A 57,671-nucleotide genomic window follows, 5' to 3' on the forward strand; every position below is an offset into this window, starting at 1 on the left:
GGTGGCGGCTGCCGTTCCTGGTCGCGGCGCCGCTGGGTCTGATCGGTCTCTATCTGCGCTCGCGGCTCGAGGACACCCCGGTCTTCCGCGAACTGGAGCACGCCGGCGAGACCGAAGACGCGACCGCGACCCAGTTCCGTGACCTGCTCGGCCGCTACTGGCGGCCCATCCTGCGGCTCGGCGGCCTGGTGGTGGCGCTCAACGTCGTGAACTACGCGCTGCTGACCTACATGCCGACCTACCTGGAGACCCGGATCGGGTTGTCGCCGGACCACTCGCTGATCGTCCCGGTCATCGGCATGCTGTCGATGATGGTGCTCGTCCCGTTCGCAGGGCTGTTGAGCGACCGGGTCGGGCGCAAGCCGATGTGGTGGTTCTCGCTGATCGGGCTGTTCGTCGCGGGCGTGCCGATGTTCCTGCTAATGGGCACGAGCATGTGGGGCGCGGTGATCGGGTTCGCGGTTCTGGGCCTGCTGTACGTGCCGCAGCTGGCGACGATCTCGGCGATGTTCCCGGCCATGTTCCCCACCCAGGTGCGCTACGCCGGCTTCGCGATCGCCTACAACGTGTCGACGTCGCTGTTCGGCGGCACCGCCCCCGCGATCAACGACTGGCTCACCGGCAGCACGGGTGACCTGCTGATCCCCGCCTACTACATGATGGGCGCGTGCGTGATCGGCGCGTTGGCGCTGCTGAAGGTGCCCGAGACCGCGCGCTGCCCGATCGGCGGCACGGTCACGCCCGGCACCGCGGAGGCACCCGACCCGGTGCCGCTGGAGAACGCGCGAAGCGACGGTTGAACACCCCCGGCGTTCGTTGATCCGGCCGTAGCCGGGCGCGGGCGCGGCCCCACCCCCATGCGCCACCGGTGAGAGGTATGACCGGCCCCTCGACGCCCCATCGTCGGTCCCGTCCGTCTTTCGGACCTTGCACGGGGCGGCGGCGCGGTTCGGAGCTATCGAGAGAGGCGGCCGGGCAACTGTCACGAGGCGGCCCCCACACCGGGTGTCCCGCACCGAGACAGTTGCGACGGCCCGAATTCTCTACTGTCGGTTCTGCATCCAGCACCCGGCGTACAGGAGGGGAGACCACGCGATGTCCATCGAATCGACGGCGATGCTCGTGCTTGCAGCGCTCGGCCTCCTCGTGCATTCGCTGATCCGTTTCGCGCGTATGCACAACAACTCGCAGCAGCCCGAAGCGACATCGCGGGTTCGATGAAACCAGCTGGAAAACCGCAGTTTTGGCGGTGTCGACAGTGCTGAGCGCCGCCGACCCGGCGCGGTACCGAGCGTCCGACGAGATCATCGACGCCGATGATCCCGGCGTGCGAGAGCTCGGTTCGCGCCTGCGCGAATCCACTCCCGACGACATCGACTTCGCGCGCACCGCCTACCAGTGGGTCCGCGACGAGATTGCCCACTCCGGCGATTCCGGATCCTGGCGAACCACGCTCACCGCCGGGGAGACTCTGCGCGAGGGCACGGGGCTGTGCTACGCGAAGTCCCACCTGCTGGCTGCGGTGCTGCGAGGTCAGGGCATACCGGCAGGACTGTGTTATCAGCGGCTCCGCACCGAATCCGGGCGGTTCGTGCTGCACGGGCTGGTGGCGGTGTTCCTGGACGGTGCGTGGCATCGGCAGGATCCGCGGGGGAACCGCCCGGGTGTCGACGCGCAGTTCTCCGTCGCCGGGGAACGGTTGGCATGGCAGGTGCGGGCGGGCAGCGGTGAATACGACTACCCACAGGTGTTCGTGACGGCCGCCCCCGAAGTCGTTGCCGCACTGACGGGAGCCTCCCGTGGACAGCGCCCTGCGCTTCCGACGGCCCTGGCGCGCTCGTCAACGCCTACCCTCTGACCGCGGTCGCGGCTGCGTGGCCCAGGGTAAGGCCGCGCAGGCGCAGAGGATGACAGCGGCGCCTATCCCCTGCATCAAGGTCAACCGCTCGTGCAGAAGTACCGCGGCGAGCGCGACTCCGACGACAGGTTCGAGCATGCCGAGCAGGCTCATCGGCACCGAGCCCAGCGCCCGAATGGCGTAGAGGGCTCCGCACAGGCCGACAGGAAGCAGCACCAGCCCCTGCAGGAGCGCCACCTGCCATGCGTCGGTCGTCACCGTGAAGCACTCGCCCCTGAGCAGCGCGATACCGCCGACTGCCACCGTCGCACCGGCGGTGACCAGTACGGTCGACAACACGGTGCCGACCTGATGGACCCATCGCTCACTGGCCACCAGGTACAGGGCGTATCCGGTGGCGCTCAGGAACGCCAACCCCACCGCGCCGACCGGCGCGGTGCTTCCGCCGGTCATGGTGATCATCGCCAGACCACTCAGGACCACCACCGCCAGCACGCTCGATGGCCACGGCACCGGGGAGCGGTCGCGCAGCGACACCAGCACGATGACCAGAATCGGATACACGTGGGTGACGACGGTGGCCAGTTGGGCCCCGCCCTGCTGGACGGCCGAGAAGAATGCCAGCACCTGCAACCCGTAGAGCGGTCCGCACAGAAGGACGAGACCGGCGAAGGCGCCGACGGGAATCCGGCGGAACCGTCCGGTGATAGCGCAGAACACGGCGATCGCCGCCACCGCGAAGACACCGCGAAGTGCCACCAGGACACCGGGACTCGCACCACCGGCGAGGCCGAACGCGGCCACCACCGGGATCAGGCCGTAGGCCAGCACCGACGCCGACGCGGCAGCCCAGGGCCGTCCCGGTGAAGCGTCGACGATGGGAGAGGGTGCCGAGGAAAGCTCAGCCGTCACTCCTCGTCGTGACATCCCACCTCGAATCCACGTCTGGTGAAGTCGTTCATCCGCCGGTACAACGTCGACCGTCCGATCTGCAGGATGGCGGCCGCCCGCACCCGGTTACCGCCCGCTTCAGCCAGCGCCTCCCGGATCTGTTGCAGCTCAGCCTCTTCCAGCCGGGACAATGGGCTCCTCGCCAGCATTCGGCGGTGCACCGTGGTGAGGTGGTCCATGCTCACCTCGCCGAAGGGGCTGTGCCGGGCCGCGGTCTCCACGATGTCTCGCAACTGGCGGACGTTGCCTGGGAAGTCCGCTGAGGCCAGCGCCTCGAGCAGTCGAGCCGAGGCCTTGCGCGGACCGGGCGTCACCGCGCCCAGGAAGTGGTCGACCAGTGCCGTGATGTCCTCTCGGCGGGCCCGCAACGGCGGCATGGCGATCTCGATGCCGCACAATGCGGCGATGACGGGCAGCGTCTCGTCGGTCAGTGACCGGGCGGTGAGCACCACGCGAGGTGCCTCCGCCGCGTCCAACACGTCCGCCAACACGGCGCGGCGTTGCGCGTCGAGGCGGTCCACGTGGTGCAGGACGGCCGCGGCGCCTCCCACCAAAGCTTGTGCCAGATCGGCGATCTGGTGCTGGGACTGTGTGACACCACAGTCGACGAACAGGGTCCGGTCGGCCATCTGGGTGGCCATGGTCTCGGCCAGGAGCCGCTTCCCGGTGCCTTCTTCACCGATCACGTAGGCCGGCATTCCCTTGGCGCACACCGTGCTCGCCGCCTCGACCGCGCGGCGCAGGGACAGTGAATCGCCGACGAGTGCGTCGAAGGCATCGCGACGTGTGTTCGCGCGGATACGCCGTGTGCCTCGGGCCGGGGCACTCACGTTGTGGAGTCGAAGCACCGCGCCGATCGGCTTACCGCTGTCATCGAGAGGTCGCACCTCCAGACGCAGCACACGCTCAGGACCCACGGCGAGCTCATGCTCGGCCGCAGAGCCGCGCCGCTCCGATTCGCGGGCATACCCGGCCAGCACGCTGTAGTCGCCCCCGTCGAGCAACTGCGTCGCTCTGCGACTGACGATGATGGTGCGCTCGTCCATCGCGACGACGGCGTCGGTGCCACGTTTACGCACCTCCGACAGGTACGCGGTCAACAGCGCCTGTTCTCGCGCCGCGAGGCGTTCCGCGAGCTGTCGGGTGATCTCGGCGGCGGCGCCCTGAACGATGAGCATGATCGAGCGCGGATCCGACTGCAGCGCGATGTGTTCGGGAAGTGACATGCTGAGCACACCGCGTACCGAACCGCGCAACGGATCTTTGATCGGCACCGAGGTGCAACACGAATCCTGAAGCGCCTCGGTGAAGTGCTCAGCCGTCCACACCTGAACGGCGTGGCCCTCCTCCAGGGCTGTGCCGTCGGAGTTGGTGCCGGTGACGTCCTCGGACATCCGCGCGCCCACCAGAGGGAAGACACGTTCGAGCCATCGCACCACCGACGGTTCACCGCGCGTCAACGCCATCGTGCCCGAGGCGTCCGCCAACGCGATCGAGCCGCCGGTGTCCAGGCACATCCGCTCCAGCTCCGTCAGCACCGGGTCGGCGCTGCGCAGCAGCTGTTCATCGAGATGCGGTTCCGCGACCGCATCGAACACCGTTGTGCCAGGGCTGATCCGGCAGGCCAGACTGCGTCGCCAGGACCGCTCGATCACCGGCCGCAGCTGGGACAGGTCGGTGTTGTGTGGATCTGACACGAACCGCTCCCGCAGCTCGACCAGACGGGCCTTCGCCAACGGCGTGGTCGGAATCCGGGCGGGTTCTCCGCCCGGATACGCACCAGACTGCACCGGACTCTCCGTATCCGCCGCCGATCTCTAGTCGGCGAGTAGTTCTTTCAGCTCGGGCGAGACCTTGCGCGACTGTTCGCGGGCGAACTGCTGGACGTACCACTTGCCGTAGGCCTGCTTGCCGGTCGAACCGCTGCCCTTCCAACCGCCGAACGTGTGATTGCCCGGCCACCAGCCGGTCGTGGCATGCCCGGGGATGTTGACGTTGATGCACCCGGCCTCGATACGACGCAGAAAGGTGCGGGCCTCCTGCTTGTCACCGGTGTAGATGCCCGCGGTCAGGCCGAGCGGGACCGCGTTGGCCGCATCCAGGGCGGCCTCGAAGGAGGCCACCTTGCTGATCGTCACGAGCGGCAGGAAATGCTCGGTCCTGGCGAGGTCGTGGTCCTCTGCAAGACCGGAGATCACCACGGGGTCGACGACGTAGCTGCCGTCGTCGGCGCGCTGTCCGCCGACGACGTCGAGGCCTGCCTCCCGCGCGGCGGCGACCACCCGGTCGTAGCGCTGCACGGCCTCGGCGCTGATCAGCGGGCCCGCATAGGAATTCGGGTCGGCCGGGTCGCCCATGTGCACGTCCTTGGCGCGTTCGGCGACGAGGGCGACCAGGCGGTCGTGGGCGCCGGGCGTGACGAGCACCCGGGACAGGGCGCTGCACTTCTGACCGGCCAGGTCGAACGCGGAGAACACGATGCCGTCCGCGGCGGCCTCCAGGTCGGCGGTGTCGGTGACGATGACGGGATTCTTGCCGCCCATTTCGGCGATGACCGGCCGCATGTACGGCCCGGCGGCCACCTGACGGATGATGGAGGCACCGGCCTCTGCGGAGCCCACGAACGAGATGCCGTCGACATCGGAGGCGACCAGCGCCTTGCCGGGCTCGTCGGCGCCGTGGACGACGTTGACCAGGCCGGTCGGCAGGTCCATCGCCTCGAACAGCTCGTAGGCAGCCTGACCCGACCACGGCGCCTGATGTGAGGTCTTGATGACCACGCCGTTGCCTGCCAGCACGGCCGCGATCCCGGGTCCCGCCGACAGCGCGATCGGGTAGTTGAACGGCGTGATCGCGGCGAAGACACCGTAGGGACGCAGCACCGACTCGACGGCCAGGTCTGTGGCCGTCAGCTGATCCTCCGACCAGGCGCCCGGGGCATCCGCGAAATCGGGGTAATGCCGCGCGAATTCGAGTGTCTCTGCCGCCTCTGCGCGCGCGGGGCCCTCCGCCTTGCCGATCTCCAGCGCGATGCGCAGCGCCCAGTCCTCGGTGTTAGCGATGATGTAGTCGATGCCGCGCCGCACGCGGGCGGCGCGCTCGGCCAGCGGGACGGTCTCCCACTCGCGCTGGGCCGCGCGGCTGGTGTCGACGGCGAGCTGGACGAGCTCGGCCGGCGCGTCATGGCAACCGGTGACGACGCGCGTCGGGTCGGTGGGGTCCTCCCGCTCGATCAGGGGCCCGTCGAGGTAGTGCTTGCCCGCGATCACATGCGGGACGATCACCGGGTCGGAGTTGCGGCGTTCGTCCAGCGCGGCCGCGAAGGTTCCCTTGCTCACGGTGTCGGTCATTTCCGAGCTCCTGTCATCGATGGCCCATGGCCCGGCAACGCCCGCGGGCTCCTCGCGCGGCGGTCCACGTCCTCGGCCCCCTGGGGTGCCGAGGGTGTCGTCGCAGCGTCGAGGGCCCACGGGCGCACGTCCGTGTGGTGTGACGCACGGACAAGCCAATCAATCCGGCACCGGCCGGAACTGTCTCACTTCGGGAATGTGGCTCGGTCAGCCGCGCCGCGGCTGTGGGACCGCCTCAGGGGCCAGCCCCACGCGCGCTGCCACCTCGGTGATCTTGGCCCACGCGCCCGCGGTGATGTCGAAGGTCTCGGCGTTCTGGCGCCGCTTCTGTTGCTCGGGGTCGCCCGGAGCGAGCACCGTGTCGAAGCCGGCGGCTGGTGGGACCGCGTGGATCTGGTCGCGCAGCGCTTCGGCGTCGTCGAGGACGCCGTCGAGTTCGCGGAAGGCGTCGGCGGCGATCGCGATGACGACCAGCCCCTGGTCGGCGAAGATCTTGCCGCCCTTGCCGTCGCTGAGCTGCTGCGATCCGAGCACGACCTTGCCGAGCAGCTCGATCAGCACGGCAAGTCCGAAGCCCTTGTGGTCGCCGAACGTGCGCATCGCGCCACCGTTGTCGAGCGCGTGCGGGTCGTCGGTGGGCACCCCGTCCTGGTCCACCAGGCTCTGGGTGGGCATGCGCTCGCCCGCGAGCGCGGCCACCAGCACCTTGCCGATGGGCGCGGACGCGGTGGAGAAGTCGACGACGATCGGCGCGCCCGAGCGGGTCGGGAAGCCGGCCGCGATCGGGTTGGTGCCGAACAGGCCCGACCGGCCGCCGAACGGCGCGACGAGGCGGTCGCCGCCCATGCCGCCGACGAAGCCGAGTGCGACACAGCCGGATGCACACGCTCGCTCCATGTAGGCGCCGAGTCGGCCGAGGTGTGTGCTGTGCACGAGGCCCGCGATACCGATCCGGTTCCGCTGGGCGCTTTCGCAGGCCAGGTCGGTGGTGAGATACGCGGCCGGATGAGAGAACCCCCAGTTCGCGCTCACCAGCGGTGTCGGGCTGTCAAGGACTTCGGGGCGCGCCGACGGCGTCACGATCCCCCGGTCGAAGTAGTCGACATAGAACGGCAACCGGCTGAGCCCGTGCGAACTGTGCCCGACGCAGTCGGCCTCGACGAGGTGGGTGGCGACGTCGTGAGCGATGTCGCGGGGCGTCCCGATGGCGGCGAGCACGTCGGTTGCCAGCGCCGTGCCCTCGGGGACGGTCAAGGTGATGGGGCCGGTCAAGGTGATCTCCTGTACGTGTGGGTCGACGGGTTCTCAGCTTGGCGACATCTCATCGCCGGCACTGTGCCAGTTCGGTACAGGGATGCGCTGCTCTCCGCACCGGGGCGCTCCAGCCCGGCCGCGGATCCATGAATCTGCCGAATACGCCGCCACCGAATGGCTTCGGCGTAAGGCGACATAGACGGCCATTCCCGGACCGATGCGGGAACGTCGAGCCCATCGCAGACCGATATGCCTCGCAGGGCTAATTAACGTATGGTGACCGCAGGTTCACGGCGTGTCAGCGCCCGGACCACGATTTACCCGAAGGATCCACCCATGCGTTCTCGACCTCGCCTCCCCGCCGGAGCGGCGCGTTGGCGCCGGCACGGCATAGCCTGAGTTCGTATCGCACTGAGAGCCGCCCCCCATGAATCACCCGCGACCTGACGTCCGCGCCCCGTTGTCGCAGCGAGAGCTGCGGGCGCTGCAGGAACAGTTCGTGGCGGATCCTGACCACACCGACCTGTCGGCGCTGCGGCCGGTGATCGCCCGCTCGTGGATGCGCAGCCTTCGGTGCGACGTCAGTCCCGACATGAGGGTCTTCGAGCAGATCCGCGAACCGCAGGTCGACGACCAGTTGATCGCCGGCGCCGAGCCCGTGCTCGGGTATCTGGAGACGATGGCGGCGGACACCGGCGCCAGCATCTACCTGGCCGATCAGAACGGCACCATCGCGGTGTTCCGCGGGGACCCCGAGATCCACCGCCAGGTCGACCGGCAGGTCGCCACCCGCGGCGGCGCCATGGCCGAGGACATCGCCGGGACCAACAGCGACGGCACCGCGGTCGAGGAGGGCCGCGCCGTCCACGTATGGGGGGCCGAGCACTTCTGCGTGGCACTGCAGAGCTCATGCTGCACGTCTGTTCCGATCATGGATCCGCTGCGCCGCTCGATCCGCGCGGTTCTGAGCATCTCGCTGCCCGACGCCATCGGCGCCGAACTCGATCCCCGGTCGATCGCGGCGGTCGCACAGGGTGCGGCGAGCGAGATCACCCAGGTGCTGAGTTCCCGGCTCGCGGTCCGCGAGCAGGCACTGTTGGCGTCCTATCTGGCCGAGGTCCGCAAGCGCGGCGCAGACTCGGTGGTGGTGATGGACGAGCGCACCACGATCGCCAGCAAGGGTGCGCTGAACCTGCTGACCGACAGCGACTATGCCGTGTTGGCGGGGTACGCGCGGGAGTCGGAGCGCGCGGCACAGACGCTCGACCGGGAGGTCACCGTCGGGGCGGGTGCGTTGCTGCACGTGCAGACCCGCCCGATCACCGCCGGGGGTGAGACGATCGGCAGCATCATCCGGCTCCGGCAGCCCAAACAAGGCCGGGCCCGCACCTCGCGGGTGCCCGCGACGCGCGGCCGAACCGACCGGTTCGACGCCCTCACCGGGGAGAGCCTCGCGTTACGGCGGGCGCTGGAGGTGGCGACCACCGCGGTGCGGCGACGTATGCCGGCGTACATCATGGGCGAACGCGGCACCGGCAAGGCGACACTGGGCCGAGCGGTGGCGGCGCAGCTCGCCGACGAGTTCGCCACCGTCGACTGCGTGGCATCAGGTGCCGATGTCGCGCAGGACGTCCGGTCCGCGCTACGCCTCGGCAAGGCCGTGGCGGTCACCCACGTCGAGTCCCTGACCGCGGGCGCCCGCGCCGAGCTGGTCGCCGTGTTCGCCGAACTCGATTGTCCGCCGGCGGTCCTCACCACGACACAACTCAACGACGAGACCTTGGAACTGACGACCGCACTGGGCGGGGTCGAGATCGAGATGCCCGCACTGCGCAACCGGCGCGATGACATCCCGCTGCTGGTGGCCAAGTTCCTCAAAGACGGCGTGCACGGTGTTCAGCGCGTGGCTCCGCCGCTGCTACGTGCGCTGACCGAAGCAGACTGGTCGGGCAACGTCACCCAGTTGAAGGACTGGGTGGACACCGCCGCGGCGCGGTGCACGTTCGCCGAACTCGGCACCCAGAGCCTCAGCGACGCCCATCAACGGACCATCGCCCGCAGCAAGTTGTCTCGCCTGGAAGAGGCTGAGCTGCACCAGATCCGGGAGGCGCTGGCCGAGGCGAAGGGCAACCGGCTGCGCGCCGCCGAACTGCTCCAGATCGGGCGCTCGACCCTCTACCGCAAGATCGAGACCTACACTCGCCGCGGTTTCCTGCTGGAGCCCTGAGGTGGTCGGCATGCTGCGTGTCGCCGACCTGGTCTCCGATGCGTCGCTGGAACTGGACGTGCTCAGCGGGCGCGACGGTCTGTCCCGCGCGGTCACCTGGACCCACGTCGCCGAGATTCCCGACGCCGCACAATGGCTGGAGGGCGGGGAGCTGCTGCTGACGGTCGGGCTCGGCATCCCCACCGAGCCCGAGGCCCAGGTGGCATACCTGGAAGCGCTCGCCAAGGTGAAGGCCTCCTGTCTGGGGATCGGGCATCGTGCTCCCCCGCTGAGCGATGATCTGCTGAAGGCCGGCGACGACCTCGCACTGCCCATCGTGCGGGTCGGGGTGCAGGTTCCGTTCGCCCGGATCAGCCGCATCGTCGCCGCGGGCAATCTCGACCTGAGCCAGAGCCGGCTCGCGCTGCAGATCCGCATTCTGGAGTCGCTGCGCTGGTGGTCCGAAGCCGACGTGGACACCCGGAGCGTGTTCGACCGTCTCGAATCGGTCACTGGCTTCGACATCTACGTCGTCGACAAGGCCGGCCGTCCTGCCCTGCCGGGCATGCGCCCGGCGCCCGCCGGGATCAGGAACGAGATCCCCGGTCTGCGCCGTTATCCGATCATCACCGACGGATTCGGCGCGGTCGTGCCGATCAGCGGGCCGGAGGATTCCTTTGTGGTGCTGCAGCACCGCAGCGACGACGGCGCCACCGGCGTCGTGGTGGCCCGGCAGGTGGCGACGGTTGCAGCGGTCCATCTGTCCGACCACTACCGCCGCCAGGAGGAAGACCTCCGGCGCGGCAGCGAGCTGCTCAACGGTCTGCTCAGCGGTGATCGACCTCGCGCAGGCACACTGGATTATCTGCGCGGCCGCGGCTTCGATCTCGACGCCCCCGTGCGGTTGTACGCCGTGCGCTCCCGTGGCGCCGGCATGTTGGACAGCACCCTGCTGCACAACAAGTGGTTCGGCACCGGGTCCCCAGCCCTGATCTCCGCGGGCGCCGACTACATCCTGATCCTCTGCGACACCCCGCTCACCGAAGCCGCCGGTCTGCTCGCCGCGCTCGACGTCGTGGCCGGGGCAAGCGATTCCTTCCGGTTCGGCGCGGACCTCAAGAGGTATCGCCAGCAAGCGGTGTGGGCAATGCAGAACATTTCTGATGCCACGGACAGTTTGGTGGAATACCAAGGGGCGCGGCAGTTCACACCGTGGTTCAGCATGGGCGCCGAAACCATGGGCGCCGTGATCGAGCAGGTTCTCGGACCGCTGCTACGCCACGACGAAGCCAAAGGCTCCGAACTGGTGCGCACCCTGGAGACCTACCTGCGCCGGGAACGTTCGGTGGCCAAGGCAGCCGAGGAGCTGGTGATCCATCCGCACACGTTGCGGTACCGGCTGGCCAAGATCGAGGAGCTGACGTCGCGCAGCCTGTCGGCGACTCAGGACGTCGCCGAGTTCTGGTGGGCCCTGCGGGCGCGCGGGGTTCCGACGTGATCCGACCCGAAAAGCCGCTGTGCCAATGTGAAACGGTTGAGGGTCGGCTAGGCGCATAGCTTCGACCCATGACCGAAGCACCCCTCACGCGGCCCGATGTCGATGCCGCCACGTTCCGTTCCATCATGGCGGCTTTCCCGACCGGGGTCACCGTGATCACCACCACCGACGCCGACGGCGCCTACCGGGGTTTCACCTCGAACGCCGTCACCAGTGTCTCGCTCGACCCGCCGATGCTGTTGGTGTGTGTGGCCCTGACCAGCGAGACGCTCCCTGTGTTGCGCAGCGCCCGCCGCTTCGTGGTGAACTTCCTCAACAGCACCGCGCGAGACATCTCGAACACGTTCGCACGCAAGGGATCCAACAAATTCGACGGCGTCTCCCACGACGTGCTCGACGGGCTACCGGTACTGACCGAACACACCATCGCCCACGCGGTCTGCACCACCGAGGCCGAGGTCGAGGCCGGCGATCACATCGTCCTCATCGGCCGGGTGTCGGACGGCGGCCTGGTCACCGACACCGATCCCCTGCTCTACTACCAGAGCAGGTACCCCGCCTGGCCTGCGGAGCACTAGCGCAGACGCCGAATGTCCACGGCGCCGACAGGTGCCGTGGACATTCGGGCCGGAGCTAGCGGGTGACGACGTCCGGGAGCGGATTGCCGGCCAGCGCCGCGCGCACCCGGTTCACCGCGCCGGATTGCAGCGCGCCGAGCGACTGGTTCGAACGCCAGGCGATGTGCGGGGTCAGGATGAGCCGCGGCGCGCCCCGCAGCGGATTGTCGGCCGGCAGCGGCTCGGTGCTGAACACGTCGAGCGCGGCCCCGGAGAGGTGCCCGCCGCGTAACGCCTCCGCCAGCGCCGCCTCGTCGACCAGCCCGCCGCGGGACACGTTGACCAGCACAGCACCCTGTCGCATCCGTGCGATCACATCCGCGTCGACGAGGTTGCGGGTGTCGGCGTTGAGTGGGAGGTGCAGGGAGACGACATCCGACTTCTCCAGCACATCGGTCAGGGATGCCGACCGGACCTCGGCGAACTGGGCGACCGGGTCGTAGGCGTGGACAGTGGCGCCCACTGCTTTGTACAGACCGGCGGTGAGTCGGCCGATCCGCCCCATCCCGACGATGCCGACCTCCATCTCGGAGAACTTCGGCGTATCGGTCCCCAGCGATCCGGCCCAGCCTCCTTCATGGATGGCATTGTGCCCGTGCGGAAGCCGTCGAACCAGGGCCAGGCCCATCGCCAGCGCGTGCGCGGCGACCTCTTCGGTGGACGCGTCCGGCACGATCGACACCGGCACACCGGCGGCGGAGGCGGCGTCCACATCGATGTTGTCGTAACCCATGCCGTACCGGACCACTGCCCGGCACGCGGTCATCTTCGTGAAGTCCTCGGCACCCAGTTTCGCGTACGGCGTCATCATCACGATCTCGGCATCGCCGACAGCGCTGTGGAAGTCGTCCTCGTTCGCCGCGACGACCAAGCGTCGGCCGGTCTCGTCGGCGAGCGCCTCTTCACGCTCGAGGTGGGGGAAGTGGTGCGGCGCGATGAGGATCACGCCGGCGCTCTCAGAGTGTGTCACTGGTGCTGTTCTTTCTCGGTGTCGGTTTCGATGATGTGGTCAGTCGGGTCAACGGGCTCGGGCGCCGTCATCAAGCAGCCCCGAGTATCCGAACAGTTGATGCCCCAGGCGGTCCCGCTTGGATCGCAGATAGGCGACGGCTTCCGGGGCTACTTCGACGCACAGCGGTTCCATGCCGCTGACGGCCACCCCGCGCTCGATCAGTCCGTCACGCTTGGCGGGATTGTTGCTCAGCAGCCGAACCGAGGACACTTCGAGACTCGAGAGGATATCGGCGGCGGCGGCGTAGTCGCGGTCGTCGACGGGTAGCCCGAGGACCAGGTTCGCGTCGACGGTGTCCAAGCCCTTGTCCTGCAGGTGATATGCGGACAGTTTCGCCGGTAACCCGATGCCGCGGCCTTCGTGGCCGCGCATGTAGATCAGCACACCGTGTCCGCTCTCTCCGATCCGGCGCATGGCTTCCTGGAGTTGTTCACCGCAGTCGCAGCGCAGCGATCCGAACAGATCGCCGGTGGCGCATTCGCTGTGGATCCGCACAGGAACGTCGACCTGGTGGGACACCTCGCCGAGCACCATCACGATGTGCTCGGCGCCTGTCCGGCGGTCCGGCACCACGGCGATGTCGAAAACGCCGTGTGGAGTGGGCATTCGGGTTTCGAATGGCATCGGGGCCGGACGTTGCGGCTTCAATTGGTGCACGTTGTCATGGGTGGCCGCATCCAGGTAGCCCGCCAGCTCGTCGATGGTGACCATCGACAGACCGTGGTTCCGGGCGAACCGCTCGATGGCTTCCCCGACGATCGGCATTCCGTCGTCATCGACGATCTCGGAGAGCACACCGGCCGGCTGAAGACCCGCGAGGCGACACAGATCGACCGACGCCTCGGTGTGCCCGCGGCGCACGAGCACTCCGCCGTCGCGCGCCCTCAGCGGAAAGATGTGGCCGGGCTTGGTGAATGACCGCTCCGTGCTGGCGGGGTCCACGAGAGCGCGGATCGTCACGGCGCGGTCACCCGCGGAGATCCCGGTGCCGACGCCCGCGGCGGCGTCGACGCTGACCGTGAAGGCGGTCGACTTCGGGTCGGTGTTGCGGGTGACCATGGGTTCCAGCCCGAGCCGGTCGACCAGTGCGCCCGCCATGCCGACGCAGATGATGCCGCTGGTATGCCGGATCATGAAGCCGAGCGTTTCGGGCGTCGCGTACTCGGCAGCCAGGATCAGGTCCGCCTCGTTCTCGCGGTCGTGGTCGTCGGTGACGACGATCAACCGGCCCGCACGCAGATCGGCGAGAGCCTGTCTCACCGCTGCAGGTGCGTTGTCCATAAGTCCTCCTCGACGTGCGGCCGACTGCATTCCCGGCCACGGTGCCACCGGCACGTCGGCCCCGACTGTCCCGTTTTCACACACACTCAGCGCGCCGAGCGGTGCCAGTCCCGCACGACGTGGTCGGCGAAGTCGTGCACGATCGCAGGCAGGGTGCGCCCGGCCAGGTGTGTCAGCGACAGTTGCCGGACCATCGGCGGATCGGTCGCGGCCGCCGCGATCGCGTGGTCTACCGACCGCGGTGACTCGTCGAGAGCGGACACCGGAACGACGCCGAAACCACCTAGCCGCCCGACAAGTTCCAGGACCAGGCGGGTATCGCTGACCTCGACGAGTGGGGCCGGCTGGTTGCCTCCCGAGGCGAAGAAGCGTTGCGCTTCGACGGTGGCACCCATACCGCGGGCCAGCCCGATGTAGGGGAGGCCGACCAGGTCGTCGGGCCCCACCACACCGGCTCCGGCGAGCGGATGCGTGGCAGGCAGTACCACGCGGAGCTCCTCGCGGGTCAGGGGGACGTTCGTGATCTCGTCCTCGGCCTGCGCTTCGCACACCACCACGTCGTATTGAGCCCGCCGGACACCCTCCACGAGTGCCCCACGCAGTGCGGTGATCACCGACCAGCGGGTTCCCGGACGGCTCGCGGCGTATGCGCTGACCAGCGCGCACATACGCGAACCGAGAGACGGCAGGCAGCCGATCCGCACCACGGGCCGCTCACCGGCCCGGATCCTGGCCATCTCGGACTCGGTGGCGGCGACCTCGGCCAGCAGCCTGCGCGCCATCGGGGCGAACGCGCGGCCTGCCTCGGTCAGGGTCACACGCTGACCGCTGCGGTCGATCAGCTCGAGGCCCAGCCCGGACTCCAGGGCTTTGAGGTCCTGGGACACCGCGGCCTGGGTCTTGTAGAGCCTGGCCGACGCAGCGGTCAGCGTGCCGGCGTCGAGGATCGCGAGGAAGGTCTCGACATGCCGCAGCTGCACGGTGACTTACTCGCCGATGGTGTTGCGCACCGATCCGAGCGAGTCGATCTCCACCTCGACCACGTCGTTGGGGCCGAGGTAGACCGGCGGGTTGCGCTTCGCACCGATACCCGCCGGGGTGCCGGTGGCGATGATGTCACCGGGCAGCAGTTCGATGGTGTTGGTGATGATCTCCACCAGGGTGGCGACCGGCCACATCATCGTCGAGGTGTTGGCCGACTGGCGCACCTCGCCGTTGACCCGGGTGGTCACCTGCAGCGCCTGCACGTCGGCGATTTCGTCGAGAGTGACCAGCGCCGGGCCCATCGGGGCGAACTTGTCGATCGCCTTGCCGAGTGACCACTGTGTGGTCTCGTACTGCAGTCGGCGCGAGGTCAGGTCGTTGACGACGGTGAGGCCGGCGACGTAGTCCAGCGCCTCCGCGGCGGAGACCCGCGACGCGCGGCGGCCGACCACGACGCCCAGTTCACCCTCGTAGTCCATCTGGGGGTTCTCGATCGGCGGCACCGGGATGGCGTCGTAGGGTCCGGTGACCGAGTTCGCCCACTTGGCGAAAATCGTGGGGTACTCCGGGATCTCGCGGCCGGACTCCTCGGCGTGGGCCTTGTAGTTCAGACCGATACAGATGATCTTGCCCGGGTCGGTGATCGGCGCGGCGAGGCGCACCTGGTCGAGGGGCCGCGCACCGTCGCGGGCCGTGGCGCCGGTCAGTGCCTTCGCCAGCAGGTCGATCGCCTCGGCGCCGGCGTCGAGGATGTGCCGGACGGAGTCGAACCGGCGGTCGTCGCCGGGCACGAGCTGCCGCACGTCGATCACCTGGTCGTCGACCAGCACGCCGGGGCGCAGCTCGTCGTCAGCGTGGAATGTCACCAATCTCATGTGTTCACAAGCCTTTTCTTCGGAGTGCCGATGTCAGAACAGGGTGCGGCTCTGTTCGCGGACGAACTGCTGCAGGTAGTAGGGGCCGAAACCGCCCTTGCCGGTGGTGCCGCTGGCCTTCCAGCCCGACATCGTCTGGTTCCCGGGCCACACTCCGGTCGTCGCGCCACCCTTGTGATTGACGAACACGATGCCCGCCTCGATCTCGTCGAGAAACCGCTCGCGCTCCTGTTCGTCATCGGTGAAGATGCCCGCCGAGAGCCCGAACGGAATCGCGTTGGCCTCGGTGATCGCCGCGTCGATGTCCGGCACCTTGGTCACGGTCAGCACCGGCAGGAACAGTTCCTCCCGGGTGAGCGGGTGACCTGTCGGCAGTCCGTCGATCACGGTCGCGTCGACGAAGTTGCCCACGGCGCAGTTCACGTTGCCGCCCACCACGATCCGGCCGTCATCACGGGCGGCTGCGATCACCCGCTCGAAGCGGTCGACGGAATGCTCGTTGACCAGCGGGCCGCCGATCGAGGCCGGGTCGGCGGGATCGCCGTACGGGAACGCCGCGACCTCGGCGGCCAGCGCTTCGACGAACTCGTCATACACGGCGTCGACGACGATGGCGCGGGAACAGGCAGTGCACTTCTGGCCGGTCATCCCGAACGCCGAGCGCGCCACTGCCCGGGCGGCCGCGGCGACATCGGCGGTCGCGTCGCTGATGACCGCCGGGTTCTTGCCGCCCATCTCGGCGATCACCGGGCGCACGAAGGGCGGCTTCGAAAGTTCGTCGACCAGGTTCAGGCCCACCTGCGCGGAACCCGTGAAGACCACCCCGTCGATGTTCGACTTGGCAAGCAGCGCACCGGTTTCGCCATCACCCTGGATCAGGTTGAGCACACCGTCGGGCACCCCGGCGTCCTTGAACAACGAGTACACGAGGTCTCCGCAGGCCGGGGTCAGCCCGGACGGCTTGAAGACCACGGTGTTGCCGGTGAGCAGCGCGCTGACCAGCATCGTGAACGGGATCGCGACGGGGAAGTTGAATGGGGCGATCGCAGCGAACACGCCGTAGGGGCGGAACACCACACCCGACCACTGCGCCCCGGCGGGCGCCTGCAGCGGCTTGGTGAAACCGTCGGCGTCCCGGTAGTCCTTCAGCGACACCTCGATCACGTCGACGCATTCGGTGACCTCGGTGATCGCGTCACCCTGCGCTTTGCCGAGTTCGTAGGCGACCAGCGCCGCGATCTCCTCCCGGCGCTCGAGGAGGATCGGGATCAGGGCCTCGATGATCGTGGCGCGCTGTTCGTGAGCCAGTGCACGCCAGGCCGGCAGAGCCCGCCGTGCCTCCGTGACCGCTTTGTCGATGACCGTCGCGTCTGCCGATCCGAAGGTGGCGACGACTCGGCTGCGGTCGGTCGGATCGCGCCGCATGGAGGCGGTGCCCGCCTCGATCGCGTCAACCCCGATGCGGTGCGGGCAGATTCGAGGCACCTGGGCACGCACTGCGGCGAGCTCACTCTCGAAACGAGCGCGGATCTCCTCGTCCTGCAGCCCGTCGGAGTACATGTTGGCGTAGGTCAGCTTGGTCATCAGTTCTCCAAGTTCGCGACGGCATCGGCGACGCGGTCGATGATGTCGTCGACGATGTCGTCGGTCATGGGGGTGGACAGTGCACCCATCGTGTTCTGGCCCAGGAAGATTCCGCGCTCGTAGGCTTCCCACCACACGCTCACCTGTTGTTCGCGGGCTTCCTGTGGTGTGGTGCCCTTCGGGAACAGCCTGAACAACGAGCCGCCGCCGCGGACTTCCCATCCGTGCTGGTCGAGGGCGGCCCCGAGTGTGGTGCGGACCCGCTCGCCGAGGCGGTTGAGGCGGTCCACCTCCGCTGCCGGGTACAGGCGCATGGTGGCGATACCGGCAGCCATGGTGACGGGGTTGGCCGCGGTGGTCCCGCCGTGTTCGAGTCCACCCTGCAGGCTGTTGAGAAGTCCCATCAGGTCCGCCCGCCCGGTGACGGCGCCGACGGGAAGGCCGGCGCCGATGATCTTGCCCATCGCCATCAGGTCAGGGGCCGCACCGAGCGACTTGCCGGCCCCGTCGTAGGCCAGCCTGAGCGAGATCACCTCGTCGGAGACCAGCACCGCTCCGTGCCGGCTGGTCAGCTCGCGGGCGTCCTGCCAGAACGCCTCCGTGACCGCGATCAGCCCAGCCCGGTTCGGCAGGGTGTCGATGATCACCGCGGCGATCTTGTCGCCGTGGCCGGCGAACGCCTCGGCAAGGCCTACATGGTCGTTGATCCCGATTTCGATGGTGTCATCGATCACGTGCTGGGGGATGCCCCGGCGCGACTTCGGACCGCCGGGGATCAGCGCGACATCGGAATGGCCGTGGTACGCGTTCTGGACGAAGACCACCTTGTCCCGCCCCGTGGCCGCCCGCGACAGGCGGACCGCCAGCATCACCGCTTCGGTGCCGGAGTTCGTGTAGCGGATCTGGTCCATGTAGCGCAGCCGGGACAACATCAGGCTGGCGTGCTCGATCTCGTGCATGTTCGGCAGACCGAAACTGGTGCCCTCGGCGGCTGCCTTCTGGATCGCCTCGGTGACCTCGGGATGCGCGTTGCCGTGGATCTGCGAGGTGAAGTTGTTGTTCAGGTCGATCACGGTGCGCCCGGCGTCGTCGCGCAAGTAACACCCGCACCCGCGCACCGCCATCGGGGTGCGGGGCGCGACCGCGAACATCGCCCGGCCGAAGCCTCCCGGCAGCAGGCTGTGCCCGCTGGGTCCGGTGAACATCTCGGCGAAGGGCGCAGCGTTGTCCAAAGTCTCCCGCAGCGTGGACATTCGAATCGTCTCTCCTCACAACTGTCGCCGAGATGGCGTGAACAGCTGTGACGCTAGACAGGCCGGTGCGTCCCGACCATTGGACGAAAATTGAAATTCCGGCGTGGGTTGCGCCGAGAGTCCAAAGCGCGGTGCCCGCGGCTCACGGGTCGATGTGCAGCAGGCGCTCGGCGTTCAGATGGCTGATCTTGGCGCGGTCGGCGTCGCTGACCGGAGCGTCGGCCAGGAAGGCCGTCGCGGTGTCGATGTCCTCGTACGGATAATCGGTGGCGAACAGGACGTGCTCGGACCCCAGCGCGGACAGCGCGCACAGCAGCGGCGCGTCGTCGCAGACCCCGCTGGTGGTCACGTAGAGATTGCGCCGCAGATACTCCGAGGGGTTGCCGAGCTCGAGGTCGATGCCGTGGTGGCGGTGCCAGTCCCAGCGCGAGTCCAGCCGCCACAACGAGTAGGGCAGGCTCTCGCCCATGTGCCCCAGCAGGAGCTTTGCGGCGGGGAAGTCGTCGAACACGCCGCCGAAGATCAGACGCAGCGCGTGGGTGGCGGTGTCGGTGCCCCAGCTCCACATGGGCCCGACCAGCTCGGGATGCCCCGCGATGATGTGCGGGGTGTCGAAACCGTTGGCCGGATGCAGATACAGCGGGATGTCGAGGCCTTCGGCACGCTCCCACACCGTCCGCAACGGCGGGGCGTCCAGGTAGACGCCGAAGGTGTGCGCGTTGACCATGGCTCCGCACAGGCCGAGCTGTCCGACTGCGCGTTCCAGTTCCCGCGCCGCCGCGTCCGGGTTCTGCAGCGGCAGCGCCGCGAAACCGCGGTATCGCGTTGGGTTGGCCGCGACCAGCCCGGCCACGAAGTCGTTGACCTCGGCCGCGCGAGCCACCGCCACCTGCCTGTCCGGTTCGGCCTGGATCCCCGGCGCGGTCAGTGACAGCACTGCGATGTCGACGCCAGCGGCGTCCATGTCGGCCAGCCGCTGCTCGGCGAGGTCGGTCAGCCGACTGTCGCACGCCTGCCAGACCTGCGGCTGGGCCAGTTCGCGGGTCGCATCGCTGTAATGGGCCAGTTCGCCGGTGAGGAAGTGCTCTTCCAACGCGATGGTGCGCACGCCCGCCCCGCCTTCGCCGTGCCCGGTTTCCTGCTGCCGACGCTACGCCGCCCAGCCGCCGGAACTGCCGACTTCGCCACGACTCGTGTCCCAATGTGGGACGGTCGGTCCAGGACCGCTGATTTAGCGTTTGGCGTGATTCGTGGTCAGCGGATCCGGCTGGTGCGAGCGGCCGGGCGCGTCTGGCCACGGCACCGCAGTCGGTAACCAAGTTCATCTCGAACAAAGCGAGGACCATCATGGGACGCGTCGACGGAAAAGTCGCATTCATCACCGGCGCAGGCCGCGGCCAGGGCCGCAGCCATGCGATCGCACTGGCGCGCGAGGGCGCCGACATCATCGCAGTCGACATCTGCGCACCCGTCGGGAGCGCGCCCTACGAGATGGCCACCCGCGCGGACCTGGACGAGACCGTCCGGCTGGTCGAGGAGGCCGGCGGCAGGATCGTTGCCCGGGTCGCCGACGTGCGAGATCTGGAGGCTCTGACCGCCGTGGTCGACGAGGGCGTGAAGACCTTCGGCAGGCTCGACATCATCCTGGCCAACGCGGGCATCACCGCCTACGGCGCGCTCTCGGAGATGACCCGGGAGCACTGGCAGGAGATGATCGACATCAACCTGACCGGCGTATGGCAGACCGTGCGCGCGGGTGCGCAGCACATCATCAAGGGCGGCAACGGTGGGTCGATCGTGCTGACCAGCTCGACGGCCGGCATGTTCGCCTATGACAACCTCGGGCATTACGTGGTCGCCAAGCACGGCATCGTCGGTCTGGCCAAGACCCTCGCCAAGGAACTCGGGCCGCACAACATCCGCGTCAACTCGCTGCATCCGAGCAACGTGAACACCCCCATGCTCGACAACCCGGGCACCCGCAAGATCTTTCGGCCTGACCTCGAGGATCCGCAGCTGCCCGACGTGCTCGAGAGCTTCGCCAGCGTGCACACGCTCAATACCCCGTGGCTGGAGCCCGAGGACATCAGCAACGCGGTGCTGTACCTTGTCTCCGACGACGGCCGGTTCGTAACGGGATCGCAGTTCGTCGTCAACGCCGGCATGCTCATCAAATAGCCTCCCGCGCAACCCAGAAGGCCCGGACTCTGCTGAGTCCGGGCCTTCTCGGTCCTCGTGTCAGACTCCCATCGGGCGAGTCTGACTGAGCGCGAACTCCCGGTTCTTGTGGCGTTCCGACAACGTCAGCTCACCGGACGCCGCGGCGATGACGGCATCGAGGATGCGCGACCCGACGGTCTCGATGGTGTCGGAGCCCTCGATGATCTGGCCGGCATCGATGTCGATGTGATCCGGAAGGCGCCGTGCCACATCGGAGTTCGACGAGATCTTCAGGCACGGGGTGATCGGCGATCCGGTGGGCGTGCCCTTGCCTGTGGTGAACGCGACGATCTGTGCGCCCGCGGCGACCATGCCCACCATCTGTTCGATGTCCTGGCCGGGGGTGTCCATGATGAAAAGCCCGGTGGACGTGAGGGGTTCGGCGTATCCGACGACTCCGCTGATCGGACCGGTGCCGCCTTTACGCGCGGCGCCGAGTGACTTCTCCTCGATGGTGGTCAGGCCCCCGGCGATGTTTCCCGGCGCGGGCTGACTGCCCAGCAGGTCCACCCCGTGCCGTGCCACGTCGCGTTCGAACCCGTGCACCATCGCGATGATGCTCCGGCCCACCTCTTCGTTGATCGCGCGTCGAGCCAGAAGGTGTTCGGCTCCCAGGAGTTCGGTGGTCTCGGCCAGGATCGACGAACCTCCGCCCTCGACCAGCAGGTCACTGGCGACACCGAGCGCCGGGTTGGCGGTGATTCCCGAGAACGCGTCGGAACTACCGCATTCCAGGCCCAGGCACAGCGCCGACAGGGGTGCGGGCCGCCGCTGCGGTTTCGACATGTTCGGCATGCAGTCGGCGGAGCGCGGATTCGGCCTGCCCGGTGGCCGCACCGAATCCGCCTGCCCGGTCCAGCCGGATCACCGCATGGGGTTTGCCGCTGCGCTGCAATGCCTCCGCGAACGGTTCGGTGTCGGGACCGAGACCCAGGATCAGCGTGGCCCCGACGTTCGGGTGCGTCGCGAAACCCAGGAACGCAGACCGCACGCGATCGGTGTCGAGGTGACCGGCGGGAGCGTCCCAGTCGTGGCGGATGGTGACGGTGTCGGTCCCGGTGCCGGCATCCACCGCCGCGGCGATCGCCGCGGCGACGTCGCACAGCGCGGAATGCAGCGGGATGACCAGGACATGGTCCCGGAAGCCCCACCGTCCGTCCGGCCGCAGATATCCCAGCAGTGGTGTCTGGCTCACATCGTCCTCAGCAATCGTGGAATGGCGAAGGTGCTCGCTCCGCGTTGTTCAGCTCGGACGGTCCTGCCGCTGAACACTTCTGCGACCTGCGCAAGAATCACGACCGCGTCCACGTCGGCGCCGGCGTCGAAGTCACCGGCGATCATGGCGTGGAAGTCGTCGTCGCCGGCGACACTTAGCACCGGGGCGAGGGCCAGGCCCTGCGGCGGCTGTCCGGCTGCGGGGAAGTCCACGATCACCGCGGCGCCACAGGAGCCGAGGGCAGCGAGCAGTTGGGCACCCGAGCCGGCCTTGGTGACGTGATTGACCTTGCTGGTCGCCGGTTCACCGACGGCGATGGTATCGGCATCTACCGGAACCATCTCGGCCACAGCAGAATCCGCCGCGACGACGACACGTGCCCCCGCCCGCACCGCGGCGTCGACGAGCCGCTGGATCCGGGCGTCGGCCCGTGACGCGGCGATGCCCAGCGTGACCGCTTCGAAGCCGACCGCGCTGCGGACGAGCCGGTTCACCTCGTCGACCAGCGGCCGGGCGATCTCGACTCCGGCCGCCAGCGCGGGGTCGTGGCCGCCGCTGTCCTGGATGCCGACGAGATGCGCCGGATGGCCGCGGCGTTTCAGGGCGGCGGCGATGTGCTTGCCCTGCACCGTCTCACGCCCAGGCTGGCGATCACCGACCGCCCGACGTTCGGGTTCACGGCCAGCCCGACAAACAGTTCCCTGGCCTGGACGATGTCCGGCCCGATGTGTCCACAGCCGTGCTGATGCGACACCGTCACCGCGCCCACGGCATCGGCGATCTGGCGGGAGAGCACCGTGGAACACACCACCGACGGCACGATGAACACGTGGTTACGCGCCCCAGCCTGCCCGGACGGGCGGACGAAACCTTCGAGCACGGTCATCGACCATCTCCCGGGATCCGCTTGCTGATCAGGTTGTGCACGTGGACATGCCGGCCGGCGACGATGTCCGCCGTTGCGGCGCCGATGATCTCGCCGTACCGGATGACGTCGGCACCGTTCGCGATGTCGGCCAGCGCGACCTTGTGCCCGTGGGGGACGTCGTCGAGGAGGACCACCGAATCGGTCCCCGTCGCTCCGGTCGCCCCGGCCTGCATGTCCTCGGCCGCCGTCGCGACGTTGTCGCGCGCGTCCAGGATGATCAATCTCATGATGCCGACGCTATCGGCGTCGCGCCGCCGACGAAACGACGAACTGCTAATGGGGTGATCACCGTGCTCACGGATAGAGTCCCCGAAGCCGGTGCGCCTGGGCGACGGTCTCCACAGCCAGGACGGTCGCCGCTTTGCGCAATGAGATCTGCCTCTTCTCAGCGCATTCGGTGACCGTCTGCCATGCCCGCAGCATCCTGGTCTTGAGCCGCGCCTCGACCTCGGTCGCGCTCCACCAGTACGCCTGGTTGGCCTGCACCCACTCGAAATAGGACACGACCACACCGCCGGCATTGGCCAGGATGTCGGGCACCACCAGGACGTCGCGCTCGGCGAGGATCCGGTCGGCCTCTGCGGTGGTCGGGCCGTTGGCGCCCTCGACCACCACCGTCGCCTGGACGCGCTGCGCGTTCTCGGCGTGCAGGACGCCTTCCACCGCCGCGGGCACCAACAGATCGACGTCGAGTTCGAGGACCCGGTCGCCGTCGATGACGTCGGCGCCGGCGAAGCCGGTGACCGTACCGCAGGCGGCGGCGTGCCGGTCCAGAGCGGCGAGGTCCAGGCCGCGGTCGTCGTACAGTGCGCCGTACTCGTCGCTCACCGCGACCACCCGCACGCCGAGGTCCTGCAGCAGCAGGGCCGCTCCCCTGCCGACCTTGCCGAACCCCTGCACGGCCGCCGTGGCGGCCTCCGGTTTGATACCCCGGCTGCGCAGCGCCTCCAACGCGACGTCCACGATGCCCTGCGACGTGGCATTGGCGCGACCGAGAGAACCGCCGAGCGACAACGGCTTACCGGTCACGACGCCGAGAGTGGTGTGGCCACGGTTGACCGAGACGGTGTCCATGATCCAGGCCATGGTCTGCTCATCGGTGCCGATGTCCGGGGCCGGGATGTCCCGTTCCGGTCCGATGACGGGCAGGATCTCGCTGGTGTACCGCCGGGTCACCCGCTCCAGTTCGGCGACGGAGTACATCCTCGGGTCGATGCGCACGCCGCCCTTCGCGCCGCCGTAGGGCACGTCGATCAGCGCGCATTTCCAGGTCATCCACATCGCCAGCGCCCGCACCTCGTCCAGGTCGACGTTCGGGCTGTACCGAAGTCCACCCTTGGCCGGCCCCCGGGACAGATTGTGCTGGACCCGGTGCCCTTCCAGCACCTCGATGTCACCGCTGTCGCGCCGTAGTGGGATGCTGACGGTGACCTCGCGCCGGGGGCGGCCGAGGATCGCCACCATGCCGTCGTCGAAGCCGAGAATGTCTGCGGCATCGCGTAATTGCTGCTGTGCGTCGCCGAGCGGGTCGGCTCGAACTGCGGTGAGGATGCTGCTGGAGGGCATTGTCGTCTCTCGGTCGGTTCGGATTTCGCCCAAGTGTGTTCCCGGGGCGACGACGAGGACCGTGTCACTTTGGCACAGAGGTCGCCGCGGGGCAGTGCCCCAAGGTGGGACAGTTCGGCCGCCCCGAGCACGCCGAGACTTTGACACGCATCCAAAGGTGTAACGAATCTCGTTTAGGAGGACACATGGATATCGGCTTGTTCGTGGTGCCGTTCCGGGCTCCTCAGACCGACCTGTATCAGGGGTTTGAGTGGGACATGCAGTGTATTCGATGGGCGGAGGAATTCGGCCTGTCCGAGGTGTGGGTGGCTGAGCACTCCACGATGCGCTGGGAACCGGTCTGCAGCCCGGAAATGTACCTCGCCGCGGCCGCGGTGCAGACCAAGCGGATCAAGCTGGCGACCGGTGCCAACGTCCCCGCTCACCACAACCCGATGGCGCTGGCCTACCGGTTGATGCAGCTGGACATGATGTCGGGAGGCCGTCTGATCGTCGGACTCGGCGCCGGCGCCTACGCCACCGACCAGCTCCTGCACGGCAACGACAATCCTCCGGCGAAGATGCGTGAGGCCGTCGAGATCATGCAGCTGGTGTGGACGAAGAAGGGCCCCTTCAAGTACGAAGGCGAGTACTGGTCCTTCGAGATCCCCGGTTACGACGAGGTCCAGCAGGGCCCCTTCATGGAGCCCGTGCAGAAGCCGCACCCGCCCCTGGCGATGGCCGGTCTGTCCGAGCTGTCCGGCACTCTGAAGCAGGCCGGAAAGCTGGGACACATCCCGATGAGCTTCAATGTCGGCCGCGAATACCTGGCCGGACACTGGTACCGCTACATGGAGGGCGCCGAGGCTGCCGGCAATGTCGCCGACCGCAATCAGTGGCGCGTCGCGCACAATATCCTGGTCGCCGACACCGACGAAGAAGCCATGGACCTGTGCGTCAACGGCGCCATGGGCCAGACCTACCGGGAGTGGATGCTGCCCGGTTACGCCCGCGGCGGCATGCTCAAGAACATGGTGCCCGAACTCGGTGTCGACAAGGCCGAGGATGTGCCGATCGACTACCTGGCCCGGGAGAAGTGGCTGGTCGGTTCTCCCGACACCGTGGTGGAGAAGCTGAAGAAGGATCTTGAGGCGTCCGGCGGTTTCGGGACGATCATCACGTTCACCTTCGACTACCTCGATCAGCCCGAACGGTACAAGCGTCACTTCGAACTGCTCGGCACCGAGGTGATCCCGCGGATCAAGGACATCACTTTCCGGACTGAGACCCTCGCTGAACTGCCGGTCCCCGAGGGCCTGCAGCCGGCCAACGCCTAACCGGCGCCCCGCATCGGCAGGCAATCGCAGAACACCCGTCTCCGCGATTGCCTGCCGCTTGCGTATCCGGCCGGGACGCCTCGGTCACAACACGATTCACGAGAAGGACACATGAGCGTCACCACCACCCAGCAGACATACGCCGCCGCCCTCACCGAGCTCCGTAATGCCGATCCGACGATCGTGCCGCACGTGATCGGCGGCAAGGAGTACTTCGACGGAGCGCTGATCGAGCGCGAGGATCCGTGCGATCCGCGCCGCATCGTGAGCGGCTGCCATGAGGCCCCGGCCGAACTGGTGCAACTCGCCGTCGACACCAGCCGCGCCGCGCAGCGCGAATGGGCCAGAGTGCCCGTCGCCGAGCGTGCGGCCCGGGTGCGCCGGGCCATCGATCACGCCATCGAGCACCGCGATGAATTTGCACTGCGGCTTTCGCTGGAGCTCGGAAAGTCCTACGCCGCGGCCGTCGGCGAGGTGGAGGAGACCCTGCAGTTCCTCCGCATCTACCCCGACATGGTGGAACAGCCCCACGCTTTCGAAGACGAGGTTCTGCAGCCGGCCGCGCTGCCCGCGCAGTCGCTGCTGCGGCCCTATGGCGTCTTCGCCATCATCACACCGTTCAACTACCCGATCCCGCTGGCGGCGGGCCCGGCCATCGCGGCCGTGCTGGCGGGCAACGGTGCGGTGATCAAGAGCGACCAGCATGCGCCATGGGCCGTACAGGCGGCCTACGAACTTTTCGCGGCGATGGATCTGCCGACGGGCCTGGTGAACATCGTCCATGGCGGTGACGCCGCGGGTAAGGCCCTGGTCGCCGCCGACGTCGACGGCATCTCGTTCGTCGGCTCAGCGGAAGCCGGCGCCTCGATCATGCGACAGGTCGCCGCCGGACCTTACATGCGCCCGGTGATCGCCGAGATGGGCGGCAAGAACCCCGTCATCGTCACCGACACCGCCGACCTCGAGCTGGCCGCGGACGGAATCATCTTCTCCTCCTTCGATGTCGCGGGCCAGAAGTGCTCCGGTCTGTCGCGCGTTCTGGTGACGCCCGGCGTCCGCGCGCGGCTGACCGAACTGGTCGTCGAGCGTGCCGCTGCGGTGAAGTACGCCGACCCCACCCATCCCGACGCGTACGCGGGTCCGCTGGTCAACAAGGAAGCCGTGGACCGTTACGTAAAGGTGGTCGCCGACGCGCGCGCGGCCGGTTTCACCGTGGCTGGCGGTGAGCGGCTGGATGATCACGGCTACTTCGTGCAGCCGACCGTCGTCCGCGACGTTCCCGAGGATCACTGGCTGGCACGCACCGAGCACTTCGTGCCGCTGGTGACGATCAGCGAGGTGGCCTCGTTCGAGGAAGCGCTCGCTGCGGCCAACGACAGTGACCTCGGTCTGTCGGCCGGCATCTACACCGGGAGCCGTGAGGAGGCCCGGAGGTTCCTCGACGAGATGGAAGCCGGCTGCATCAACGTCAACGCCAAGGGCCATGCCGTCACCGGCTGGTGGCCGGGCGATCAGACGTTCGGCGGCTGGAAGGGCAGTGGGTCCACCGGCAAGCAGGCCTACGGCAAGTGGTACGTGCAGCAGTTCGCCCGGGAGCAGGCCCGCAAGATCTCCGTCGAGTTCAAGGACCTCCTCGACTGACCGTCGCACCAACGCGAGGACACTGAGCCGAAAGGAAAACTGATGGGCCGATTGGACGGCAAAGTCGCCATCGTCACCGGTGGGGCCCGCGGTATGGGCGCCTCGCACGCCCGCACCTTCGTCCGCGAGGGCGCCTCGGTGGTGATCACCGACCGCCTGGCGGACGAAGGTCGCGCCCTTGCCACCGAATTGGGCGAGCGCGCCCTGTTCATCGAGGCCGATGTCACGAGCGCGGACTCGTGGGCGCAGATCGTCGCCGCCGCGGAGCAGAAGTTCGGCACCCCCACGGTGCTGGTGAACAACGCCGGGATCTTGCAGATCCATCGCGTCGACGATTGCACCGAAGCCGACTTCCGGCGCATCCTGGAAGTCAACGTGATGGGCGTGTTCCACGGCATGCAGGCCGTGATCCCGGGCATGAAAAAGGCTGGGGGCGGCTCGATCGTGAACATCGCATCGATCAACAGCGTGGTCGGTGCGCAGGGCATCTTCGGTTACGGCGCTTCGAAATTCGCCGTGCGCGGGATGACGAAGTGCGCGGCGTTGGAGCTGGCGGAGCAGAACATCCGGGTGAACTCGGTGCATCCCGGCGACATCTCCACCCCGATGATCGACGAGATGGCCGAGAACGGCACCGTGCTGACCGCCGACATCGTGCCGATGAAACGCTTCGGGCAGCCGTCCGAGGTCTCAGCGGTGGTGCTCTTCCTGGCCTCCGATGAGTCCAGTTTCGTCACCGGAGGCGATTACGCCGTCGACGGAGGATTCCTGGCGTCCTGATCGAGGCTTTCACGGGCTCGGCCCCGCAGCGGATTCCGCTGCGGGGCTGACTTTTCGGTGCGTCTCAGATCCATCGTCATCACGAGGCTGTGGCAGCTGGCGCACAGACGTCGGAAGGTGGGAGATGACAGAAGAATCCAGCTCGTGGCGTGTCGACGCGCATTGTCTCCGCGAGGACGCGGCGATGTTCTTCCATCCCGACGGGGAGCGCGGCACCGTTCGACATCTGGGGCGGAACGGAAGAGGAGCGCAGCGGACTGCTGCCGGCACGGGTGGTCAATCTGCGTACTCACCGAGCACACGCCCCGAAATGACCGCCGATACAACGCAACAGGCCCGGTGCATGAGCACCGGGCCTGTTGCGTACGGCGGTCGGACCAGGGGGTCCGCAGGGGGGCTAGACCTTGGTCCGCCCGATCCGGTTGTAGATGTCAGGACGCGACTTCTTGAGGTAGAACGCCGTGACCACACCGGCGACGAACACCAGCGCGATCAGGATCAGGAACAGCACCGACAGCGCCGTCGGGGTACCCAGCAACATGTTGAAGTTCGCGATCGACAGCGCGATCACCACGCCGAGGCCCAGGGTCGCCAGGGCAGGGGCGATGAGACCGGACCACGCCGGGGCCGGGTTTCCGGGCCGTCGGAAGTGCACGATCACCGCGACGCTGGTGAACAGCATCAGGATCATCAGGCTCATCGCGCCGATACCGGCGGCCCGGCCGTAGAACATGCCCGGGTCGAAGCCGATGATCGCGGCCAGCAGCAGCACCACTGCGGTGGCCACGCTGGTGGTGACCGACGCCTTGTACGGCGAGTGCTGCTTCGGATGCACAGAGCCCAGGTACGTCGGCGCTGCCTTGTCGACACCCAGGTTGTACAGGTAGCGGGACATGATGTTGTGGGTGGCCAGGGTGGAAGCAAAGATCGAGGTCAGCAGGAATACACCCACGATGTCCTTGAACACCACGCCGAGCAGGGACGCAAAGGCGCCCGGGAACATGTCGGCCGGTGTGTTCTCCGCCTGGTCCATCGCCGAATCTGCGCCGACGGTGTTGATCAGCATCCAGGTGGTCAGGCAGTAGAAGATGCCGATGAATCCGACGGACAGGTAGGTGGCCCGGGGGATCGTCTTGTCGGGGTCCTTGGCTTCCTCACGGAAGATCGCGGTGCCCTCGAAGCCGACGAACATCGAGATACAGAACAGGATGCCCAGGCCCATGCCGCCGTCGACGAACGCGCCGATTGTCAGCGGCTCCAGGCTGCGCCCGTCGGCGCCACCGTTGATGAAGGCCACCACATCGAAGGTCACCACGGCCAGCACCTCGAGGACCAGCAGCACCGCCAGGGTCTTGGCGGAGAACTGGATGCCCACGTAGCCGAAGATGCCGACGATCAGCGTCAGGATCGGTGCCAGCACGTACCACGGGATTGCCGGACCGCCGACCGACTCGATGATGCCGCCGAGGGAGATGCCGAAGAAGCAGTTGATGCCGACGAGGATCGCCAGATAGCCGAAGCTGGCCAGATAGGCCGAACCCAGGCCCCACGTCTTGTTGATGCCGTGGGCGATGAACGCGTAGAACGCGCCGGGGTTGGGGATGCTGCGGCTCATCTTGACGTATCCGACGCTGAACAGCAGCAACAGGATCGTCGTGAACAGGAAGTTGATCGGCGCGCCGATGCCGCCGAACAGGATCACGACCGGCAGATAGCCCCACGCCACCGTGAGCGGTGAGGAGAACGCCATGACCGTGAAGGCGATCTCGAAGACGCCCATCTTGCCGCGCAGGCGGGGCTCCTGCCCGAGCATGTCCGGCAACGCGGTGCGCGTGCCGTCGTCAGTAACCATCGATGACTGATCCTCCTGGTGCAACGGATACGGTCGCCACGCCTGGCGCTCACGGGCCGTCCGGGGAAACCATCCGTCGCATGAGCTCGCGCGTTGCGTTGGGCGAACGTACGTCGACGCATTCACGGCAAACTGTGCCGAAACGAGACACGTGGCGACCACCGGGCCCATGTCACATAGTGAAATCAGCGGTTACCTGGTTGATACACAGGATGCCATCGATGGGCGCTGCGCAGGTAGCCACGACGACGTGATAGTGGCTACAGAGGCGCGTCAGTAGCCTGCGTCGTGGTCATAGACGTTCCGCAGCGGCTCGCCCCGCAGGTATCGGCGCAGGTTGTCGGTGAAGATCTCGACGATCTTGGCGTTCTCGGACGGCACGTTCGCCGCGGTGTGCGGGCTGAGGATCACGTTGTCGAGCGACCACAGTGCGGAGTCCGTGGGTAGCGGTTCGACCGCGGTGACATCAAGCACCGCTCCTCGCAGGCGCCCGGCACGGAGTTCACCGATCATGGCGTGTTCGTCGATCGTCGCGCCGCGGCCGACGTTGACGATGACGGCCCCGTCGGGCAGCGCCGCGATCTCCGGGGCCGCGATCATCGCCTGCGTCTGGTCGGTGATCGGGGCGGCGACGATCAGGATGTCGGCTCTGTGCAGATGTCCGGGCAGCTCCTCAGAGGTGACGGCCTCGACGAACGGTGCGGCGACCGGGCGCCGCCTGCGGGTCACGCCGGTCGAGGTCACGCCGAAGACCTTCAGCATCTCGGCGATTCGGGTGCCGATTCGCCCTGCACCCACGACGACGGCATTCCGCCCCGCCAGCTCGGACGCCGCGCCCTCCCGCCATATGCGTTCGGCACGGTCGGCCTCGAGGTCGGGCAGCCTCCGGGCGAAATAGAGGATGCCCGCCAGGACGAACTCGGCGAGCGGTCCGGCATGTACCCCGGAGGCGGTGGTGATCGTGAGTGGCCCGTGCCGTAAGCCCAGCGCCTCAACTCGGGCGCCCACGCCGGCCGATGTCGCCTGGACCCAGCGCAGTCGGGGCGACTGCGCCAGCGTGTCCTCCGGTCGCCGCCAGTCGAAGTCGAACATCACCTGCGCGCCGGCGAGCAGGGCACTCCATCGCTCGTGCTGCCCGGCATGTAGTGCGGGCGGGATACCTGCGTGGTCCCCGACCCAGCGCGGGGCCGGGAGTAGGTCCGGGTGGTAATGCACGCTGACCCGCGGATCCGTGGCGGCGATCCTGTCGACCAGCGCCTGGTCCAGATAGGAGGCGATCAATACATCGAGTTGGCTCGTCACCGGTCGGTCTGAATTCATCGCCAAACGCGGCCTACGTAGACCGATTCCGCGCGGCCCGAGGTGATTTCATCCACCATCTCCTGCAGTCGGACCGCCTCGGCGCACATGACGGTGATGGTCGCCCGTTCACCGTACGTCACTTCGACGACCTCGATTCCCCGCGCCCGCAACTCCGCCTGCACCCGCCCGGCCTCGCCGTGGTCGGCTGCCAGCCGGAAGACCTGCCATGCGACACGTGGGCACAGTTTCGCCGACGCGACGGCCGCCGCGACCGTCCCCGAGTACGCGCGGGCCAAGCCTCCGGCGCCGAGCTTGATGCCCCCGAAGTGCCGCGACACGACCGCGACGACATCGATCAGGTCATGCGACTTCAGCGTGTTGAGGATCGGTACGCCCGCAGTTCCTGCAGGCTCACCGTCGTCGCTGCTGCGCTCCACCCGGGCATCCCCGTCGGCGCCGACAAGGTAGGCGAAGCAGTGATGGCCGGCACCCCGGTCCTGCTGTCGTATTGCCGCGACGAATTCCACCGCATCGCTCACCCGCTCCACCCGCCGCAACCGCGCAACAAAACGTGACTTCTTGATCAGTGCCTCGGCGACGGGGTGGTCGCCGCCGGCCAACGTGAACGGCATCGGCCCCCGTCCTCACTCCTGCCGCACCGCCATGGATTCGACCCCCGGAAGCCGGGCGACGAGCTCGCTCCATTCCGGAAAGGCGCCAGCCTCCTCGCGTGACGGGCATCCGCCTGCCAGGGCCACGAGCCCCGACGCCACGTCGCCGAGGGTACGGCCGGTGCGTTCCACCGCCTCCACCAGTTCGACGAACGCGGCCTCCGGGCTGCAACGACGCAGGCAGATCAACACCCCGACGGCGTTGTCGATCGTCCTGCGCGACAGCACGTCGACTGTCGATACCCCGTGTCTCATCCGCCAACCTCGATCGAATCCGCCCGTTGTCGGTGGCCAGTAGACACCCGGCGCACACCAGCAGACTGTCTCACTTCGACCCAACCGGGCACAATCCGCTGATGCCCCCGAACCGGGCCGTGACGCCGGAGACGCTCGGCGCGTGGCTGATCAAATGCAACCCGCACACCACCGGTGTCGATCCGATGGTGGCGGCGGGCCGGGCCAAGCCGCACTGGTGCGTCGCCGACAACTACCGGTCACAGCTCATCCGGCCGGGCCACCGGGTGCTGTTCTGGGTCTCGGCCCATCCGCGGCGCGGCATCTGGGGGGCGGGCCGGATCACCGGCCGTCCTGCCGACGACGGCGGCCGGCTGCACGTACCGGTGGACATCCCGCTGTTCGCCGAGCCGGTCACCGCGGCGCAGCTGTCCGCGGTCGCGGGGCTGGGTTCGATGGAGGTGTTTCGCTCGCCGCAGCAGGCCAACCCGTCGTGGGTCAGCAAGGCCGAACTGGCGCTGCTCGACACGCTGTTACCGTCGGCGTGACGCGGTTGCATCTGCGGCCGACGGGTTACCCGGGGAATACCTATTTCGAGCCAGGGCGTTGGAGGCAGAGTGAGCGAGCAAGCAGAGTTGAGTCCCACCGACTGGGTCCGCGAGCAGACCCAGCGCATTCTTGAGCAAGGCACCACCGAAGGTGTCCAGGTGTTCGACAGGCCCGTCGTGCTGTTCACCACCACCGGTGCACAGTCCGGGAAGAAGCGCTACGTGCCGTTGATGCGCGTCGAGGAGAACGGCCGTTACGCGATGGTCGCCTCCAAGGGCGGCGATCCCAAACATCCCAGCTGGTACTTCAACGTCAAGGCGAATCCGTCGGTGACCGTGCAGGACGGCGAGAAAGTCTTCGACGGCGTCGCACGTGAGCTCGAAGGCGACGAACGGGAGCACTGGTGGAAGCTCGCGGTCGAGGCCTACCCTCCGTATGCCGAATACCAGACCAAGACGTCTCGGCAGATCCCGGTCTTCCTCATCGAGCCGGCCGAGTAGCCCCTGTTACGGAGTGTCGTTGCGCGACAGTGGAACCCACCGTTCGCGCGCGGGCGGCTGCTTCGATGACGGGAAGTCGCGCAGATCGCCTGTCCCGGAGGGTTTGGCGTCCCACTTGGCGAACGTCAGCGGTGACTGGATCCACGCGTGCAGCAGGCGGTAGGTCGCCTTCATCGAATCGATGTGCGTCCGTTCCCAGCCGTGACTGCCATCGACGCCGAACCCGAGCAACGCGGCCCTGGTGTTCGCGCCCGCTTCGATCGCCGCGGCGACATCCGACCGGTAGTACCGGAAAACGTCTCGGGTGAACGGGATTTCGGCTTCCTCTGCCAGTCGGCACAGGTTGCGCGTCAGGTGGTAGTCGTAGGGGCCGTGCAGATCTGACATCAGCACGGTCACAGCGTCCTCGCGGGAGTGCTGACCGGGCGCGCACACCGCGTTGTCCACGCTGATCATCTCCGCGATGTCGGCGGGCAACCCGGTGCTGGCCCCGTAGCCGACCTCTTCGGCGATGGTGACCATGAACGCGGTGCGGTGCGGCAGGGTCACCGAGTGGTCGACGAGGTTCTTGATCACGGTGAGCGCGGCGGCGACCCCGGCCTTGTCGTCGAGATGCCGCGACACCACGAATCCGTCCTCGGTGAGGACCGGGTTGGCCATCAGCGGCACGAAGTCGCCGATCCGGATTCCCAGCCGCACCAGGTCTTCCCGCGACGAGACCTGGCGGTCCACCCGGACTTCGACGTGGTCCCAGTCGGTGATCTGGGTGTCGACGTCGTCTCCGAACGCGTGCCCGCTGGCCTTGAGCGGCAGGATCGTGCCGGTGATCATCTCGTCGGAGTCCTCGCACAGGATCCGCACCCGTGCACCGGCCGCGAAGCGCGCCGAGAAGGTACCGACCGTGATCAGTTCCAGACGCCCGTTGTCCTTGAGCCCCCGCACCATACAGCCCACGGTGTCCGCGTGAACCACCAGCGCGCGGTCCGTGGTCGCCGATTCGCCAGGCAGTTCGGCGATCAGCGCGCCGCGGCGGGTCAGCGAGAAGGACACGCCGAAGTCGTCGAGTATCTCGCCGATCATCTGCATCACCGCGTCGGTGCGCCCTGTCGGGCTCGGGGTCTGCAACAGCGCGAGCAAGGTGTCGACCATCCATGAGCTGTCGGCTTCGGACATGATTTCGCCTGGGCTCATGCGGTCTCCTTCGGGCGCGACCCGGACCTGAGCTTAGGGTCGGCCGGCGCCGGACCGCAGCGTTTCGTCGCTCGTCGTCATCAGCGACGGCCGGTCGGTCACAGCTCGGTGACCTGCCCGCGCTCCACCTGCCACGAGCGGTCCAACCGGACGTTGCTCAGCATCCGGCGATCGTGGGTGACCAGCAGCAGGGCGCCCTGGTAGCTGTCCAAAGCCTGTTCGAGCTGCTCGATGGCGGGCAGGTCGAGGTGGTTGGTCGGCTCGTCGAGCACCAGCACGTTGGTGCCGCGGGCCTGCAGCAGCGCCATCCCGGCGCGGGTGCGTTCGCCCGGCGACAGGTCGCCGACCTCGCGTTCCACGTGATCGGCGCCGAGCCCGAACTTGGCCAGCAGCGTGCGCACCTCGGCCGTCGGCCAGGACGGCACGTACTGCTCGAAGCGGTCGATCAGTCGCCCGGCCCCGGAGAACTCGGCGCGCGCCTGGTCGATCTCGCCGATGTGGACGCTGGCGCCCAGCGAGGCCCGCCCCTCGTCGGGGGTGCGCCGGCCCAGCAGCAGGCGCAGCAACGTCGACTTCCCTGCGCCGTTGGGTCCGGTGATGCCGATCCGCTCCCCGGCGTCCACCTGCAACGTCACCGGGCCGAGAACGAATTCTCCTTGCCGCACAACGGCTTTGTCGAGGGTCGCGACGACCGCGCTGGACCGGGGCGCGGCGCCGATCGTGAACTGCAGGTTCCACTCCTTGCGCGGCTCCTCGACCTCCTCCATCCGCGCGATCCGGCTCTCCATCTGGCGCACCTTCTGCGCCTGCTTCTCGCTGGACTCGGTGGCCGCGCGGCGGCGGATCTTGTCGTTGTCGGGGGCCTTGCGGATCGCGTTGCGCGTCCCCTGGCTCGACCATTCCCGTTGCACCCGCGCCCGGGCCACCAGATCGGCCTTCTTCTCGGCGAACTCCTCGTACTGCTGGCGGCGGTGCCGCCGGCTGACCTCGCGCTCGTCGAGGTAGCTCTCGTATCCGCCGCCGAACACCGTGGTGGTGTTCTGCGCCAGATCCAGTTCCAGCACCCGGGTCACGGTGCGGGCCAGGAACTCCCGGTCGTGACTGACCAACACCACGCCGCCGCGCAGCTCGCCGACGAAGCGTTCCAGCCGGGCCAGGCCGTCGAGGTCGAGGTCGTTGGTCGGCTCGTCGAGCAGCACAATGTCGAACCGCGACAGCAGCAGTGCGGCCAGTCCCACCCGCGCCGCCTGGCCACCCGAGAGCGCGGTCATCGGCGTCGAGTCGGGCCGTACCGCGTCGGTGTCGAGCCCGAGGTCGGCCAGCACCGGCGGCAGCCGCTCGTCCAGGTCGGCGGCGCCGGTGGCCAGCCAGTGGTCCAGCGCGGCGGAGTAGGCCTCGGCGCCTGCGCCGGCGTCGTCGAGGGCCGCGGCGGCCGCCTCCATGGCGCGCGTGGCCTCGGCGCATCCGGTGCGGCGGGCGATGTAGCCGGCGACGGTCTCGCCGGGAATCCGTTCGTGTTCCTGGGGCAGCCACCCGACGAACGCGTCGGCCGGCGCGACGCTGACCGAGCCCTCCAACGGGTCGAGCTCGCCGGCCAGAATCCGCAGCAGCGTGCTCTTGCCTGCGCCGTTGGCGCCGACGACACCGACCACGTCGCCGGGCGCGACGGTCAGGTCGACGCCCTCGAACAGCGTGCGGTGGGCGAATCCGCCGGCCAGGTTCTTCGCGACGAGGGTTGCGGTCACTGCCCTATCGTCGCACCGGCGCGGTGTGTGGAAATCCGTCGCACGGGTATAGCGGCGGCGTGCTCTCACTCCATCACCCCGCCGCCCGCCGTCGCGCCGTGCCTGCGAGGCTCCGCTGACCGGGGATCCGCGGCCCGTGCCCGATGACCTGCGAAGGCTGGCCGCTGCTCACGGGGTGGCCACCAGCTACCGGAACGAGCGCCGCGAACCGGTCGACGTCGACGCCGAGGTGGTGATCCGGGTGCTCGGCCTGCTCGATGTGCCCGCCGCTACCGCGGCCGAGCGCAGCGCGGAACTGGCGAAGCTGGCCGAAACCGACCGCGCGGGGGTGATGGCGCCCACCGTCGCCGTCCGGTTGAACGGTCACGCTCATCCGCTTCCGGGGGCGGTCGCCCTGACGAGCGAGGACGGCATCGAGACCGAGGTCCGCGACGAGGTGCCCGGTGACCTCGCGCCGGGCTGGTACCGGATCCACACCCGGGACGGGCAGGAGGCGACGTTGGTCGCGGCGCCGGACCGGGTGCCGCCCTCGCCGGCGACCTGGGGGTGGATGCTGCAGCTCTACGCGCTGCGCTCGGCGCAGTCGTGGGGCATCGGTGACCTCGGTGACCTGGCGGAATTCGTGAAGTGGACCGCCACCGAGCACGGCGCGGGCGCGGTGCTGTTGAACCCGCTGCACGCCCCGGGCCCGACGCATCCGGTGCAGCCCTCCCCGTACACCCCGTCCAGCCGGCGGTTCGCCAACCCGCTTGCTCTGCGTATCGAGGATCTCGACGCCTACCGCCGCGCGGCACCCGACATCCGCGCAGAGGTCGACGCGCTGCGGGTCTCGCCCACCACCGAGCGCATCGACCACGACCTCGTGTGGACCGCCAAACGGGATGCGCTGGAACTGCTCTGGCGCGCCGAGGGCAGGCCCGATCCCCTGGCGGACCCGTCCTCCTCCGCCGGGCTGCGGGACTGGGCGACCTACTGTGCGCTGGCCGAGCGGCACGGCGGCCGGTGGTCCCGGTGGCCTGAACCGCTGCGCGACGTGTCCGGTGCCGCTGTGTCCTCGGCACGCCGGGAGTTGGCCCCCCGGTTGGCATTCCACGCATGGGTGCAGCAGCGGTGCGCCGAACAGCTTGCTGCCGTACGCGCCGCCGCACACGATGCGGGGATGCCGCTCGGCGTCCTTCACGACCTCGCCGTGGGGGTCGACGCCGACGGCGCCGACGCGTGGGCACTGGCCGACGTGTTGGCCTCGGGTGTCAGTGTCGGCGCGCCGCCGGACAACTTCACGCCGCGCGGCCAGGACTGGGGGCTACCGCCCTGGCGCCCCGACCGGCTGGCCGCCACCGGTTACGCCGCACTGCGAGACATGTTGCGCGCCGTGCTTTCCCATGCGGACGGCCTGCGCATCGACCACGTCGCGGGGCTGTGGCGGCTGTGGTGGATCCCGCCGGGCGACACTCCGGACCGCGGCACCTACGTGCATTACGACGCCGAGACGATGCTTGCGGTGCTCGCGCTGGAGGCCCACCGTGCCGGGGCCACCGTCGTCGGTGAGGACCTCGGCACCGTCGAACCCGAGGTCACCGAGGCGCTCGCCGCCAACGAGATGCTCGGATGCGCCGTGTCCTGGTTCACCCGCGACCAGTCCGCTCCCGGCGAACCGCTGTTGCCGCCGGCCCGCTGGCCGTCCCGGGCGGCCGCCAGCCTCTCCACGCACGACCTGCCCACCGCTGCGGGCTTTCTGTGCGGGGAGCACGTCCGCGCGAGGGCTGATCTCGGCCTCCTCGACGACGTCCCCGCCGAACAGGCCAACGCCGACAAGGAGCGCGCGGAGTGGCTGGCGCTGTTGCGGTCCGAGGGGCTGCTTCCGCCGCCAGACGGTGCCGGACCCGCCGACGAACCCGACGAAACCTCGATCATCGTCGCCATGCACCGGTTCCTGGCGTCGACGCCGAGCCGGCTCAAGCTGATCTCTCCCTACGACGTGATCGGTGAGACCCGGCAGCCGAATCTCCCGGGGACGGTCGACGAATACCCGAACTGGCGCCTGCCGTTGCCGGTGTCCCTCGAGCAGCTGAAATCCGACCCGAGGGTTGCCGAGGTCGCCGCAGCCTTCCGCGCGGCGACGGGCAGGTGAGCCGGTTCGGCTTGTAGCGGCACCGTGCCTGCGCGTTAGTGTGCTGTAGTCGGCCTCCGGAACAGCCGACGGAAGAGTTGAGCACATCCATGACCGCACCAGCAGACGCGTCGCCCCTCGAAGCACGAGTGGGGCACCACTACCAGATGGACGGCACCTACCTCGTGGGCCGCGAGAAGCTGCGCGAATACGCCCGCGCCGTGCAGGACTACCACCCTGCGCACTGGGACGTCGCCGCAGCCAAGGAGCTGGGATATCCGGACGTCATCGCGCCGCTGACGTTCACGTCGGCCCCCGGTATGCAGTGCAACCGCCGGATGTTCGAGGAGATCGTCGTCGGCTACGACACCTACCTGCAGACCGAAGAGGTCTTCGAGCAGCACCGCCCGATCGTGGCAGGCGATGAACTGGTCATCGACGTGGAGCTGACGTCGGTGCGCAGAACGGCAGGCCGGGACTTCATCACCGTCACCAACACCTTCACCGACACCCACGGCGAGCGGGTGCACACGCTGCACACCACCGTGGTCGGCGTCACCGCAGACGACATCGACGCCGGGGTCAAGACGGCCGTGCAGAAGGCGATGATGCACGACATGAACATCCTCGACATCGGCGGATCCGATGCCGACTACGCGAAGACGGTGCGCCCCGAGGGCGCGATCCGGGTCTCCGAGGGCGGCCTGACCCGCACCCCGGGCACGCCGTCGTTCGACGACGTGAAGGTCGGCGACGAGCTGGCGGTGCACCACACCCGGCTGTCCCGCGGCGACCTGGTGAACTACGCCGGCGTGGCCGGTGACGCCAACCCGATCCACTGGGACGAGGACATCGCGAAGCTGGCCGGGCTGCCCGACGTGATCGCCCACGGGATGCTCACGATGGGTCTGGGCGCCGGGTTCGTCTCGGCCTGGTCGGGTGACCCCGGTGCGGTGACCCGCTACTCCGTGCGGTTGTCGCAGCCGGCGATCGTGTCCGCCAAGGAAGGCGCCGACATCGAGTTCAGCGGCAAGATCAGGTCTTTGGACCCGGAGAGCCGCAGCGGTGTCGTCCTCGTCGCGGCCAAGTCGGACGGCAGGAAGATCTTCGGGCTGGCAACGCTGCACGTCCGCTTCCGCTGACCTCTGGCGAAGCGGTCTTCCCGCGAAGGTGGCTTTCAGCGGCCGTTGTGGGTATAGGGGCACCGCGTAATCAGCGAACCTGCCCCTGGAGGTCTTTGTGAGTTCCGTCGACAGCACTTCGGAGGAGTCGGCGCGAGCGCGGCACCAGAGCCCGGGACAGCTGACCGGCTCGGTGGTGATCGTCGCGCTGGTCTCGGCGATCTCGGGAATGCTGTACGGATACGACACCGGCATCATCTCGGGCGCTCTGCTGCAGATCACCAAAGACTTCGAGATCGAAGAGGGCTGGAAGCAGATCATCGCCGCGAGCATTCTGCTCGGCGCGGTGATCGGGGCGTTGACGTGCAGTTACCTTTCCGAGCGCGGCGGCCGGAAGAGGACGTTGGTGATGCTCGCCGTCGTCTTCGCCGTCGGAGCCGTCGGGTGTGCGCTCGCACCCAACCCGGTCCTGCTGTCGATCGGGCGGCTCGTGCTGGGATTCGCCGTCGGCGGCGCCACCCAGACCGCACCGATGTACGTCGCCGAGTTGGCACCCCCGAAGTACCGCGGCCGGCTGGTGCTCTGTTTCCAGATCGCGATCGGAGCCGGCATCGTGATCGCCACGATCGTCGGGGCTTCGGCGTTCATCCCGTGGCGGTGGTCGATCGGCGCGGCCTGTGTGCCCGCCGTGATCATGCTCGTCCTGCTCCTGCGGTTACCGGAGAGCCCGCGCTGGCTGGTCAAGAACGACGACCGCGCCAAAGCCGGCGAGGTACTCCGACGGGTCCGGCCCTCGGACTACGACATCGACGGGGAACTCGACGAGATGGCCGCGCTGGCCCGCGAGGAGCAGACCGCCAAGACGCGGGGCTGGTCGGGGCTGCGGGCGAAATGGGTGCGGCCGGCCCTGATCCTGGGCTGCGGTATCGCCATCTTCACCCAGCTCAGCGGTATAGAGATGATCATCTACTACTCGCCGACGATCCTCACCGACAACGGGTTCTCCGAGTCCGTGGCGCTCCAGGTGTCGGTCGCGCTCGGGGTGAGCTATCTGGTGGCCCAGCTGGTCGGTCTGTCGATCATCGACAAGGTCGGCCGCCGCCGGCTGACGCTCATCATGATTCCCGGTGCGGCGCTGAGCCTTTTCGTGCTGGGTTGGCTGTTCGTCTCCGGCAACAGCGGTCGCGAATCGATGCCGTTCATCATCGCGTGCCTCGTCGTCTTCATGCTCTTCAACGCCGGCGGGCTGCAGCTGATGGGCTGGCTGACCGGCTCCGAGACCTACCCACTGGCCGTGCGCCCCGCCGGCACCGCCGCGCAGTCCGCGGCACTGTGGGGCACCAACCTGCTCATCACGCTGACGCTGCTGACGCTGATCAGTGGTATCGGGGTCGGTCCGTCGATGTGGCTCTACGGGCTGTTCAACGTCGCGGCATGGCTGTTCGTCTATTTCCGGATGCCGGATCTCACCGGCCGAAGCCTGGAGGAGATCGAGACCAAGCTCAGCAAGGGCGAGTTCCGTCCCGCGGACTTCGCCCGCTGAGCCGGGCATCGGGACTCAAGTCGTCCCCCGCCGCGGTTGCACACCAAATGCACACCGGGAGCGACGGATGAAGCGCGGGAAGAGACACGGGATGACGGCTGATCGGACGTTCTATTCGTTGATCGCCGCCGGGACCGCCCTCATCGGCTGCTGCTACGGATTCGCCCGATTCGCCTACGGGTTGTTCGTGCCCGTGTTCACCGACGAGTTCCAGTTGAGTTCCACCGTCATCGGTCTGATCGGGTCCGGCAGTTACGTGGGCTACTGCGCGGCGATCACCGTCGCACTGGTGTTCAGCGATCGGGTGGGTGCGCGCCGAATGGCCGTTGCGGCAGGAGTTGTCGCGACGGTCGGCATCGTCGTCGTCGCAGTCGCCCCCTCTGCGCCGGTCCTGGCCGCGGGCATCCTCCTGGCGGGGATGAGCACCGGCCTCGCTTCCCCGCCACTGGCCACCGCTCTCGCCCAACGCCTGAGCGCCGAGCGAGCCGACCGCGCCCAGACGATCGTCAACGCGGGCACCGGGATCGGCGTGGTGGTGTCGGGCCCGATCGCTTTTGCGTTGTTCGACCACTGGCGCGTCGCGTGGGGCACCTACGGCGTCCTCACCGTCGCGGTCACCGTGTGGGTGGCGTTCACACTCCGTAACGGACCGGCAGCGGATCGCGGCGTGCGCCGGGACCGTCGGCTTGCGCCCGGTACCGCCCGGCTGCTGACCGCCTCTGTTCTGGCCGGCCTGGGCAGCATCGCCATCTGGAACTTCGGGCGCGACCTGATCAGCACCAGCTCCGGCGGAGACGCGGTCGCGACCAGCGCCTGGATGCTGCTGGGCGCCGCCGGGATCATCGGCGCCCTCGGCGGATCCGCGGTGCAGCGGCTGGGCTTCCGTCCGACGTGGGTGGTCACCGTCTCCGCGATGTCGGCGGGCACCGCGCTGCTGGCCGTCTCTCGGGAGCACACCGCGGGTGTCCTGCTGTCGGCAGGCATGTTCGGCGCGGCCTACATCGGCCTCACCGGCCTGCTCCTGCTGTGGAGCACGCGCCTGTACCCGGATTCCGCGGCGTTCGGTGTCGGCATGTCGTTCTTCGCGATCGCCGCCGGCCAGGCGATCGGTGCACCGGTCGTCGGCGCGCTGATCCAATCGTTCGGCTATACCGCGGCATTCCTGGTGTTCGCGGTGGTCGGACTGATGCCGGCGATCTTGAGCCCTGCCTCCGCCCGCACGGCACCGGGTGCCGGCGTCACCGCCCGCCGATGAAGTCCCACGTTCCTGCGGTGACCGCGACCGCGACAGCCGCTGCCGCGATCACCGCGGCGGCGCCCAGGAGCGCCAGTTCCGGCGCGCCGAACGTCGAGGGCCGCGCCCAGGTGCGGGTCGGGTACGCGCCGAAACCCCGTGCCTCCATGGCGGTGGCCAACTTGGCCCCCCGGCGCAGCGCGAAGACCAGCAGCGCGAACGCCTGACCGAGGAACCGCCGCACCCGGGCGTGGTCGGCCACCCCGCGGGCCCGCCGCGCATGGCCCAGGTACTCCCAGTCCTGGCGCAGCAGGCCTACCGTCCGCAGCCCGGCCAGGGCACCCACGACGAATCGGGCAGGCAGCTTCAGGATCTGGCCCAGCCCGTCGGCCAGCTCGGTCGGCTGGACGTCGATGAACAGGCACACCGACGGCAATGCGATCGCCAGCACGCGCAGGAACATCGCCAGCGCGAGCTCGATGGACCCGTCGCTGACGGTGATCAGCAGGAAATGCCAGTGCACGGCGCCGCTGGGCTCACCGTAGAGCAGGTTGGTCAGCGCGGTCAGCGCCGCGGCGAGAGTGACGAACGCGCCGCGGATCGCAAAGGCACGTAACGGGATGCGCAGCGCGAGCAGCAGCGGGATCTCCAGCACCAGCGCGGTCAGCGCCGACAGCCAGTCGACGCTGAGCACCAGCGTGCCCGCGATGAGCGCCGCGGCGAGCAGCTTCGCGACCGGGTTGACGCGCACGGTCGTCATCGGTGCGCCGCCGCAGCCAGGGCGATACGCCGGTCGGCGAGGACGTCGACGAACTCGGTGTCGTGCGTGACGGCCACCACGGCGGTTCCCGCGTCGGCGAGCTCGGCCAGCAGCTGGATGAGCTCCTCCCACGTACGGCGGTCCTGCCCGAAGGTGGGTTCGTCGAGGATGACGGCGGCGGGCCGGGTCATCAGCACGGTCGCCACCGACAGCCGGCGCTTCTCGCCCCCGGACAAGGTGAACGGGCTGCGGTCGGCCAGCTGACCGAGGCGCAGCCGGTCCAGCAGATCGTCGCTCAGAGTATGGATTTCGTCGGGACTGCGCCCCAGCGCCCTGGGTCCGAGCGCAAGCTCGTCTCGGACCGTGCCGGTGAGGAACTGGTGTTCGGGATCCTGGAAGACGCTCGCGATGCGGGTCAGCAGTTCCTTGGACCGCCACCGGACCGGCTCGAGCTTCCTGGGCAACGGGGCGAACGACTCGGCGGCCCGCAGCGCTCCGCCGCGCGGTGCCAGCAGCCCGCCCAGGGTCAGCGCGAGAGCGGACTTGCCGCAGCCGTTGGGCCCGGTGACGGCGGTGACCCGGCCGCGGGGGATGTCGAAGTTCAGTCCGCTGCGCGCGACCGGTCCGCCGCGGTGGCCCACCGACAGGTCGGCGGCGGTCAGCAGCGGCTCCGGCGCGGTCTGCGGTGCCCGCCGGACAGGGGTGGCCGGCACGTCGGGTAACCAGATCCCGGACTGCACAAGGTGTTTGCGCTCGCGTGTGAGGGTCTGCTCCGGTGGACCGTCGGCGATGACGGTACCGTCTGCGCCGAGCACGACCACCCGGTCGATCACCGGCAGCCACACCTTGGTGCGGTGCTCGACGACCACCACGGTGGCGCCGGTGCGGTCGGCCGCGGCGGCGACCGCATCACGTACCTCGACGACACCGGCGGGGTCGAGGTTGGCCGTCGGTTCGTCCAGCAGGATCAGCCCGGGCTGCATGGCGAGCACGCCGGCCAGCGCCAGCCGCTGCTTCTGCCCGCCGGACAGTTTCGAAGTGTCCTGTCCAAGAGGCAGGTTCAGCCCGACAGCTTCCAGGGCGTCGGCGACGCGCGGCCAGATCCGGCTGCGCGGCACCGAGAAGTTCTCCATGCCGAACGCCAGGTCGTCACCGACCCGCGACAGGATCACCTGGGAATCCGGGTCCTGCAGGACCATTCCGATGCGGGACCGTTGCGCAGCCGGTGGCCTACCGTCGACCAGAAGCTGTCCGGCGGCATGGCCTTCGTCGGCGCTGCCGAGCAGTCCGGCGAGTCCCTGCAGCAGCGTCGACTTCCCCGAGCCGGACGGGCCCAGCAGCAGCACCCGCTCCCCCGGCTCAACGCGCAGATCGAGACCCCTTGTTGCCCATCGTTGTTGGCCCGCGTGCTGCCAGCCCCAGCCCCGGGCCTCGATCGCGGCTCCGCCGCGCGCGGGAGCCGGCTCCGGGGTCATCGGGGCCGGCGGCCCGAGACCACCCTGCCGGCGGCGAAGCGGTCGAGCGCGCCGGTCTTGGCCAGCCCCCGGACGACGAACCAGGACAGCACGCCGGCGAGGACGGCGCCGGAGATCACCGCCGAGCCGGTGTAGATCGCGGCGAACGCGGTGGTCGAGCCGGGGTACCAGAGGAACAGGTCGTTGACGGCCAGCGCCAGCCCGGCCGCTGCCCCGGCGAGGGCGGCCACCGGCAGATTCCACCTGCGGTAGAAGAAGACGGCGAACACCAGCTCGGCGCCGAGCCCCTGGACGATTCCCGATTCGATGGTCAGCACCCCCCACTGGTTGCCGACCAGGGCGGACACCGTGGCCGCGACCAGTTCGCCGTACAGCGCCGCGCCGGGTTTGCGGATCACGAGCGCGGTCAGCACACCGGCGAACAGCCACCCCGCCGGCGAGTGCCTGCAGACCGGGCAGCACTGCTCCCAGCGGCTCGGTCAGCGGATTGGACGCGACGTTCCAGAAGACGAACACCAGGCCGGCCGCGACGGCCAGGACGCTGGCGACCACGATGTCGACGACCCGCCATCGCAGCGCGGGGCTGCGGCCGGCGGCTGCGGTGTGGTCGAGATACTGCTGGTCCATGAGGACTCCTTGACTGCGGGTATGGCGGGTCCGCCCGGGGACCCGCCGAAGAATCGGGGTGCCGAGCTGCTGAGGCCGAGCTCAGGCCGGTGGTGTGTGACAGGCCGGTGTGTGAAAGGCGACGTTCACGAGCATCTCCCTACGCCGGCATTACCCGGTCAGGTTCGTACGGTCGACGGCCGGTCAGCCGTCCTCTCAGCGCACTCGGTGTGCACTCCCGTGTGGTACGTCCCCCAAGCTAGCGCAGCCGGGGCCGCCCCCGCCAGGCCGGGTCAGCGCTGCACTGTCGTCCACGTGGCGCCGTGCGCCGTCTCGGTGACGACGTAGTCGGCGCCGGAGCGGGGGGCGCACCGGGCGATGAACTCCAGTTCCTGCGCTGCCCACCGGTCCCAGTGCGGACGGTAGGTGTCGCCGTCGCGCTGCAGTGCCCGCTGCCTGCGCAGAGGCTCCGGGCTCTCGACCCAGATGCCCAGGTCGGCCAGTGCCCGGTTGTCCGGTGCCAGCGCGCCGACCCCTTCGACGATCAGTCGCCGGCCGGCGCCCACGGTGTGCCAGCCTGCCGGGGAGTCGGTCGCCCAGTCCCAGCGGCGCCACCGGCCGGGCCGCCCCTCGGCGCGTGGGCGCAGCAGTTCGTCGTGGACGTGCCGGCTGGCCCAGTTCAGCCCGTCCCAGCCCGGGTAGATGTCGTCGAGGCGAACCAGGACGCTCCCGAGCCAGCGCTGGTGCAGCCGGTCGGCCAGCGTGGACTTCCCCGATCCGGAGCGACCGTCGATCAGCACCGTGGTCATGTCCTCGGAGAGCAGGCGGCCCACCACGGCGTCGACGCTCACGAAGTCCCCTTGATCGACCGATCCACGGTCGGGTCCGCCGGCCGGGTGACACCGACCTTAGTCGCGGCGGGTCGGCTGACAGACGCCGCTCAGGAACCCACCATCATCAGACCGCCGTCCACGGCCAGGAGTTGTCCGGTGATGAATCGCGCGGCCGGACTGCTCAGAAAGAGCAGTACGGGAGCCACGTCGGTCGCCGGGTCACCCAGCCTTCCGCCGAGCGGGATGCTCATCTGCAACTGCTGGTCCATCAGCGGCGCCATGTCCGGTCCGAGGAATTCCCGCACTCGGTCCGCCCCGGGGGTCTGCACCGCAGGCGCTACGGCGTTGACCGTCACCCCGTCGTGTGCCCAGGCGCGTGCAGCCGACCTGGTCCAGGCGTGTACGGCGCCCTTGGCTGCGGCGTAGACCGCCGACATCGGACTGCCCATTGCGGCCTCGGCAGAACCGAAATTGATGATCTGGCCGCCGTTTTCGCGCATCGCGGCATAACCCGCCTGGTTGACGAAGATGGTCGACTTCAGATTCGTGGCGAGCTGCCGATCGATGTCGTCGCCGGTGAGGGAGCCGGGTACGCCCGGCTGCCAATGCCCGGCGGCGTGGATGACGACATCGAGTCCATCCAGCGTGCGTACCGCGTACCCGACCGCGTCGTCGACATCGTCGGCGTCGCGTACATCGCAGCGCCGCCAGTGGGCCGGCAAGCCCTCGGGGGGTTCGGATTGGTGATAGGTCGCGGCCACCAGCGCCTCGGCGTCGACGAGTGCGCGCACCGCCGCGGCGCCGATGCCGGTGGCGGCGCCGGTCACCAGGACCTTGCGCCCGGCCACAGACGCGCGAGGTATATCCACGACTTCCTCCCTCTCCTACGTGTGGTCAGAACGTGACGACGACCTTGTCCGCAGCACCGGGCGTGCCCGCCAGGTCGAATGCGGAGTGCACCTCCGAGAACGGGACGGTGTGGCTGACGATCACGGCGTACTTCTGCCAGTTGGTGACCAGATCTTCTGTCACTTCGAAGATCTCGTCGGGGTAGCCCATGGAGCCGACGATGGTGATCTCGTTGCTCATCACGTTGCCGAAATCGACCGGGACGGGCTCCTTGTGCACACCGACGACCCCGAGCGTGGCACCCTTCTGCGCCGCCGCCAGGGCGGTGTCGACGACGGCTTTCGCGCCGGCGGCGTCGAGGAAGATGTCGGTGCCGGCCTTTCCCGGGACGAGCGCCTGCCCCTCGCCGTGCAGCTCGATCAGCCGGGCGATCACATCGTCGTCACCCGAGTTGATCACCGCGTCGGCGCCGACTTGCAGAGCTTTATCCAGCCGTGCCGCAACGATGTCGGCCACGACGACGTGCCCGACGCCGAGCGACTTGAATGCCAGCACGGCGCCGAGACCCACCGGTCCGGCGCCGAACACGACGACTTTGTCGCCCGGCTTCGGTCGGCACTGATTGACACCGTGGCGCGCGACGGCCATCGGCTCGTTGAGCGCGGCCACCTCGAACGGGATGTGCTTCGGGATGACCTGCAGCGTGACACCGCGGACTGCGTTCTCCACCAACAGATAGTCGGCCAATGCGCCCTGCGCACCGCCGTTTCCGATGATGCCGCCCGGTGCGGCCATCGGATTGACGACGACATGGTCTCCCACGTCGATATCGTCGACATCGGCGCCGACCTCGACGACCTCCCCGGCGGGTTCATGCCCGAGTGGGGTGCTGCCCTGGCGTGGCGGGATCCCCCCGATCGCGATGTAGAACGAGTCCGATCCGCAGACGCCGCAGGCGCGCATCCGTACCAGGACGTCCCTGGATCCGACCACGGGTACGGGCGTGTCCAGCACCTGAACCGTCCCGGGCCCGGTCACCGTCGCCACCTTCACGCCGACATCGCGTCCAGGAATCCGGTCCAGTCGGGAAACATTGCGCGGTCGACGATCTCGATCCGGACACCGGAATCGTCGATGAAGTAGGCGAATGTGGTCAAGGATTCCCCCGCGGGGCGCGCTTCCAGGCGATAGCCGGCCTCTTCGAGCCGTCGGGCCGCCGCGGGCAGGTCGTCGACCCAGTAACCCAGATGGTGCGCCGCACCGGAAGCCCGCACCGTCCACACGGTACCCGGCACTTCCTGAACGATCTCCAGATGCGGCGCCTGCAACGAGTAGACGAACCGGAACGGCACCTCGACCTCCCCGTCGAGGGTCGCCACGGTCAGGGTGGCTTCGACAGGCTTGGTCCAGGTGTATCCGGCGGCAGCACTGAGCCGGGCGGCGGCCTCGCCGACATCGGGGACGACCAGACCGGTGTGGTAGAGCGCATCGGCGGTGAGCACGGCGGAGGTCACGGTCGGCCTTCCAGTTCGATGTCGAAAGTCCCGAGATAGTCGGCGAACACGGGCTTCAGCTCGTCGACGGTGAGACCGTACTGCTCGAGGCTGTAGGAGTTCACGCCGTAACGGTCCTGCGGATGCTCGGCGAGCCAGTTCTGCATCTGTGTCTCGGTTTCCGGTGTCAGCGTGTCGCCGGCCCAGTCGTACAGGCGCCGCATCACGCCCATCGGGTCGCGCATCATCTCCGAGTAGTGCATGTGGAAGAAGCGGTCGTCGCCGATGCGCTCGCGCGCACGCAGCGGCCGCTCGACATGCTCGGCCATCTGTGCCTTCACGTAGCGCCCTACGTCGTGCAGGTCGAGGGCCTCGGCGTGGTGGGTCATGCTCTTCGGCAGCTTCAACAGATTGCCCAGGGATCCGGTGGCTTTGTACGGGTCGCGGTGGGCCCAGACCAGCCGGGCGTCCGGAAAAACCTTCAGCAGCGCGTCGATATGCACGGAGTGCGACGGCATCTTCAGGCTCCAGATGCCCGGGGCGGTCGATTGCAGCACCTGCAGATAGCGCTTCTGGTACTCGTAGGTCGTGACCATGTCCGCCTCGGCGAACAGCCACTCGTAGTACCTCGAGGTGTGCAGGAATGCGTCCCACGACAGCGCTTTGAAGTCCTGATTGTGGATGAACATGTCCTCGGTGGGGCCGTCGGCGTCTTCCCAATGTGGCAAAGGGACTTTCGCGGCGGTGACCATCTCCAGCATCTTGCGCTGCTCGTCGAGCAGGTCCAGACACCGTTGATCGGTGCGTAGCGTCTCGGTGGGCGCGGGCGGGACGGGCCGCATGCACTGCCAGAGCAGCAGCGACCGCCGGGCGGGATCCTGATCGAGCAGATAGCTGACCACGGTCGTGCCTGTGCGAGGCATGCCCAGCACGAACAACGGTCTCTCCACGGGCGCGTCGAGCAGCTCGGGATGAGTTTCGATGTACTCGTGGACCTGGAGCCGGCGCGCGAGGGCGTCGGCGCAGTCGTTGAGTATGCGCTCACGCCCAGACGGCGTGAATGCCGCCGAGGTATTGACCTCGTCGACGACGATCTCCAGGCCCTCCCGCCAGGAGCCCGAATCGATCTCGCACAGGCCGGTGCGCTCGACCGCGATGTCCAGGACATCTTCGGCCGTTGCGACAGCGTCGAATTCGCTCATCTGGTACCCCTCAGACCGTCAGGTATCCGCCGTCTACGGCGACGGTGGTGCCGGTGATGTAGCGCGCGGAGTCGGTGCACAGGAACAGCACCGCCGGTGAGATCTCCTCGGGCATGCCCATCCGTCCCATCGGGGTGTGCCGCATCTCCGGCTCCAGCGCTTCGGGGATGTCGAGGATCGGGTGGGTCATCCTGGTGTCGATGAGCCCGGGGGCGACGGCGTTGACGCGGATCCCGTCGTCGACCCAACGCCGGGACAGGTTCCTGGTGAATGCGACCATGCCGGCTTTCGACGAGCTGTAGGCCGGCACCGCCACCGCGGAGACGAACGCCGACATCGAGATGATGTTGACGACGCTGCTGCCGCCCGCGGCACGGCCCGCCTTCAGACGGTCGTGACATGCCATGGTCAGCCGCATGTGGGCGAACATGTTGACCATGACCGACCCGGCGTATCCGTCGGGGTCCCACTCGTCTTTGTGCGCGGCGTAGGGGCCGCCGGCGTTGTTGACCAACACATCGAGGTCGCCCAGCGAGTCCGCCAGTGCATCGATCGACTCGGTATCGGCGGCTTGGCACTGGCGGTAGGTCAACCCGCTGAGATCGGTCTCCGGATAGTCGGCGGCCGAAGAGCGCGTCCCTGTGACGGTCACCGCCGCGCCGGCGCGGGCGAAGTCCGAGGCGATGGCGTTGCCGATTCCGCTGGTTCCCCCGGTCACCAGAACGTTGGCGCCGGTGAAGTCGAACGCGACACAGTTCACGACGAGCTCCTCAGTTGGTTGATGGAATGGGTGAGCCAGGCCTTCTCCCAGAAGTTGCCGGTCCCGGCCAGCAGCGCCTCGTGTGCCTCGACAGCCGTGTCGCGGGCAGCGCGGTTATCCGGTTCGGCGCTCAGCACGACGTCGGTGAGGTGCAGTGCCTGCACCGGTTTCCCGTCGGCGATGTGCTTGCGTGCGGCCTCGGTCAGCGCGTCGGCGCCTGCGGCGGCCACCACGTCGGCGGCGACGGACGACGCTGCGACGCCGTAGAGTTCGGTGGTCGAGCGATGCCGGAACCAGCCCGCGTACATCTCCCAGATCGCCCGTACATTCCACGACGTCTTGCCGTACCCTTCGCCGACGTCGAGGTGATCGGGCACACGGATCTCGTGCATCGCGGTGTAGAGATCCTTTCCACCGCTCATGTAGTCGATGACCTGATCGTGGACGGCCTGCATCGCATCGCGCATCGCGGTGATCTCCTCGGCGATGCGGTCGGCACCCTCGATCGGGTCGAAGTGCCCGGTGATCAGCCGGCGCGGCTGCAACTCCAGGACCGTGTTGAGCGACTCGATGTAGCGGACCGGGTCGCGGTAGCGATCGCCACGGATGGTCATCAAGTTCGGCACGTGGCCGAACAGCGGACCGAAGAGATTGCCAGTGAACACAATCCGGCTCTGCGGCAGCCACACCACCAGCGAGTCGGTGGTCTCGCCGCCCGGCGTCGACAGCAGCTGGATACGGCGGCCGGCAAGCGTCAACTCGTGACGATGCTCGAAGATGGTCGTCGGTTCGGGAAACGAGAAGTCGATCGTGCTGGGATCGATCTCTTTGAGAGCTTCGACGACGCGGTCGGTGAACTTCTGAAAGGCGAACGCGGTCTTGGGGGCTCGATAGCCGCCGAGTCGCAACGTATCGTCGCGCCAGTACCGGTAATCGGCGTGCATGATCACCTCGGTGTCCGGTTCACGCAGCGCGTAGACGCCCCCGAAGTGATCTGCGTGGCCCTGGGTGACGATGATCGCCCTGGTCGGTCCCGGAACATCTCCGAAAGCCCTGCGGCGCAGCTCTCCTTCGAAGAACATGCCGCCGTTGATGATCACGCGGCCGTCGTCCGAGCCGATGGCGTAGGAGTTGGAGACGCCCGGCGACATCCAGATGTCATCGCCGAGGGGGATCGCCGCGCCTCCCGTCGCCGCGGCCAAGTCCCCTGCGCCCGGACGTTCCCGATATATGCCTGCCACCTGCGCTCCCGCCCAGTCTCCTCTAGAGATCTAGAGGAATACTCTATGGGACTAGAGTTAAAGTCAATGACTTGGCAGGGAGAATTTTGGAGACCATGCGTGGACTGACAGGCACGGTGGCCGTCGTCGCGGGCGGCGCGACCGGGATCGGTGCAGCGACCGCCACCCGCCTTGCGGAGGAGGGGTGTTCGGTCGTCGTCGGCGACATCGCGATCGATGCCGCCCAGCGCACCGCAGACCGCATCTCGTCGACCGGCGCGACAGCGATGGCCGTCGAATTCGATTTGGCTGAGCCGGATTCCGTCGCCGGACTACTCGCGACCACGTCCGCGACATTCGGCAGTATCGATGGCCTGTTCGTGGTCGGCGCCGATATGCAGGCTCTGCGCGGCGACACCGACGTCGTCGACATCGACCTGGATCTGTGGGACCGGGTGATGGCAGTGAACCTTCGCGGCTACGTGGCCGCTCTGAAGTACGCCATCCCGTCGATGCTGGGTGGCGGCGGTGGCTCCATCGTGCTGATGTCCTCCGCTGCCGCGTTCCAGGGTGAACCGGCACGTCCGGCCTACGCCACGGCCAAGGCCGGCATCGGTGCGCTGACCCGTCATGTCGCGTCCCGCTACGGAAAAGAGAACATCCGCTGCAACGCTGTCGCGCCGGGATTCACTGCGACAGACGCGATTCGATCGGCGCCACAGTGGCCGCAACTCGAAGCCTCGGCGCTCAAACGGATCCGAGGACCCAGGGTCGGGGAGACGACAGACATCGCGTCGCTGGTCGCGTTCCTCCTCTCGGCCGAGGGCGCCTGGATCAACGGGCAGGTCATCAGCATCGACGGCGGAACGGTCCTGCGCTGAGAGCGCCTTCCCATGCCTTCCTCCTCCACCCCCCGTAAGCGAGACGGCGTCGGCCGGCGAAAGCTGCTGTGCGATGCAGGTATCCAGGTGCTTGCCGAGTACGGGTCGCGAGGCCTGACCCATCAGCAGGTGGACCGCACCGCCGGCGTGCCCAATGGCACCACGTCGTACTACTACCGCACACGAGACGCGTTGGTCCGCGGCGTCGGGCAGCGAGTCGCCGAGATCGACATGGCGAACCTGGCATCGCTGGCCGAGGACGCCCACCGGGGTGGGTCACCGTTGGCGTGGCTGGCGGAGTTGGTCATGATGCAGGCAGAAGGACAGGGCCTGATGCTGAATCGGGCGCGGCAGGAACTGATGCTGGCAGCCATGCGTGACCCGGAATTGGCCGCGCTGTCCGGCAAATTCGTCGCTCGAGGGATCGCTTTGACTCACGATGCCGTGACCGCCCTGCAACCCGCATCCGACGACCACACTCTCCGCGAGGCGCAGAGCGACGCGGTGACGACCTTCATCGCCGGAGTGTTCGCGCGGTTCGCCGCCGGCGACCGGCCCTTCACCGACGCCGCACACCTCGAACGCATGCTGCACGCGATCGTCACCGCCGTGGCGCTCGAGCACGGCCAAGCGACCTGAGCCGTCTTGCAGGTGGTTGATCGTATGCAGCACGACCTCGACGATGTACCGATGGATGCAACTCGCCCGACAGTCGCCAGTGGCGCGCCCGTCTCACCGGACCTGCCAGCGGAGGCGGGGCGACGCATCCAGGAGGAGCTCGCACCCCTCGGTATCGAGGTCGCCCTCGATGCGCGGCGCCGGGCCGAGTATTCCTACGACGCGTCCAACTACCGCGTACCCCCGCTGGGTGTGGTGTTCCCCCGCGACACGAATGATGTCGTGGCGGTCGTGCATGCCTGCGTCCGGCACCAGGTGCCGCTCACCAGCCGGGGCGGCGGCACGTCGCTGGCGGGAAACGCCGTCGGCCCCGGCATCGTCCTGGACTTCTCGCGTCACATGAACCGCGTCCACGTCATCGACTCGGGGAGTCGCACCGCCTTCGTGGAACCCGGCATCGTCCTGACCGACCTCCAGGAACGGGTCCGATTGGCCACCGACGGGCGGTTCACGTTCGCGCCGGATCCGTCGAGCAAGTCGCGCGCCACGGTCGGCGGCTGCATCGGCAATGACGCCTGCGGCAATCACTCGGTCCGGTACGGGCGGACCGCACACCACATCGTCGCGCTCAACGTGGTCACTGCTCGGGGCAACCGGCTCACCGCGACGCGCAGCGGGGTGTACGCCACCGATTCCGCCGACGAGGCCGCCCGGGCCGAAGCCGACCAGATCAGCGCCGGCCTGAAAGACCTCACCGAGCGACACATGGCGGCGTTCCGGCTGGAGCTGGCCAAGATCCCCCGGCAGGTCTCCGGCTATCACCTGGCCGATCTGCTTCCCGAGAACGGGTTCGACGTGGCCCGCGCGCTCGTCGGTAGCGAGGGCACCTGTGCGGTGGTGGTGTCGGCGACCGTGTCGTTGGTGCCCGTGGCGCCGGCGGCGATGCTGCTGTGCCTGGGTTACGACGACATCGTCGACGCGGCCCGCGACAACGCGCTGATCCTGGAGTACTCCCCCGCTGCGATCGAGGGCATCGACGCGGTGATTGTGGACACGATGCGCCACCTGCGCGGCACCGACTCGGTCCTGGGACTGCCCGCCGGGCAGGCGTGGCTGTACGTCGACCTCGACGGTGACGATCCCGCGCAGGTGCAGACCCGTGCCGACGACATGGTGGCCCGGCTGAGGGCAGCCGGTCGTCTCGTCGATGCCCGGGTGGTCGCCGACCCGGCTGAACGCGCGTCGCTGTGGCGGGTCCGGGAAGACGGTGCGGGGCTGTCGGCCCGGCTCGTCGACGGGCGCGAATCCTGGACGGGCTGGGAGGATTCCGCGGTCGCGCCGGCCCAACTGGCCGACTACCTGGTCGAGATCAAGGCCCTGTTGGCCTCGTTCGGCCTGACCGGGGTCATGTACGGCCACTTCGGCGCGGGCTGCATGCACATCCGCATCGACTTCGACCAGCGCACCGCCGAGGGCAGGGCGACGATGGCCGAGTTCATCGACCGCGCCGCCGATCTGTGTGTCCGGTTCGGCGGCTCCATGTCCGGCGAGCACGGGGACGGACGCGCGCGCTCCGAGCTGCTGCCGAAGATGTACAGCGCCGAGATGATGACCGCGTTCGGCGAGTTCAAACGACTCTGGGACCCCGCCGCACTGCTCAATCCCGGCAACATCGTCGATCCGGATCCGTTGACGCGCAACATGTCCCTCGCCGGCGTCGACGGGCGGGAGTGGCCCATCAGCTTCGACCTCACACCCCGGACCGATGTGCCCGTCGCCCCGTTCGTCCATGCCGTGCAGGGGTGTATCGGCGTGGGGCGGTGCCGGGCCTCCAGCGGCGGGGTGATGTGCCCGAGTTTCCGCGCCACCGGCGACGAGAAGGACTCGACCCGTGGTCGGGCCCGCGCGTTGCAGGAGATGGTGCGCAACTCGCCGACGGTCGCGCAGGGTTGGCGCTCGGAGGAGGTCCGGGAATCGCTGGACCTGTGCCTGTCGTGCAAGGCGTGCTCGACCGACTGTCCCGTCGGCGTGGACATGGCCACCTACAAGTCCGAGTTCTTCGACCACTACTACCGGGCCGGCGCCGTCCGCTGTCCCACTATTCGCTGGGCTGGCTCCCCCTGTGGTTGCGACTGATCGAACGCAGCGCGCCCGTGGTCAACCTGCTGACCGCCGGCCGGGCCGGCCGGATCACCGCCAGGCTGGGCGGGCTGACCACCGAACGGGAGATGCCGGCCTTCGCCTCCCGGCGCAGGATCCGGCGCGCTCTCGGCGCCGCCGGCGACCAGGCCGGTGACCAGGCCGACGTGGTGCTGCTGGCCGACACGTTCACCCGCGCGTTCCGCCCCGAGGCGGCCGGGGCCGCGGCCCGCGTCCTCGACCAGGCGGGCCTGAGCTCTCAGTGCCGCACCGACGTCTGCTGCGGACTGACCTGGATCTCCACCGGGCAACTGGATCAGGCGCGCAAGTCATTGACAAAGGCCGCAGCACGCCTCGACGACGGCACCGACCGACCCATCGTGGTGATGGAGCCGAGTTGCGCCGCGGCCTTCCGCAAGGACCTGCCCGAGCTCGTACACACCGAGGCCGCCCGGGGGGTCGCCGCTCGGGTGCGCAGTTTCGCGCAGATGGTCCCGGTGATGGCTGAGAAGGGCTGGCGGCCAACCGGATCGGTGCCGGAGAAGGTCACCGTGCAGACGCACTGCCACGAGTACGCGGTGTTCGGCGCCGCGACCCAGCGCAAGACCCTGACCGCGATCGGCGTCAGCGACGTCCGGGAAGCCACCGGATGCTGCGGCGTGGCCGGTAACTTCGGGTTCGAGGCCGACCACTACGAGATCAGCATGAAGGTCGCAGAGCAGGCCTTGGCACCCGCATTGCGCGCGGGCGACGACGCGGAAATCGTTCTGACGGACGGGTTCAGCTGCCACATGCAGGTGCGCCGGCTCGCGCCGAACCGCAACTCGCTGCACCTGGCCCAACTCCTGGACCCCGAGGGTCACCCCGGCACGCCTGATACCCCCAGAAACCGGCAATAACTGTTGGCATAAACAATCAGAGGTGAAGTAGCACGTCGCCGGTCGTACTCCGGCGTCCGCCCGGCCGAGCCACCCGCCGCCAAGTAGTCACCTCCGTGACACTGGCCCGCCTCCGCCGATCACACGCGCGTCCACGCGCCTCTCCGGTCGCCCCGTGCGGCTCGCCCCAGGTGTGTTTCGTCATCCACCATCATTCGCTCGGCGAGCGCCCACTCTCCTCGCGCCCTTGGGCATCACCGAGGCCTCGGTCCGCACTGTCGGCGCAGCAGGCGCGCGGCCACCGAGATTCCGGCAGTGCCACCACCGACGACGACGATCTTGTGCTTCGCGGTGCTGACCTTCTTCCTGTGGCTCAGGCGTTCTGGCGGGCGTCGTCCCAGGCGCCGTAGCCGCCGAGGATGTCGCTGACGTCAACGAATCCGTTGCGCCGCAACAGGCTTGCGGCCACCGAGGAGCGGTAGCCGCCGGCGCAGTACACGACGGTCGGCTTGGCGGGGTCGAGTTCGTCCAGCCGCGACGGCAATTGGCCCACCGGGATCGACACCGCCTTCGGGATGGCACCGGCCTCGACTTCGCCCGGGTTGCGCACGTCGACGACCTGCAGGTCGGCCAGCGCGGCGGCGCGCTGATCGAAGGCCTGGGCCGTCAGCCGGGAGGCCATCTGCACATCGTCCCGATGGTCGAACATGACCTCGAACGGCCTGTCCAGGTAACCGATCACCCGGTCGAACCCGATGCGGGCCAGACGGGTCTTGGCCTCCAGTTCGTGGCCGGGCTCGGTGAACAGCACGATGTCGACGTCGGTGGGCACCACCGAACCGGCGAACTCGGCGTAGCGGCCCTCCAACCCGATGTTGACGGCCCCGCGCAGGTGACCCAGCGCGAACTCCTCGGGGCCGCGGCCGTCGACCAGGATCGCGCCCGCATTCATCGCGGCACGCACCTGCTCGTAGGTCATCGCTTCGGGCATCCTGGTCTCGTCCAGTAGCTCGCGGCCCTTGCGGTTGAGGACCGCGTTGTACACGAAGTAGGCCGGCGCGGGCGGCTGCCCCTCGGTGACCAGCGCCATGAAGGTGGCCTTGTCCGGGGCGCGCAGCGCGTAGTTGGTCTGCCTCTGCTCCCGGATGGTCGACGACAGCTCGGTCGACAGGTTCTTTCCGCAGGCCGAGCCTGCGCCGTGCGCGGGAAAGACCCGGGTGGCGTCGGGCAGCGTCATCAGCTTGCCGTGCAGTGAGTCGTAGAGTTTCTCGGCCAGTTCTTCGCGGGTGAATCCGATCGAGGCCAGCAAGTCGGGCCGGCCGACGTCACCGATGAACAGCGCGTCGCCGGTCAGGACGCCGTAGGGCACCTCGTCGCCGGCGCGCTCGTAGACCACGATGCTCATCGACTCGGGGGTGTGACCGGGGGTGTGGCGGAACTCCAAGGTGACGTCGCCCAGCGAGTAGCGCTCGCCGTCGGCGACGCCCGTCGACTCGAACTCGGTCTCGGCGACCG

Annotated in this window: 51 protein-coding genes, 2 pseudogenes and 1 riboswitch (2 of these 54 only partly in view); of the genes and pseudogenes, 19 read left to right on the plus strand and 34 right to left on the minus strand. The window is 68.4% G+C overall.

From position 1 onward, the window contains the following. From C6A87_RS27950 to C6A87_RS27960, 3 genes are all read left to right on the plus strand, one after another. Positions 1–800, plus strand: the 3' portion of a protein-coding gene (locus C6A87_RS27950; protein ID WP_311115200.1) for an MFS transporter. It extends 559 nt beyond the left edge of the window; 800 of the gene's 1,359 nt are visible here — the last part of the coding sequence; its start codon lies beyond the left edge, outside the window; its stop codon occupies positions 798–800. Positions 801–1,095: 295 nt separating this feature from the next. Continuing rightward, a complete protein-coding gene (locus C6A87_RS27955) occupies positions 1,096–1,221 on the plus strand; it encodes a hypothetical protein (protein WP_311115201.1) in 126 nt (41 codons plus the stop codon). Between the two features lie 28 nt (positions 1,222–1,249). After that, positions 1,250–1,858 carry a transglutaminase family protein gene (locus C6A87_RS27960; protein WP_311115202.1) on the plus strand — a complete coding sequence of 203 codons (609 nt, stop codon included), beginning with the start codon at positions 1,250–1,252 and terminating at the stop codon, positions 1,856–1,858. On the opposite strand, the gene C6A87_RS27965 is transcribed toward C6A87_RS27960, so the two are convergent. The 4 genes from C6A87_RS27965 to C6A87_RS27980 form a co-directional block, all read right to left on the minus strand. Next, entirely contained in the window at positions 1,841–2,770 is a 930-nt protein-coding gene (locus C6A87_RS27965; RefSeq protein WP_311115203.1) for a DMT family transporter, read from the minus strand. The two genes, C6A87_RS27960 and C6A87_RS27965, sit on opposite strands and share 18 nt — an antisense overlap. Next, the gene (locus tag C6A87_RS27970) at positions 2,767–4,599 is read right to left on the minus strand and encodes a helix-turn-helix domain-containing protein (RefSeq protein WP_311115204.1); all 1,833 of its coding nucleotides are present in this window, start codon (positions 4,597–4,599) and stop codon (positions 2,767–2,769) included. The genes C6A87_RS27965 and C6A87_RS27970 overlap by 4 nt, the downstream gene beginning before the upstream one ends. Positions 4,600–4,626: 27 nt before the next feature. Beyond that, positions 4,627–6,159, minus strand: coding sequence for an aldehyde dehydrogenase family protein (locus tag C6A87_RS27975; RefSeq protein ID WP_311115205.1), 1,533 nt, complete (start codon positions 6,157–6,159; stop codon positions 4,627–4,629). Positions 6,160–6,366: 207 nt separating this feature from the next. Next, on the minus strand, positions 6,367–7,431 hold the full coding sequence (locus C6A87_RS27980; RefSeq protein WP_311115206.1) for an Ldh family oxidoreductase: 1,065 nt from the start codon (positions 7,429–7,431) through the stop codon (positions 6,367–6,369). A gap of 409 nt (positions 7,432–7,840) precedes the next feature. Between C6A87_RS27980 and C6A87_RS27985 the strand changes: the two genes are divergently transcribed. The 3 genes from C6A87_RS27985 to C6A87_RS27995 all read left to right on the plus strand — a co-directional run bounded on the left by C6A87_RS27985 (position 7,841) and on the right by C6A87_RS27995 (position 11,695). Beyond that, the gene (locus tag C6A87_RS27985; RefSeq protein ID WP_311115207.1) at positions 7,841–9,640 is read left to right on the plus strand and encodes a helix-turn-helix domain-containing protein; all 1,800 of its coding nucleotides are present in this window, start codon (positions 7,841–7,843) and stop codon (positions 9,638–9,640) included. 10 nt (positions 9,641–9,650) lie between these two features. Next, entirely contained in the window at positions 9,651–11,117 is a 1,467-nt protein-coding gene (locus C6A87_RS27990) for a PucR family transcriptional regulator (RefSeq protein WP_311115208.1), read from the plus strand. Positions 11,118–11,185: 68 nt separating this feature from the next. After that, positions 11,186–11,695, plus strand: a complete 510-nt coding sequence (locus C6A87_RS27995; RefSeq protein WP_311115209.1) for a flavin reductase family protein — start codon at positions 11,186–11,188, stop codon at positions 11,693–11,695. Positions 11,696–11,750: 55 nt separating this feature from the next. On the opposite strand, the gene C6A87_RS28000 is transcribed toward C6A87_RS27995, so the two are convergent. The 7 genes from C6A87_RS28000 to C6A87_RS28030 form a co-directional block, all read right to left on the minus strand. After that, a complete protein-coding gene (locus C6A87_RS28000; RefSeq protein WP_311115210.1) occupies positions 11,751–12,704 on the minus strand; it encodes a C-terminal binding protein in 954 nt (317 codons plus the stop codon). Positions 12,705–12,752: 48 nt separating this feature from the next. Continuing rightward, complete coding sequence (gene ribB, locus C6A87_RS28005) at positions 12,753–14,027, minus strand: 3,4-dihydroxy-2-butanone-4-phosphate synthase (RefSeq protein ID WP_311115211.1); 1,275 nt, start codon at positions 14,025–14,027, stop codon at positions 12,753–12,755. A gap of 86 nt (positions 14,028–14,113) precedes the next feature. Further along, positions 14,114–15,007 (minus strand): LysR family transcriptional regulator, encoded by an 894-nt coding sequence (locus C6A87_RS28010; RefSeq protein ID WP_311115212.1) that lies wholly within the window; start codon positions 15,005–15,007, stop codon positions 14,114–14,116. Positions 15,008–15,013: 6 nt separating this feature from the next. Continuing rightward, a complete protein-coding gene (locus tag C6A87_RS28015) occupies positions 15,014–15,886 on the minus strand; it encodes a fumarylacetoacetate hydrolase family protein (RefSeq protein WP_311115213.1) in 873 nt (290 codons plus the stop codon). A 33-nt stretch (positions 15,887–15,919) separates the two neighbouring features. Beyond that, on the minus strand, positions 15,920–17,470 hold the full coding sequence (locus tag C6A87_RS28020; protein WP_311115214.1) for an aldehyde dehydrogenase family protein: 1,551 nt from the start codon (positions 17,468–17,470) through the stop codon (positions 15,920–15,922). After that, a complete protein-coding gene (locus C6A87_RS28025; RefSeq protein WP_311115215.1) occupies positions 17,470–18,723 on the minus strand; it encodes an aminotransferase class III-fold pyridoxal phosphate-dependent enzyme in 1,254 nt (417 codons plus the stop codon). Before C6A87_RS28025 ends, C6A87_RS28020 begins: the two co-directional genes overlap by 1 nt. A gap of 142 nt (positions 18,724–18,865) precedes the next feature. Next, the gene (locus C6A87_RS28030) at positions 18,866–19,831 is read right to left on the minus strand and encodes an amidohydrolase family protein (RefSeq protein WP_311115216.1); all 966 of its coding nucleotides are present in this window, start codon (positions 19,829–19,831) and stop codon (positions 18,866–18,868) included. Positions 19,832–20,070: 239 nt separating this feature from the next. Between C6A87_RS28030 and C6A87_RS28035 the strand changes: the two genes are divergently transcribed. Next, positions 20,071–20,901, plus strand: a complete 831-nt coding sequence (locus C6A87_RS28035) for a mycofactocin-coupled SDR family oxidoreductase (protein WP_311115217.1) — start codon at positions 20,071–20,073, stop codon at positions 20,899–20,901. 60 nt (positions 20,902–20,961) lie between these two features. Here C6A87_RS28035 and C6A87_RS28040 read toward each other — a convergent pair whose 3' ends face one another. The 6 genes from C6A87_RS28040 to C6A87_RS28065 form a co-directional block, all read right to left on the minus strand. Continuing rightward, complete coding sequence (locus C6A87_RS28040; RefSeq protein WP_311115218.1) at positions 20,962–21,729, minus strand: UxaA family hydrolase; 768 nt, start codon at positions 21,727–21,729, stop codon at positions 20,962–20,964. After that, entirely contained in the window at positions 21,665–22,138 is a 474-nt protein-coding gene (locus tag C6A87_RS28045) for a UxaA family hydrolase (RefSeq protein WP_311115219.1), read from the minus strand. The genes C6A87_RS28040 and C6A87_RS28045 overlap by 65 nt, the downstream gene beginning before the upstream one ends. Beyond that, complete coding sequence (locus C6A87_RS28050) at positions 22,135–22,788, minus strand: hypothetical protein (protein WP_311115220.1); 654 nt, start codon at positions 22,786–22,788, stop codon at positions 22,135–22,137. Before C6A87_RS28050 ends, C6A87_RS28045 begins: the two co-directional genes overlap by 4 nt. Then, the gene (locus C6A87_RS28055) at positions 22,758–23,045 is read right to left on the minus strand and encodes a UxaA family hydrolase (protein ID WP_311115221.1); all 288 of its coding nucleotides are present in this window, start codon (positions 23,043–23,045) and stop codon (positions 22,758–22,760) included. The genes C6A87_RS28050 and C6A87_RS28055 overlap by 31 nt, the downstream gene beginning before the upstream one ends. Further along, positions 23,042–23,314: a UxaA family hydrolase gene (locus C6A87_RS28060; RefSeq protein ID WP_311115222.1), complete on the minus strand. Its 273-nt coding sequence runs from the start codon at positions 23,312–23,314 to the stop codon at positions 23,042–23,044. Before C6A87_RS28060 ends, C6A87_RS28055 begins: the two co-directional genes overlap by 4 nt. Positions 23,315–23,381: 67 nt before the next feature. Next, positions 23,382–24,653 carry a Glu/Leu/Phe/Val dehydrogenase gene (locus tag C6A87_RS28065; RefSeq protein ID WP_311115223.1) on the minus strand — a complete coding sequence of 424 codons (1,272 nt, stop codon included), beginning with the start codon at positions 24,651–24,653 and terminating at the stop codon, positions 23,382–23,384. Between the two features lie 185 nt (positions 24,654–24,838). Here C6A87_RS28065 and C6A87_RS28070 point away from each other — a divergent pair, with 185 nt between their 5' ends. The 3 genes from C6A87_RS28070 to C6A87_RS28080 all read left to right on the plus strand — a co-directional run bounded on the left by C6A87_RS28070 (position 24,839) and on the right by C6A87_RS28080 (position 28,390). Then, entirely contained in the window at positions 24,839–25,969 is a 1,131-nt protein-coding gene (locus tag C6A87_RS28070; RefSeq protein WP_311115224.1) for an LLM class flavin-dependent oxidoreductase, read from the plus strand. Between the two features lie 111 nt (positions 25,970–26,080). Further along, on the plus strand, positions 26,081–27,610 hold the full coding sequence (locus tag C6A87_RS28075) for an aldehyde dehydrogenase family protein (RefSeq protein ID WP_311115225.1): 1,530 nt from the start codon (positions 26,081–26,083) through the stop codon (positions 27,608–27,610). A gap of 42 nt (positions 27,611–27,652) precedes the next feature. Next, positions 27,653–28,390, plus strand: a complete 738-nt coding sequence (locus tag C6A87_RS28080) for a glucose 1-dehydrogenase (RefSeq protein WP_311115226.1) — start codon at positions 27,653–27,655, stop codon at positions 28,388–28,390. A 397-nt stretch (positions 28,391–28,787) separates the two neighbouring features. Here the strand turns inward: C6A87_RS28080 and C6A87_RS28085 are convergent, their stop codons facing one another. From C6A87_RS28085 to C6A87_RS28100, 4 genes are all read right to left on the minus strand, one after another. Further along, entirely contained in the window at positions 28,788–30,242 is a 1,455-nt protein-coding gene (locus tag C6A87_RS28085) for an APC family permease (protein WP_311115227.1), read from the minus strand. A gap of 273 nt (positions 30,243–30,515) precedes the next feature. Beyond that, positions 30,516–31,562 (minus strand): D-2-hydroxyacid dehydrogenase, encoded by a 1,047-nt coding sequence (locus tag C6A87_RS28090; RefSeq protein WP_311115228.1) that lies wholly within the window; start codon positions 31,560–31,562, stop codon positions 30,516–30,518. Next, entirely contained in the window at positions 31,559–32,176 is a 618-nt protein-coding gene (locus tag C6A87_RS28095) for a YigZ family protein (protein ID WP_311115229.1), read from the minus strand. The genes C6A87_RS28090 and C6A87_RS28095 overlap by 4 nt, the downstream gene beginning before the upstream one ends. Positions 32,177–32,188: 12 nt before the next feature. Then, positions 32,189–32,470 carry an ANTAR domain-containing protein gene (locus C6A87_RS28100; protein ID WP_311115230.1) on the minus strand — a complete coding sequence of 94 codons (282 nt, stop codon included), beginning with the start codon at positions 32,468–32,470 and terminating at the stop codon, positions 32,189–32,191. 101 nt (positions 32,471–32,571) lie between these two features. Between C6A87_RS28100 and C6A87_RS28105 the strand changes: the two genes are divergently transcribed. After that, positions 32,572–32,997 carry a hypothetical protein gene (locus C6A87_RS28105; RefSeq protein WP_311115231.1) on the plus strand — a complete coding sequence of 142 codons (426 nt, stop codon included), beginning with the start codon at positions 32,572–32,574 and terminating at the stop codon, positions 32,995–32,997. A gap of 69 nt (positions 32,998–33,066) precedes the next feature. Continuing rightward, positions 33,067–33,498: a nitroreductase family deazaflavin-dependent oxidoreductase gene (locus C6A87_RS28110; RefSeq protein ID WP_311115232.1), complete on the plus strand. Its 432-nt coding sequence runs from the start codon at positions 33,067–33,069 to the stop codon at positions 33,496–33,498. Between the two features lie 6 nt (positions 33,499–33,504). On the opposite strand, the gene C6A87_RS28115 is transcribed toward C6A87_RS28110, so the two are convergent. Together C6A87_RS28115 and abc-f are read right to left on the minus strand one after the other, a co-directional pair. Continuing rightward, positions 33,505–34,689 carry an osmoprotectant NAGGN system M42 family peptidase gene (locus C6A87_RS28115; protein ID WP_311115233.1) on the minus strand — a complete coding sequence of 395 codons (1,185 nt, stop codon included), beginning with the start codon at positions 34,687–34,689 and terminating at the stop codon, positions 33,505–33,507. Between the two features lie 98 nt (positions 34,690–34,787). After that, entirely contained in the window at positions 34,788–36,434 is a 1,647-nt protein-coding gene (abc-f, locus tag C6A87_RS28120) for a ribosomal protection-like ABC-F family protein (RefSeq protein WP_311115234.1), read from the minus strand. Positions 36,435–36,570: 136 nt separating this feature from the next. Here abc-f and malQ point away from each other — a divergent pair, with 136 nt between their 5' ends. The 4 genes from malQ to C6A87_RS28140 all read left to right on the plus strand — a co-directional run bounded on the left by malQ (position 36,571) and on the right by C6A87_RS28140 (position 42,463). Then, a complete protein-coding gene (malQ, locus tag C6A87_RS28125) occupies positions 36,571–38,565 on the plus strand; it encodes a 4-alpha-glucanotransferase (RefSeq protein ID WP_311115235.1) in 1,995 nt (664 codons plus the stop codon). A gap of 89 nt (positions 38,566–38,654) precedes the next feature. Continuing rightward, the gene (locus tag C6A87_RS28130) at positions 38,655–39,686 is read left to right on the plus strand and encodes a fused (3R)-hydroxyacyl-ACP dehydratase subunits HadA/HadB (protein ID WP_311115236.1); all 1,032 of its coding nucleotides are present in this window, start codon (positions 38,655–38,657) and stop codon (positions 39,684–39,686) included. A 97-nt stretch (positions 39,687–39,783) separates the two neighbouring features. Continuing rightward, positions 39,784–41,208, plus strand: coding sequence for a sugar porter family MFS transporter (locus C6A87_RS28135; protein ID WP_311115237.1), 1,425 nt, complete (start codon positions 39,784–39,786; stop codon positions 41,206–41,208). A gap of 91 nt (positions 41,209–41,299) precedes the next feature. Further along, positions 41,300–42,463: an MFS transporter gene (locus C6A87_RS28140; protein WP_311115238.1), complete on the plus strand. Its 1,164-nt coding sequence runs from the start codon at positions 41,300–41,302 to the stop codon at positions 42,461–42,463. On the opposite strand, the gene C6A87_RS28145 is transcribed toward C6A87_RS28140, so the two are convergent. The 10 genes and pseudogenes from C6A87_RS28145 to C6A87_RS28190 all read right to left on the minus strand — a co-directional run bounded on the left by C6A87_RS28145 (position 42,447) and on the right by C6A87_RS28190 (position 51,661). Continuing rightward, positions 42,447–43,202 carry an energy-coupling factor transporter transmembrane component T gene (locus C6A87_RS28145; protein WP_311115239.1) on the minus strand — a complete coding sequence of 252 codons (756 nt, stop codon included), beginning with the start codon at positions 43,200–43,202 and terminating at the stop codon, positions 42,447–42,449. The genes C6A87_RS28140 and C6A87_RS28145 overlap by 17 nt on opposite strands. After that, the gene (locus C6A87_RS28150; protein WP_311115240.1) at positions 43,199–44,677 is read right to left on the minus strand and encodes an ABC transporter ATP-binding protein; all 1,479 of its coding nucleotides are present in this window, start codon (positions 44,675–44,677) and stop codon (positions 43,199–43,201) included. The genes C6A87_RS28145 and C6A87_RS28150 overlap by 4 nt, the downstream gene beginning before the upstream one ends. Then, a pseudogene (locus C6A87_RS28155) lies at positions 44,674–45,304 on the minus strand (ECF transporter S component). The gene C6A87_RS28150 and the pseudogene C6A87_RS28155 overlap by 4 nt, the downstream one beginning before the upstream one ends. 119 nt (positions 45,305–45,423) lie before the next feature. Next, positions 45,424–45,535, minus strand: a riboswitch (TPP riboswitch). A gap of 41 nt (positions 45,536–45,576) precedes the next feature. Next, positions 45,577–46,134, minus strand: coding sequence for an AAA family ATPase (locus tag C6A87_RS28160; RefSeq protein WP_311115241.1), 558 nt, complete (start codon positions 46,132–46,134; stop codon positions 45,577–45,579). Between the two features lie 89 nt (positions 46,135–46,223). Next, entirely contained in the window at positions 46,224–46,985 is a 762-nt protein-coding gene (locus C6A87_RS28165; RefSeq protein ID WP_311115242.1) for an SDR family oxidoreductase, read from the minus strand. Positions 46,986–47,010: 25 nt separating this feature from the next. Continuing rightward, positions 47,011–48,018: a zinc-binding dehydrogenase gene (locus C6A87_RS28170; RefSeq protein WP_311115243.1), complete on the minus strand. Its 1,008-nt coding sequence runs from the start codon at positions 48,016–48,018 to the stop codon at positions 47,011–47,013. Continuing rightward, entirely contained in the window at positions 48,015–48,479 is a 465-nt protein-coding gene (locus tag C6A87_RS28175) for a VOC family protein (RefSeq protein ID WP_311115244.1), read from the minus strand. The genes C6A87_RS28170 and C6A87_RS28175 overlap by 4 nt, the downstream gene beginning before the upstream one ends. Continuing rightward, positions 48,476–49,660: a sulfotransferase gene (locus C6A87_RS28180; RefSeq protein ID WP_311115245.1), complete on the minus strand. Its 1,185-nt coding sequence runs from the start codon at positions 49,658–49,660 to the stop codon at positions 48,476–48,478. The genes C6A87_RS28175 and C6A87_RS28180 overlap by 4 nt, the downstream gene beginning before the upstream one ends. Positions 49,661–49,670: 10 nt before the next feature. Further along, positions 49,671–50,420 (minus strand): SDR family oxidoreductase, encoded by a 750-nt coding sequence (locus C6A87_RS28185; RefSeq protein ID WP_311115246.1) that lies wholly within the window; start codon positions 50,418–50,420, stop codon positions 49,671–49,673. Further along, positions 50,417–51,661 (minus strand): alkyl sulfatase dimerization domain-containing protein, encoded by a 1,245-nt coding sequence (locus C6A87_RS28190; RefSeq protein ID WP_311115247.1) that lies wholly within the window; start codon positions 51,659–51,661, stop codon positions 50,417–50,419. The genes C6A87_RS28185 and C6A87_RS28190 overlap by 4 nt, the downstream gene beginning before the upstream one ends. 95 nt (positions 51,662–51,756) lie before the next feature. On the opposite strand from C6A87_RS28190, the gene C6A87_RS28195 reads away from it, so the two are divergent. The 3 genes and pseudogenes from C6A87_RS28195 to C6A87_RS28205 all read left to right on the plus strand — a co-directional run bounded on the left by C6A87_RS28195 (position 51,757) and on the right by C6A87_RS28205 (position 56,177). Continuing rightward, complete coding sequence (locus C6A87_RS28195) at positions 51,757–52,521, plus strand: SDR family oxidoreductase (protein WP_311115248.1); 765 nt, start codon at positions 51,757–51,759, stop codon at positions 52,519–52,521. 12 nt (positions 52,522–52,533) lie between these two features. Further along, positions 52,534–53,160 carry a TetR/AcrR family transcriptional regulator gene (locus tag C6A87_RS28200; RefSeq protein ID WP_311115249.1) on the plus strand — a complete coding sequence of 209 codons (627 nt, stop codon included), beginning with the start codon at positions 52,534–52,536 and terminating at the stop codon, positions 53,158–53,160. 51 nt (positions 53,161–53,211) lie between these two features. Further along, positions 53,212–56,177: pseudogene (locus C6A87_RS28205) on the plus strand (FAD-binding and (Fe-S)-binding domain-containing protein). A gap of 352 nt (positions 56,178–56,529) precedes the next feature. On the opposite strand, the gene C6A87_RS28210 reads toward C6A87_RS28205, so the two are convergent. Then, positions 56,530–57,671: the 3' portion of a rhodanese-like domain-containing protein gene (locus C6A87_RS28210; protein ID WP_311115250.1), read on the minus strand. Its footprint extends 238 nt past the window's final position; 1,142 of the gene's 1,380 nt are visible here — the last part of the coding sequence; the start codon falls outside the window, past its right edge; its stop codon occupies positions 56,530–56,532.

It is taken from the genome of Mycobacterium sp. ITM-2016-00317, assembly GCF_002968295.1.
Classification (GTDB): Bacteria; Actinomycetota; Actinomycetes; order Mycobacteriales; family Mycobacteriaceae; genus Mycobacterium.

What these genes read in the sequence shown, in the direction of transcription:
- C6A87_RS27955 (WP_311115201.1), top strand. Translation starts at nt 1,096, where the DNA reads ATGTCCATCGAATCGACGGCGATGCTCGTGCTTGCAGCGCTCGGCCTC.
- C6A87_RS27975 (WP_311115205.1), bottom strand. Translation starts at nt 6,159, where the DNA reads ATGACCGACACCGTGAGCAAGGGAACCTTCGCGGCCGCGCTGGACGAA.
- C6A87_RS27985 (WP_311115207.1), top strand. Translation starts at nt 7,841, where the DNA reads ATGAATCACCCGCGACCTGACGTCCGCGCCCCGTTGTCGCAGCGAGAG.
- C6A87_RS27990 (WP_311115208.1), top strand. Translation starts at nt 9,651, where the DNA reads ATGCTGCGTGTCGCCGACCTGGTCTCCGATGCGTCGCTGGAACTGGAC.
- C6A87_RS27995 (WP_311115209.1), top strand. Translation starts at nt 11,186, where the DNA reads ATGACCGAAGCACCCCTCACGCGGCCCGATGTCGATGCCGCCACGTTC.
- ribB (WP_311115211.1), bottom strand. Translation starts at nt 14,027, where the DNA reads ATGGACAACGCACCTGCAGCGGTGAGACAGGCTCTCGCCGATCTGCGT.
- C6A87_RS28015 (WP_311115213.1), bottom strand. Translation starts at nt 15,886, where the DNA reads ATGAGATTGGTGACATTCCACGCTGACGACGAGCTGCGCCCCGGCGTG.
- C6A87_RS28020 (WP_311115214.1), bottom strand. Translation starts at nt 17,470, where the DNA reads ATGACCAAGCTGACCTACGCCAACATGTACTCCGACGGGCTGCAGGAC.
- C6A87_RS28025 (WP_311115215.1), bottom strand. Translation starts at nt 18,723, where the DNA reads ATGTCCACGCTGCGGGAGACTTTGGACAACGCTGCGCCCTTCGCCGAG.
- C6A87_RS28035 (WP_311115217.1), top strand. Translation starts at nt 20,071, where the DNA reads ATGGGACGCGTCGACGGAAAAGTCGCATTCATCACCGGCGCAGGCCGC.
- C6A87_RS28040 (WP_311115218.1), bottom strand. Translation starts at nt 21,729, where the DNA reads ATGTCGAAACCGCAGCGGCGGCCCGCACCCCTGTCGGCGCTGTGCCTG.
- C6A87_RS28055 (WP_311115221.1), bottom strand. Translation starts at nt 23,045, where the DNA reads ATGACCGTGCTCGAAGGTTTCGTCCGCCCGTCCGGGCAGGCTGGGGCG.
- C6A87_RS28060 (WP_311115222.1), bottom strand. Translation starts at nt 23,314, where the DNA reads ATGAGATTGATCATCCTGGACGCGCGCGACAACGTCGCGACGGCGGCC.
- C6A87_RS28065 (WP_311115223.1), bottom strand. Translation starts at nt 24,653, where the DNA reads ATGCCCTCCAGCAGCATCCTCACCGCAGTTCGAGCCGACCCGCTCGGC.
- C6A87_RS28070 (WP_311115224.1), top strand. Translation starts at nt 24,839, where the DNA reads ATGGATATCGGCTTGTTCGTGGTGCCGTTCCGGGCTCCTCAGACCGAC.
- C6A87_RS28075 (WP_311115225.1), top strand. Translation starts at nt 26,081, where the DNA reads ATGAGCGTCACCACCACCCAGCAGACATACGCCGCCGCCCTCACCGAG.
- C6A87_RS28080 (WP_311115226.1), top strand. Translation starts at nt 27,653, where the DNA reads ATGGGCCGATTGGACGGCAAAGTCGCCATCGTCACCGGTGGGGCCCGC.
- C6A87_RS28085 (WP_311115227.1), bottom strand. Translation starts at nt 30,242, where the DNA reads ATGGTTACTGACGACGGCACGCGCACCGCGTTGCCGGACATGCTCGGG.
- C6A87_RS28090 (WP_311115228.1), bottom strand. Translation starts at nt 31,562, where the DNA reads ATGAATTCAGACCGACCGGTGACGAGCCAACTCGATGTATTGATCGCC.
- C6A87_RS28095 (WP_311115229.1), bottom strand. Translation starts at nt 32,176, where the DNA reads ATGCCGTTCACGTTGGCCGGCGGCGACCACCCCGTCGCCGAGGCACTG.
- C6A87_RS28100 (WP_311115230.1), bottom strand. Translation starts at nt 32,470, where the DNA reads ATGAGACACGGGGTATCGACAGTCGACGTGCTGTCGCGCAGGACGATC.
- C6A87_RS28105 (WP_311115231.1), top strand. Translation starts at nt 32,572, where the DNA reads ATGCCCCCGAACCGGGCCGTGACGCCGGAGACGCTCGGCGCGTGGCTG.
- C6A87_RS28115 (WP_311115233.1), bottom strand. Translation starts at nt 34,689, where the DNA reads ATGAGCCCAGGCGAAATCATGTCCGAAGCCGACAGCTCATGGATGGTC.
- C6A87_RS28130 (WP_311115236.1), top strand. Translation starts at nt 38,655, where the DNA reads ATGACCGCACCAGCAGACGCGTCGCCCCTCGAAGCACGAGTGGGGCAC.
- C6A87_RS28140 (WP_311115238.1), top strand. Translation starts at nt 41,300, where the DNA reads ATGACGGCTGATCGGACGTTCTATTCGTTGATCGCCGCCGGGACCGCC.
- C6A87_RS28145 (WP_311115239.1), bottom strand. Translation starts at nt 43,202, where the DNA reads ATGACGACCGTGCGCGTCAACCCGGTCGCGAAGCTGCTCGCCGCGGCG.
- C6A87_RS28150 (WP_311115240.1), bottom strand. Translation starts at nt 44,677, where the DNA reads ATGACCCCGGAGCCGGCTCCCGCGCGCGGCGGAGCCGCGATCGAGGCC.
- C6A87_RS28180 (WP_311115245.1), bottom strand. Translation starts at nt 49,660, where the DNA reads ATGAGCGAATTCGACGCTGTCGCAACGGCCGAAGATGTCCTGGACATC.
- C6A87_RS28195 (WP_311115248.1), top strand. Translation starts at nt 51,757, where the DNA reads ATGCGTGGACTGACAGGCACGGTGGCCGTCGTCGCGGGCGGCGCGACC.
- C6A87_RS28200 (WP_311115249.1), top strand. Translation starts at nt 52,534, where the DNA reads ATGCCTTCCTCCTCCACCCCCCGTAAGCGAGACGGCGTCGGCCGGCGA.